At 61.8% G+C, this 47,517-nt stretch carries 41 protein-coding genes and 1 pseudogene; 29 read left to right on the plus strand and 13 right to left on the minus strand.

What is annotated here, in order from left to right:
* Positions 1 to 150: 150 nt before the first annotated feature.
* Both AC3WLP_RS23170 and AC3WLP_RS23175 read right to left on the minus strand, forming a co-directional pair.
* The gene (locus AC3WLP_RS23170; protein ID WP_012052390.1) at positions 151 to 972 is read right to left on the minus strand and encodes an aldo/keto reductase; all 822 of its coding nucleotides are present in this window, start codon (positions 970 to 972) and stop codon (positions 151 to 153) included.
* Positions 960 to 1,865 carry a LysR family transcriptional regulator gene (locus AC3WLP_RS23175; protein ID WP_004374224.1) on the minus strand — a complete coding sequence of 302 codons (906 nt, stop codon included), beginning with the start codon at positions 1,863 to 1,865 and terminating at the stop codon, positions 960 to 962. Before AC3WLP_RS23175 ends, AC3WLP_RS23170 begins: the two co-directional genes overlap by 13 nt.
* 140 nt (positions 1,866 to 2,005) lie before the next feature.
* Between AC3WLP_RS23175 and AC3WLP_RS23180 the strand changes: the two genes are divergently transcribed.
* The 9 genes from AC3WLP_RS23180 to AC3WLP_RS23220 all read left to right on the plus strand — a co-directional run bounded on the left by AC3WLP_RS23180 (position 2,006) and on the right by AC3WLP_RS23220 (position 10,373).
* On the plus strand, positions 2,006 to 2,704 hold the full coding sequence (locus tag AC3WLP_RS23180; protein WP_004374230.1) for a CoA transferase subunit A: 699 nt from the start codon (positions 2,006 to 2,008) through the stop codon (positions 2,702 to 2,704).
* Positions 2,705 to 2,739: 35 nt separating this feature from the next.
* Positions 2,740 to 3,396 (plus strand): CoA transferase subunit B, encoded by a 657-nt coding sequence (locus AC3WLP_RS23185; RefSeq protein ID WP_004576290.1) that lies wholly within the window; start codon positions 2,740 to 2,742, stop codon positions 3,394 to 3,396.
* A 154-nt stretch (positions 3,397 to 3,550) separates the two neighbouring features.
* Positions 3,551 to 4,969, plus strand: coding sequence for a short-chain fatty acid transporter (locus AC3WLP_RS23190; protein ID WP_004576289.1), 1,419 nt, complete (start codon positions 3,551 to 3,553; stop codon positions 4,967 to 4,969).
* Between the two features lie 76 nt (positions 4,970 to 5,045).
* Positions 5,046 to 5,588 (plus strand): helix-turn-helix domain-containing protein, encoded by a 543-nt coding sequence (locus tag AC3WLP_RS23195; protein ID WP_004374236.1) that lies wholly within the window; start codon positions 5,046 to 5,048, stop codon positions 5,586 to 5,588.
* A gap of 249 nt (positions 5,589 to 5,837) precedes the next feature.
* Positions 5,838 to 6,014, plus strand: coding sequence for an EPS-associated small membrane protein EppA (gene eppA / locus AC3WLP_RS23200; RefSeq protein WP_004374238.1), 177 nt, complete (start codon positions 5,838 to 5,840; stop codon positions 6,012 to 6,014).
* Between the two features lie 261 nt (positions 6,015 to 6,275).
* Positions 6,276 to 6,833, plus strand: coding sequence for a polysaccharide biosynthesis/export family protein (locus AC3WLP_RS23205; RefSeq protein WP_004374240.1), 558 nt, complete (start codon positions 6,276 to 6,278; stop codon positions 6,831 to 6,833).
* A gap of 24 nt (positions 6,834 to 6,857) precedes the next feature.
* Positions 6,858 to 7,973 (plus strand): hypothetical protein, encoded by a 1,116-nt coding sequence (locus AC3WLP_RS23210; RefSeq protein ID WP_019751669.1) that lies wholly within the window; start codon positions 6,858 to 6,860, stop codon positions 7,971 to 7,973.
* A 19-nt stretch (positions 7,974 to 7,992) separates the two neighbouring features.
* Positions 7,993 to 9,555, plus strand: coding sequence for a GumC family protein (locus tag AC3WLP_RS23215; protein ID WP_012052386.1), 1,563 nt, complete (start codon positions 7,993 to 7,995; stop codon positions 9,553 to 9,555).
* 11 nt (positions 9,556 to 9,566) lie between these two features.
* A complete protein-coding gene (locus AC3WLP_RS23220) occupies positions 9,567 to 10,373 on the plus strand; it encodes a CpsD/CapB family tyrosine-protein kinase (protein ID WP_019751667.1) in 807 nt (268 codons plus the stop codon).
* 63 nt (positions 10,374 to 10,436) lie between these two features.
* Here the strand turns inward: AC3WLP_RS23220 and galE are convergent, their stop codons facing one another.
* From galE to AC3WLP_RS23235, 3 genes are all read right to left on the minus strand, one after another.
* A complete protein-coding gene (gene galE / locus AC3WLP_RS23225) occupies positions 10,437 to 11,402 on the minus strand; it encodes a UDP-glucose 4-epimerase GalE (RefSeq protein WP_004374245.1) in 966 nt (321 codons plus the stop codon).
* Positions 11,403 to 11,507: 105 nt separating this feature from the next.
* Positions 11,508 to 14,108 carry a glycoside hydrolase 5 family protein gene (locus tag AC3WLP_RS23230; protein ID WP_088513221.1) on the minus strand — a complete coding sequence of 867 codons (2,601 nt, stop codon included), beginning with the start codon at positions 14,106 to 14,108 and terminating at the stop codon, positions 11,508 to 11,510.
* 5 nt (positions 14,109 to 14,113) lie between these two features.
* Positions 14,114 to 15,640, minus strand: a complete 1,527-nt coding sequence (locus AC3WLP_RS23235; RefSeq protein WP_088513220.1) for an O-antigen ligase family protein — start codon at positions 15,638 to 15,640, stop codon at positions 14,114 to 14,116.
* Positions 15,641 to 15,735: 95 nt separating this feature from the next.
* Between AC3WLP_RS23235 and AC3WLP_RS23240 the strand changes: the two genes are divergently transcribed.
* The 11 genes from AC3WLP_RS23240 to AC3WLP_RS23290 all read left to right on the plus strand — a co-directional run bounded on the left by AC3WLP_RS23240 (position 15,736) and on the right by AC3WLP_RS23290 (position 27,802).
* Positions 15,736 to 17,112, plus strand: a complete 1,377-nt coding sequence (locus AC3WLP_RS23240) for an oligosaccharide flippase family protein (RefSeq protein ID WP_088513219.1) — start codon at positions 15,736 to 15,738, stop codon at positions 17,110 to 17,112.
* Between the two features lie 236 nt (positions 17,113 to 17,348).
* Positions 17,349 to 18,815 carry a GMC oxidoreductase gene (locus tag AC3WLP_RS23245; protein WP_088513218.1) on the plus strand — a complete coding sequence of 489 codons (1,467 nt, stop codon included), beginning with the start codon at positions 17,349 to 17,351 and terminating at the stop codon, positions 18,813 to 18,815.
* Between the two features lie 103 nt (positions 18,816 to 18,918).
* A complete protein-coding gene (locus AC3WLP_RS23250) occupies positions 18,919 to 19,527 on the plus strand; it encodes an acyltransferase (RefSeq protein ID WP_014756650.1) in 609 nt (202 codons plus the stop codon).
* Between the two features lies 1 nt (position 19,528).
* The gene (locus tag AC3WLP_RS23255; protein WP_088513217.1) at positions 19,529 to 20,485 is read left to right on the plus strand and encodes a glycosyltransferase family 2 protein; all 957 of its coding nucleotides are present in this window, start codon (positions 19,529 to 19,531) and stop codon (positions 20,483 to 20,485) included.
* A gap of 8 nt (positions 20,486 to 20,493) precedes the next feature.
* A complete protein-coding gene (locus tag AC3WLP_RS23260) occupies positions 20,494 to 21,018 on the plus strand; it encodes a serine O-acetyltransferase (RefSeq protein ID WP_014859598.1) in 525 nt (174 codons plus the stop codon).
* 5 nt (positions 21,019 to 21,023) lie between these two features.
* Complete coding sequence (locus AC3WLP_RS23265) at positions 21,024 to 22,001, plus strand: glycosyltransferase family 2 protein (protein ID WP_088513216.1); 978 nt, start codon at positions 21,024 to 21,026, stop codon at positions 21,999 to 22,001.
* A 9-nt stretch (positions 22,002 to 22,010) separates the two neighbouring features.
* The gene (locus AC3WLP_RS23270) at positions 22,011 to 23,015 is read left to right on the plus strand and encodes a VirK/YbjX family protein (protein WP_088513215.1); all 1,005 of its coding nucleotides are present in this window, start codon (positions 22,011 to 22,013) and stop codon (positions 23,013 to 23,015) included.
* 49 nt (positions 23,016 to 23,064) lie between these two features.
* Complete coding sequence (locus AC3WLP_RS23275) at positions 23,065 to 24,267, plus strand: glycosyltransferase (RefSeq protein WP_014859595.1); 1,203 nt, start codon at positions 23,065 to 23,067, stop codon at positions 24,265 to 24,267.
* Positions 24,264 to 25,451 carry a glycosyltransferase family 2 protein gene (locus AC3WLP_RS23280; RefSeq protein ID WP_088513214.1) on the plus strand — a complete coding sequence of 396 codons (1,188 nt, stop codon included), beginning with the start codon at positions 24,264 to 24,266 and terminating at the stop codon, positions 25,449 to 25,451. The genes AC3WLP_RS23275 and AC3WLP_RS23280 overlap by 4 nt, the downstream gene beginning before the upstream one ends.
* A complete protein-coding gene (locus AC3WLP_RS23285) occupies positions 25,451 to 26,203 on the plus strand; it encodes a WecB/TagA/CpsF family glycosyltransferase (RefSeq protein ID WP_004374277.1) in 753 nt (250 codons plus the stop codon). The genes AC3WLP_RS23280 and AC3WLP_RS23285 overlap by 1 nt, the downstream gene beginning before the upstream one ends.
* A gap of 177 nt (positions 26,204 to 26,380) precedes the next feature.
* On the plus strand, positions 26,381 to 27,802 hold the full coding sequence (locus AC3WLP_RS23290; RefSeq protein ID WP_088513213.1) for an undecaprenyl-phosphate glucose phosphotransferase: 1,422 nt from the start codon (positions 26,381 to 26,383) through the stop codon (positions 27,800 to 27,802).
* 33 nt (positions 27,803 to 27,835) lie between these two features.
* On the opposite strand, the gene AC3WLP_RS23295 is transcribed toward AC3WLP_RS23290, so the two are convergent.
* Entirely contained in the window at positions 27,836 to 28,777 is a 942-nt protein-coding gene (locus AC3WLP_RS23295; RefSeq protein WP_012052371.1) for a LysR substrate-binding domain-containing protein, read from the minus strand.
* Between the two features lie 146 nt (positions 28,778 to 28,923).
* Here AC3WLP_RS23295 and AC3WLP_RS23300 point away from each other — a divergent pair, with 146 nt between their 5' ends.
* The gene (locus AC3WLP_RS23300; protein ID WP_012052370.1) at positions 28,924 to 30,300 is read left to right on the plus strand and encodes an L-serine ammonia-lyase; all 1,377 of its coding nucleotides are present in this window, start codon (positions 28,924 to 28,926) and stop codon (positions 30,298 to 30,300) included.
* Between the two features lie 69 nt (positions 30,301 to 30,369).
* On the opposite strand, the gene AC3WLP_RS23305 is transcribed toward AC3WLP_RS23300, so the two are convergent.
* The 4 genes from AC3WLP_RS23305 to AC3WLP_RS23320 all read right to left on the minus strand — a co-directional run bounded on the left by AC3WLP_RS23305 (position 30,370) and on the right by AC3WLP_RS23320 (position 35,025).
* Positions 30,370 to 31,047, minus strand: a complete 678-nt coding sequence (locus tag AC3WLP_RS23305; protein ID WP_004374288.1) for a DUF3313 domain-containing protein — start codon at positions 31,045 to 31,047, stop codon at positions 30,370 to 30,372.
* 140 nt (positions 31,048 to 31,187) lie between these two features.
* On the minus strand, positions 31,188 to 32,483 hold the full coding sequence (locus AC3WLP_RS23310) for an NAD(P)/FAD-dependent oxidoreductase (RefSeq protein ID WP_088513212.1): 1,296 nt from the start codon (positions 32,481 to 32,483) through the stop codon (positions 31,188 to 31,190).
* Between the two features lie 13 nt (positions 32,484 to 32,496).
* Positions 32,497 to 33,585: a polyamine ABC transporter substrate-binding protein gene (locus AC3WLP_RS23315; RefSeq protein ID WP_088513211.1), complete on the minus strand. Its 1,089-nt coding sequence runs from the start codon at positions 33,583 to 33,585 to the stop codon at positions 32,497 to 32,499.
* Between the two features lie 81 nt (positions 33,586 to 33,666).
* Positions 33,667 to 35,025, minus strand: a complete 1,359-nt coding sequence (locus tag AC3WLP_RS23320; protein WP_004374294.1) for a glutamine synthetase family protein — start codon at positions 35,023 to 35,025, stop codon at positions 33,667 to 33,669.
* A 183-nt stretch (positions 35,026 to 35,208) separates the two neighbouring features.
* Here AC3WLP_RS23320 and AC3WLP_RS23325 point away from each other — a divergent pair, with 183 nt between their 5' ends.
* Both AC3WLP_RS23325 and AC3WLP_RS23330 read left to right on the plus strand, forming a co-directional pair.
* On the plus strand, positions 35,209 to 36,108 hold the full coding sequence (locus AC3WLP_RS23325) for a helix-turn-helix domain-containing protein (RefSeq protein ID WP_014756660.1): 900 nt from the start codon (positions 35,209 to 35,211) through the stop codon (positions 36,106 to 36,108).
* A gap of 186 nt (positions 36,109 to 36,294) precedes the next feature.
* Positions 36,295 to 38,205, plus strand: a complete 1,911-nt coding sequence (locus tag AC3WLP_RS23330; protein WP_012052366.1) for an AAA family ATPase — start codon at positions 36,295 to 36,297, stop codon at positions 38,203 to 38,205.
* A gap of 37 nt (positions 38,206 to 38,242) precedes the next feature.
* Here the strand turns inward: AC3WLP_RS23330 and AC3WLP_RS23335 are convergent, their stop codons facing one another.
* Positions 38,243 to 39,628, minus strand: coding sequence for an aldehyde dehydrogenase family protein (locus AC3WLP_RS23335; RefSeq protein WP_088513210.1), 1,386 nt, complete (start codon positions 39,626 to 39,628; stop codon positions 38,243 to 38,245).
* A gap of 107 nt (positions 39,629 to 39,735) precedes the next feature.
* On the opposite strand from AC3WLP_RS23335, the gene ptrR reads away from it, so the two are divergent.
* The 3 genes from ptrR (at position 39,736) to AC3WLP_RS23350 (ending at position 41,946) form a co-directional block, all read left to right on the plus strand.
* On the plus strand, positions 39,736 to 40,602 hold the full coding sequence (gene ptrR / locus AC3WLP_RS23340; protein WP_004374302.1) for a putrescine utilization regulator PtrR: 867 nt from the start codon (positions 39,736 to 39,738) through the stop codon (positions 40,600 to 40,602).
* 126 nt (positions 40,603 to 40,728) lie between these two features.
* Positions 40,729 to 41,172, plus strand: a complete 444-nt coding sequence (locus tag AC3WLP_RS23345) for a hypothetical protein (RefSeq protein ID WP_014859588.1) — start codon at positions 40,729 to 40,731, stop codon at positions 41,170 to 41,172.
* 252 nt (positions 41,173 to 41,424) lie between these two features.
* A complete protein-coding gene (locus tag AC3WLP_RS23350) occupies positions 41,425 to 41,946 on the plus strand; it encodes an acyloxyacyl hydrolase (protein WP_004374308.1) in 522 nt (173 codons plus the stop codon).
* A gap of 31 nt (positions 41,947 to 41,977) precedes the next feature.
* Here AC3WLP_RS23350 and AC3WLP_RS23355 read toward each other — a convergent pair whose 3' ends face one another.
* Positions 41,978 to 44,104: a TonB-dependent siderophore receptor gene (locus AC3WLP_RS23355; RefSeq protein WP_088513209.1), complete on the minus strand. Its 2,127-nt coding sequence runs from the start codon at positions 44,102 to 44,104 to the stop codon at positions 41,978 to 41,980.
* A 256-nt stretch (positions 44,105 to 44,360) separates the two neighbouring features.
* Positions 44,361 to 45,251 (minus strand): universal stress protein, encoded by an 891-nt coding sequence (locus AC3WLP_RS23360; RefSeq protein WP_088513208.1) that lies wholly within the window; start codon positions 45,249 to 45,251, stop codon positions 44,361 to 44,363.
* 125 nt (positions 45,252 to 45,376) lie between these two features.
* On the opposite strand from AC3WLP_RS23360, the gene hisN reads away from it, so the two are divergent.
* The 3 genes and pseudogenes from hisN to AC3WLP_RS23375 all read left to right on the plus strand — a co-directional run.
* A complete protein-coding gene (hisN, locus tag AC3WLP_RS23365; protein WP_004374316.1) occupies positions 45,377 to 46,168 on the plus strand; it encodes a histidinol-phosphatase in 792 nt (263 codons plus the stop codon).
* Positions 46,169 to 46,354: 186 nt separating this feature from the next.
* A complete protein-coding gene (locus AC3WLP_RS23370; RefSeq protein WP_012052361.1) occupies positions 46,355 to 47,086 on the plus strand; it encodes a hypothetical protein in 732 nt (243 codons plus the stop codon).
* Positions 47,087 to 47,385: 299 nt separating this feature from the next.
* Positions 47,386 to 47,517: pseudogene (locus AC3WLP_RS23375) on the plus strand (AraC family transcriptional regulator); the annotation flags it as partial.

Here is a 47,517-nt window from a genome sequence, read left to right on the forward strand (position 1 = left end):
CCAGGATCTCGGCATCATGCATAGATTGCTGGGGCCGCTTTGCGGCCCTATCGCGACACAAGGCCGCTCCCACAGGGATCGCGCCGCCTTTTAGAAATTGAGCAAGACAGTTGCTCCCAAAGGTCGCGTCCTGGTCCCGCTTGTGCTCGCCTACACCATCGCCAACCGCTGCTTGCGCGTCGGTGCAGGGAACGCCCGGTCGATCGCCCGCAGGTCTTCACCGGTCAAGGTCAGCGCTCCCGCCGCCGCATTGAGCCGCACGTGCTCGGGCGCCACCGCCTTGGGGATGGCGATCACGCCGTCATCGCGGGTCACCCAGGCCAGGCAGACCTGGGCCGGTGTGGCGCCATGGCGCTCGGCAATTTCCGCCAGTACCGGGTGCTGCAACAAGCGCCCGGCCTGAGCCAGCGGGCAGTAGGCCATGGTTGGCAAGCCACGTTTTTCGCACCACGGTAGCAAGTCGAATTCGATGCCGCGCTGGGCCGGGTTATACAACACCTGGTTGGTGGCACAATCAGGGTTGTGCAGTTCGCGCAGGTCGTCGACGTCAAAGTTGGACACGCCCCAACGCTTGATCTTGCCTTGCTCGCGCAAGCGCTCGAAGCCTTCGACGGTTTCCTCCAGCGGGTGCTGACCCCGCCAGTGCAGCAGGTACAAGTCGATGCAATCAGTGCCCAGCCGGGTGAGGCTGCGTTCGCAGGCAGCCGCCATGCCGCGCAGGCCGGCATTGTGCGGGTAGACCTTGCTGACCAGAAATACCCGGTCGCGGCGCCCGGCAATGGCTTGGCCAACGACCTCTTCTGCCCCCCCTTCGGCATACATCTCGGCGGTGTCGATCAGGTTCAGGCCCAGCTCGATGCCCTGTTGCAGCGCCGCGACTTCGGCAGCCTTGCGACCTGGGTCTTCGCCCATGTACCAGGTGCCTTGGCCGATGGCTGGAACGCTCGTGCCTGCCAGATTTACGTAACGCATGTCACCTCCGGGATCCGGGTATTGGAAAGAAGCACCTCAAGCAGTGCCTGCGCTGCGGTGGAAAGCTTGTGCTCGCTGAGGGCAATCACGCCGATGCGCCGCTCGACAGTGGGCTCGACCAAGGTTACGCAGCGGGCACCTAGCTCCTGCATCTGGTTGATGCACAGCGCCGGCACGGCACTGACCCCCAGGCCGCTGGCCACCATGCGGCCGATGGTCGTCAGCTGGTGGCTTTCGAACGCGACTGCCAGCTTGCCGTGGCGGGCCGCCACATTCTGCTCCATCAGCAGACGCACCGCCGAAGGGCGCTGCAGGGCCACGAAATCTTCGGCCATCAGCTGTGCCCAGCTGACCTGGGGCAGCAGCGCCAAGGGCGAGTCGGCGGCCACTACCGCAACGAAGCGGTCCATGTACAACGGGTGGAAGTCCAGCCCATCGATGTTATCCGGCTCGAAGCCGATGCCCAGTTCGACGCGGCGATGGCGTACCAGTTCCTGTACCTGTTCGTTGATCACGTCGTGCACCGTGACGTTGACCTTGGGGTAGCGCTGGCGAAACACCTTGAGCGCGTGGGGCAACAGGTTGCCGGCAAAAGCCGGCATGGCCGCCACTGACACACGGCCCAATTGCAGGGTAAAGCGCTGACGCAGCATCTCTTCGGTGTCGTCCCAGTCGGCCAGCAGGCGGCGTGCCAGTGGCAGCAGCACTTCGCCTTCGGCAGTCAGGCTGACGCTGCGCGTGGTGCGGCTGAGCAGGGCGCCGCCGAGGTTTTCTTCCAGTGCCTTGATGGTCAGGCTCAGTGCCGGTTGCGAAACGTGCAGGTGTTCACCGGCCTGGGCGAAGCTCTGGTACTTGGCCACGGCAACAAAGGCGCGCAATTGTTTGACGTTCATGTCGGGCCTATCGTTTGTTTTGTAAAAATTATCAATCGATGACGAAAACAAAATTAACAAATCAGTCGCTTGCGGTGAAGATGTCTGCACACGCTCACCGACAGCCTCGTCGGTTAAACAACTACAAAAGGCGGATCAGCATGGCCGGACTGGACAAGCGCGTTGCAACCTATGAACAGGCCCTCGAAGGCCTGACCGACAACATGACGGTACTGGCCGGTGGTTTCGGCCTGTGCGGCATCCCGGAAAACCTTATCAGCGAAATCAAGCGGCGTGGCGTCAAGGGCCTGACCGTGGTTTCCAACAACTGCGGCGTTGACGGTTTTGGTCTGGGCGTGCTGCTGGAAGACCGGCAGATTCGCAAGATGATCGCCTCCTACGTGGGCGAAAACGCCGAGTTCGAACGCCAGTTGCTCAGTGGCGAGCTGGAAGTGGAACTGACCCCACAGGGCACCCTCGCCGAAAAAATGCGCGCAGGTGGTGCCGGCATTCCGGCGTTCTACACCGCCACCGGCTATGGCACCCCGGTTGCCGACGGCAAGGAAGTCCGCGAGTTCAAGGGCCGCAAGTACATCCTGGAAGAGTCCATCACCGGTGACTTCGCCATCGTCAAGGGCTGGAAGGCCGACCACTACGGCAACGTGGTGTACCGCAACACTGCGCAAAACTTCAACCCGCTGGCGGCCACCGCCGGCAAGATCACCGTGGTCGAAGTGGAAGAAATCGTCGAACCCGGCGTGTTGCTGCCAAGCGAAATCCACACCCCGGGCATCTACGTGGACCGTGTCATCGTCGGCACCTTCGAAAAACGTATCGAAAAGCGCACCGTCAAGGCCTGAGCGCCATCCACCCGAACAATAAAGAGATCCTGACCATGGCACTGACCCGCGAACAGATGGCGCAACGCGTTGCCCGTGAACTGAAGGACGGTTACTACGTCAATCTGGGCATCGGCATCCCCACCTTGGTGGCCAACTATGTACCCGCCGACATGGATGTGATGCTGCAATCGGAAAACGGCCTGCTCGGCATGGGCGAATTCCCCACCGAAAGCACCCTCGATGCCGACATGATCAACGCCGGCAAGCAAACGGTCACCGCCCGCCGCGGTGCCTCGATTTTCGATTCGGCACAATCGTTCGCCATGATCCGTGGCGGCCACGTCGACCTGACCGTACTGGGGGCTTTCGAGGTGGACGTGCAGGGCAACATCGCCTCGTGGATGATTCCGGGCAAGCTGGTCAAGGGCATGGGCGGGGCCATGGACCTGGTGGCCGGCGCCGACAACATCATCGTTACCATGACCCACGCCTCCAAGGACGGCGAGTCCAAGTTGCTGCCACAGTGCAGCCTGCCGTTGACCGGTGCAGGCTGCATCCGCAAGGTGCTGACCGACCTGGCCTACCTGGAAATCGAAGACGGCGCTTTCATCCTGCGCGAGACCGCGCCAGGGGTCAGCGTCGAGGAAATCATCGAGAAAACCGCCGGCAAACTGATCGTGCCGGATGATGTGAAGGAAATGACCTTCTAAGGCATGACGTGATCTCACCCTGTAGGCGCGGGTTGACCCGCGAATGCGTCGGTACATTGACCGCCGCATTCGCGGGTCAACCCGTTCCCACAGGTTTTTTGCGTTGCCTGGCAATACCGCTTCATCCCATAAAACCAATAAAAGGAATTCAACCGTGGCCGCTGAAATTCAAGACAGCCGCTCCGCGCGCTTTGCCTTGCGCTGCTCCAACTGGGCTGAACGCTGGTTCCCCGACTCCTGGGTGTTCGCCGCGCTGGCGGTGCTGCTGGTGTGTATCGGCGCACTGGCCATGGGCGCCAAACCGACCGACACCGCCAAGGCGTTTGGCGACGGCTTCTGGAGCCTGATACCGTTCACCATGCAGATGGCCTTCGTGGTCATCGGCGGTTATGTGGTGGCCAGCTCGCCGCCCGCCGCGAGGCTGATCGATCGTTTGGCGCGCATCCCCGGCAATGGGCGCTCGGCAGTGTGCTGGGTAGCACTGATCTCGATGCTGGCCTCCTTGCTCAACTGGGGGCTGTCGCTGGTGTTTGGAGGTTTGCTGGTGCGCGCCCTGGCAAGGCGCACCGACCTGAAGATGGACTACCGCGCTGCGGGTGCGGCCGCTTACCTGGGCCTGGGTGCGGTGTGGGCGTTGGGCCTGTCATCCTCGGCGGCGCAGCTGCAGGCCAACCCGGCCAGCCTGCCACCTTCAATCCTGTCGATAACCGGGGTGATCCCGTTTACCGAAACCATCTTTCTCTGGCAGTCCGGCGTGATGTTGGCGGCACTGGTGGTGGTCTCGCTGGTGATCGCCTATGCCACCGCTCCGGGCCCGAACAGCGCACGTAGCGCAGAAGACTGCGGTGTCGACCCCAGCTTCACAGCGCCACCCGCGCCGCAACGCACGCGCCCGGGGGAGTGGCTGGAACACAGCCCGATCCTGATCCTGCTGTTGGTGGCCTTGGCTGCTGGCTGGCTGTATCAGGAGTTTGCGACAAAACCTGCGATTACCGCCATCTCGGGGCTCAACACCTACAACCTGTTGTTCATCATGCTCGGTGCTTTGCTGCACTGGCGCCCACGCAGCTTCCTTGACGCGGTGGCGCGTGCGGTACCGACCACCACCGGTGTGCTCATCCAGTTCCCGCTGTATGGTTCGATCGCCGCTATCCTCACCCAGGTGAAGGGCGTCGATGAACAGACGCTGGCCCACCATATTTCACTGTTCTTCACCCAGATTGCCACCCATGACACGTATGCCGTGCTGATGGGCGTGTATTCGGCGGTGCTGGGCTTCTTCATCCCTTCAGGTGGCGGCAAGTGGATCATCGAGGCCCCTTACGTGATGCTGGTGGCCAACGACCTGCAGTACCACCTGGGGTGGGCCGTGCAGATCTACAACGCGGCCGAAGCCTTGCCGAACCTGATCAACCCGTTCTACATGCTGCCGCTGCTGGGCGTGCTGGGGCTCAAGGCGCGCGACCTGATCGGTTTCTCGTTCGTGCAATTGCTGGTGCATGTGCCGTTGGTGCTGGTGTTGCTCTGGGCGCTGGGTACAACGCTGCAGTACGTGCCGCCCGTGATGCCTTGATTCGAGGCCCCTGGAGACTTGGCGCCAGCTTTCAGACGCGTATCATGGCTGCCTCAGCCTGGGAAACCCGCGTCACATGTCTATCCGATTGAAACTGCTGCGTAAGAAACTGGGGATGACCCTGGAAATGCTGGCCGAAAAGACTGGCATGACCAAAAGCTACCTGTCCAAGGTCGAGCGCGGCCTCAACACGCCCTCGATCGCTGCGGCGCTGAAACTGGCGAGGGCACTGAACGTCAATGTCGAAGAGCTGTTCGCCGAAGAACAGCCCGGGCAGAGCCGCTACAGCCTGGTGCGCCGTACCGAGCGCCAGGCCTTGGTAGGCGATGGGCAAGGGCCGGGGTACGCGGCCCTCACCAGTCAGGTTGGACAGCGCAGCCTGCTGCCGTTTCTGATTCAGCCGCCGTCCGAGTTCAGCGACCCCACGTTCAAGGAACACCAGGGCGAAGAGTTCCTGTTTGTTCACGCAGGCCAGGTGGAAGTGGATTTCATGAGTGAGCGGGTGCTGCTGGAGCAGGGCGACGCCCTGCATTTCAATGCCCAGACGCCGCACCGCCTGCGCTCGGTAGGTGCGACACCGGCGCAGTTACTGGTTGTGGTTCACCACGCAGACGAATGAAACCGCAGGGGGGCAATCATGCCCCCACGTGTTCTCAGCTGTGAAACGCCATGTTCATCGCATCATCCCTCCCTTGCATAATCTGCATGCCGTTTTTTTGACGAATGCGCCCATCGCTCATTGAATTTTATTATGGTGTCGGATCATTGACGTAGTGTCATTGTGCCCATAAGCTCAAGTCAACAACGAAACAACTCCCGCAGCACAGCGCCAATAACTAATTGATTTTCCTGTTTTTAGGAGGGGAGTATGCGCACGACTCTGATAATCAAATCGATGTTCTTGCTGGTGATGCTAAGTGGTGCTGCCCGCGCAGCGGATTCGTATATAAATCAGAACAGTATCATTCCTGTTTCAACTGCAGGCTGGTTCTTTGCCTTTGCTGTGGTCGGTTTTGTTGCCGTTGCCAACCGCAGAAAGATCTGAGCCGTATACCGGGTACCTAAAGTGACCCATTGCTGCGAGGCCACAAGCATGGCTTGTGAATTCTCCAACCGTTGCTATATTCCCAGTAGCCCGTAGGACCAACATTTACAAGGCGTTGCAGCCACGTCTGCAGCGTCAAGGCAAGGGCCTCCAGGAAGGACGAGGCCATCGCGGCAGCTGTGCGCCGTGAAGCGGAGCGAGAGTTGGTGTGTTGTTCTCATTCAGTGCTCTTTGTCGGGCCATTTGGCCGGAGGGACCCTCATGGTGCGTTCAATGTTTGCCGCTTTCTGCATGCTGACGGTGTGGTCTGGTGCCGGTAACGCCGACCAGAGCAGTGCTGCTTACCTGCTCAGCCCCGGCGATGTGGTGATGGTATCGGTGTGGCAGGAAGACAGCCTGCGTCAAGAAGCCACCGTACTTCCCGATGGCAGTATCACCTTCCCCTTGGCCGGGCGCATCAATGTTGCCGGGCTGGATGTGACGGCAGTGGAAAAGCAGGTCGCTGCCAAACTCGAAAAATTCCTCCCCGACCCTAACGTGAGCGTTGTCGTCAAAAGCATTGCCGGCAACATGGTCTATGTACAGGGCAAAGTGATCAAGCCCGGGCCTGTGCAAATGGCAGGCCCCACGGCCGTATTGCAGGCGCTGAGCATGTCGGGCGGCCTGGACAAGTTTGCGGATGAAAGCGAAATCAAGGTGGTCCGCGGCACCGGTGCTTCCCAAAAGATCCTGCCCGTGCGATATAAGGACCTGGTGTCTGGGCGGGACATGTCCACCAACATCCAACTTCAGGCTGGCGATACGCTGGTCGTTCCTTGATCTTGCCTTTAATAAGAACATTTAATGCCTCTTCTTAGAACAACTCGCATTGCAACGGCAATCCTGGTCTTGCCGTTCACGGACGCGGTACTGGCGGCAAATTGGCAGTCTACGGTGGTGGTACCGACATCCGTCGAATACGACAGCAACCCATTGCTGTTGACCTCGGGGGAAAAGGGCATAACGCGCACGATCATCGCGCCGGATTACACCCTGATCGGCACTTTCGACCGTGACGAATTGAGGTTGGGGCTTGGCATGCATGTGCTGCGCTCGTCCGATACGGATATCGTCGATGACCGTGAAGACCCTGACATCAGCCTGGGTTGGCAGCGCACCACCGAGCGTGGGCGGTTCGGCCTGGTGGGGCGCTACAACGAAAGCTCGACATTGTCGGGGACAGTACTGGATACCGGGGTGATTACCACCGACGGTACGCAGAAGCTTTACACCTTGACTGGCAACTGGAGCCAGGCGGTGACCGAGCGCAGTACCTTGAGCAACGAAACCACCTACAGCCGTGCCCGTTATGACATCAGCACGCTGACGGGCTACGACGAACTGGCGAACGTCTTTACCTGGACTTACGCCTGGAGTGAGCGAGCTGACCTGTATACCCGTTTTGGTGCCCGGCGCTATGAGCCAGAACAGGACCTTACCGCGACCGCTTCCAACAGCTACACCCCGGCAGTCGGCATCAAATACCAGCTTGCCGAAGGCTTGAGCGCCGATGCCCATGTTGGCGTCAACCAAGTGTCAGGTGATGACGGCGGCCGGCGCGGGGAGGGTGGTGTTGCGCTGCTTTACACCGGCCCGCGTGCCGACGCCAGCTTCACCGCCGAGCGCAGCACGGTAGCAAGCGCCGAAGGCGGCTTCGCCGAGCTGGACCAGGTGCGTGGTGTGTGGAGCTATGCGCTGACCGAGTTGTCCCGGGTCGGTGCCGACGCCGCGTGGCAAGACAGCAAAGGGCAGTCGCCCAACACGCTGCAGACTTACAGCGTATGGGCCAGCCGCCAGTTTTCGCCTTACTGGGACCTGCGCCTGTCGCTGATGTACAAGGAACGGCAGCAGGACCATGTACCGGATGCGACCGCTACGATCGTTGGTTTGACGTTGACGTACAGGTACCCCGACATCTGAACTGCAGGCAGGTGGCCCTATGAAGTCTGACTACGAGCTCTCCCTCAGAGATTACATCGCCATTATCAAGGACAGGGCCCTGGTGTTAGGGGTGAGTGCCGCAGTCATTCTCGCCGCGACCGTGGCCGTCGCGTTGATGGTGCCGCCGATCTACCAGTCGACCGGCACCATTCTGGTGGAGTCGCAGCAGATTTCGCCTGAACTGGTGTCGACCAACAACACCAGCTTTGCCGATGAGCGCATCGAGGTGATCCGCCAACGGGTGATGACCCGCGACAACCTGCTGCGCATCATCGGCAAGTACGACCTCTTCGCCGACAAGCGCTTCAGCGAAAGCGACAAGATCGACCAGATGCGCAACGCGATCGTGGTCGAAACCCTGACCACCTACGTGCGCGGTCGTGGTGAAGCGACCGTGGCGTTCAATGTGTCGTTCGAGCACAAACAGGCACAAGTAGCCAAGGAAGTCGCCGATGAACTGGTGACGCTGTTCCTCAATGAAAACCTCAAGCAGCGCACCGAACGGGCCAACGAAACCACCGAATTCCTCACCCAGGAAGCCAACAAGCTGGGTGCCGAGCTGGCCAGCCTGGAGAACCAGCTGGCCGATTTCAAGCAGGCCCATGCCAATGCCTTGCCCGAGCACCAGACCCTGCGCATGAACATGCTGTCGCGGGCGGAGCTGGAATTCCGTGAGGTCGACCGTGACTACAAGGCTGCCCAGGAAGAGCTGCGCTACCTGGAACTGGAGCTGTCTGCGGCCAATGCCGGCCTTGCCACCAAGGTTGTCGAGGGCGCCCGGCCAACCCGTGCCGACCTGCCCGAAGACCTGCCAAGCCTGAAAGCCGAATACGCGCAGCTGCTGACCCGCTACAAGGACGCCCACCCGGATGTCGTGGCGGTCAAGCGCAAGATCCAGGCGCTCGAAGCCAGTGGTGGTCGCACTGCGGCAGCGTCCACGGTCAGCCTCGACGCGGCCCGTGTCCGCGCCAAGATGAGTGCCGCGCAGGTGCGTATTGCCTCGCTGGCAGAGCAAAAGCGTGAGCTGACCCGGAAAATGGAAGGCTATGAAGCCGAGATCCTCGAGGCACCGCAAGTCGAGCGTGGCCTGGTGACCTTGATGCGTGACCACGACAACGCGCGCAAGAAATACGAAGAGATTCGTGCCAAGGAAATGGGTGCAAAGATTACCGAAAGCCTCGAGCAGGAAAACAAGGCTGAACGCTTTGTGCTGCTGGAGCCTCCTCTGTTGCCTGAGAAGCCGATCAAGCCTAACCGCAAGAAAATCGCTGCGCTGGGCCTGGTACTGGCACCGGCCGGTGGCGGTGCGCTGGTGATGCTGCTGGAAATGCTCAATCAGCGCGTGCGCGGCGTTGGCGCCCTGGAAAACCTGCTGGGCAAACGGGTGCTGGTGGCACTGCCCTATATCGATACCCGGGCCGACGTGGCCCGCCGCAAGCGCTGGCGCAATCGCCTGATCCTGGCGGCACTGGCGTTGGCAGCTATCATGATAGGGCTGGTGCACGTGTTCTACATGCCACTGGATGTGCTGTTGTACAAAGTCATGTCTCGGTTTGTATAGGGAAAGCAGTGATGGACAGGATCAAGCCGGCTGTTGGCAACAATATTCATCAGGTTACCCCGGGTACTCCCCAGGCACTGTCTCCCGCACCCGGTACGGCGCTGACCGAAGTGCCGGGTCAGTTCGATTACGTGAACACCAAGGTGGTGCCGCTGCGTGCAGACCACCTGGAGCGTAACCGCATCGTGGCGTACAACAAGAACTCCAACATGAACGGGCCGATCGACCTGTTGCGTACGCAGGTGCTCAGGGCCATGGACGAGAACGGCTGGCGTACCTTGGCCATCACCTCGCCAACGCCGGAAGCGGGCAAGACAATGCTGGCGATCAACCTGGCCATGAGTATTGCCCACCACACCACCAAGACTGCGTTGCTGGTGGACTTCGACCTGCGTCGGCCCAAGGTCGGCAGTTACCTGGGGCTGCCCATGGAGCAGGCACTGAACGAGTTTCTGACGGACAAGGCCGAGTTGCAGGACTGCCTGGTCAACCCCACCTTGCCGCGCTTCGTGGTGCTGCCAACGCGGGTACCCGTGCCCCTGTCGACCGAGATGCTGTCCTCGCCCAAGGTGAACAACCTGATTGGTGATTTGCGCAACCGCTACGAATCGCGCATCTGCATTTTCGATTTGCCACCGCTGCTCAGCTCGGACGATGCGATCACCGTGATGCCCAAGTTCGACTGCGTGTTGCTGGTGGTGGCCAACGGGATGAACAACAAGAAGGAAATCGAGGATTGCCTGCATCACCTGGCCACGGTGAACCTGATCGGGACAGTGTTGAACAAGGCTGACGAACAGCCGCGCACCTATTACTGAGCCTTTTGGCAATGCGCCTGTAGGCGCAGCCTTGTGCTGCGCCTACAGGAAGCCGAGGGCAACTCAGCGCTCCCAGGGATACTGTAACTCCCATTGCCACGCATGCCGCACAATCTGCTCCAATGAGGCGAAGGCCGGGCGCCAGCCCAGCACCTGCATGGCTTTGCTCGCATCCGCCACCAGCCGTGGTGGGTCGCCGGCGCGGCGCGGTGCGTCAAGGGCATTGATCTGTCGCCCGGTCACTGCCCGGGCCGTATCGATCACCTGCTGCACCGAAAAGCCCAGGCCATTGCCCAGGTTGAACGCGGCACGCTCGCCACCGTCCAGTAAATAATCCACTGCCAGTGCATGGGCCGCCGCCAGGTCTGCCACATGCACGTAGTCGCGTATGCAGGTGCCATCCGGTGTGTCGTAGTCGCGACCAAACACTGTCACCGCCTCACGCCGGCCAGATGCAGCCTGCAGGATCAAGGGGATCAGATGGGTTTCCGGTTCGTGACGCTCGCCTAGCTCGCCTTCCGGGTCAGCGCCCGCTGCATTGAAATAGCGCAGGCATACCGACTTCAAACCATAGGCCCGGTCGAAGTCCTCAAGAATCTGCTCGACCATCCATTTGCTCAACCCGTACGGGTTGATCGGTCCCTTGGTGTGCGCTTCATCGATCGGCACGTACTGCGGGTTGCCGTAAACGGCGGCACTCGAAGAAAACACCAGGTGCCTGATGCCGGCATTGACCATGGCCTGCAGCAGGGAAAGGGTGGCTGCGACGTTGTTCTGGTAGTACTTGCCGGGTGCACTGACCGACTCGCCCACTTGAATGAACGAGGCGAAGTGAAACACCGCATCGAAGCGGCACACGCCAAACAGCACATCCAGTGCGGCTTCGTCGGCGATGTCGAGCTTGGCCCACTGGATACCGGGGCCAGGTGAGACCAGGTCCGCCACCAGCACTTCATGGCCGGCGGCGAGCAGGTGCTTGACCATGTGCGAGCCAATGTAGCCTGCACCACCCACAACCAGATATTTCATCCCCACCTCCTGGAATCTGCTGTTTACAGACGCAGTGAACACTCCCTGACACGTGCAGGTGGGATGATCAGCTACAGGTGACCTGAGCGTAGATGGCCATATGCTCTATTTCAAGAATAGCCAATTGGACATGTAGGTTCCGTCCAAGATAATGGTGTATTGCCCCTCCTTGTAGGCCACCGGCAGCGGTTTCAGCTGCTCCCGTGCATCGCGGGCGAACAGTTTCAGGCCGGCGGGTGCCTTGATGTCCAGGCGGCCTTCAAGGGGCTCGACATTGAACGGCGTCTTGTCATCGGCCTTGGGCATGGCACGGGTGCCCAGAGACAGCAGAAGCTCGCGCGACTGGCCCAGTGGCTTGCCGTCCAGGCTCTGGACCACGACGCTGGCGTAAGGCGTTTTCGCTTGTATCTGAATGGCACCCAGGTTGACCGGGCGGCCGCCCAGCCAGCCGCTGGCGGCCTGGGTCAGTGGCGTGTCGATGGTGTAGATGCCTTGTTGCCAGTTGCGCCTGAGCTCGCCCGTATCGGTCACCGACTCGGTGGCATCGGCGGCCAGCAGCGATTGCCCCGGGTCATGCAGCACCTGCGCGCCTGCCGGGATGGGCGCGGGTTTTAGCCAGGGCAATTGCGGCGTGTGTGGCAGGGCGATCTGCAACTGGCCCTTTTCCATGGCCGTGCGCAACAGCGGTGAGTTACGCGGGGTGATTTCCTGGTTGTACAGGGTGTCAGGTGTCGGTGCGAACACGTAGCGAGTGGTGGCGGGTTTCACGTCCGCACGGCGATAGAGCAGGGCAGCGGCGGGCAGGGTGGCGATCATCGCCGGGTCGTTGTACGCGTGCCAGTTGTCCGCCGTGCGCCAACCTGGGTTGAATGCTTGTTGGCTGTAGGCGTATTGCAGCATGGCGTCCCAGCCTTGGTGGCTGGCAGTGCCGGCGATGTAAATGGGGAGCGAGTGACGGTCCGGCAGCGGGAAGGGCTCGGCGTTCCACTCGGTGACGGTCAGCGGTTTGCCGACGACCTGGGCGGCAGCAATCCAGTCGATCATGCCGTCGCTGGTCAGCGGGTTCTTCTCCAGTTGGCCTGCGTCGCCGTAGCTGTGGGCGTCGATGACATCACCAACGCTCAGTGCCGGCAGTGCGCTAAGCCCATTGCCGCCCCAGGTGCTGGTGGTCGCAATGGGGACTTTCACGCCCACGCTGCGCAAGTGGGCGATCATGTCGGCATTGAAGCGTTGTTCCAGCTCGTTGAGCAACAGCTTCGACGGCCCATGCTCCCAGGCACGCCAGGTCAGGTCGGCGGGCAGGTCAAACTGTTTGGCAAAGGCCTTGGCTGCGGTCATGTAGCGCTCGCTGTGGCGCGGTACATCCTTGTTCGGCATCAGGGCGTTGCCGTAATGCTGGGTCAGGTCATTCTCGTTGGTGATCAGCACGGCGGCGATGGCCGGGTCGTCCTTGTAGGCCAGGCCCGTGTATTCGTTCACATGGGTCAGGTACTGCTCGGCGAAGCGTTTCATCGCTTGCTGGATACTGTCGTTCACGTAGGCGTAACCCTTCAGGTCGACGCGACCATCCTGCTCGGGCAGCTCCTTGAAGTCTTCGATATTGTCGTTGGCGGTAAACGCACGCTGCACATGCATGTCCAGCCAGATGTAGATGCCTTCGTCCTTGAGTGACTTGATCCACAGGTCGAGCTTGCGCAGCGATTCGGCGCTGAGCTGCTGGGTATCGCGCACCAAGGTGCCGTCGCCAAAGACGTTGGGGCTGACCCAGGGCGAGTCGTGGTGATGCAGGCGCACCAGGTTGAAGCCCAGTGCCGAAAGGCGTTTGGCCTGTTGGCGTATTTCGTCGTCGGGGCTTTTGAACAGCGAGTAGGCCGACAGGTTGGTGCCCCAGAAGCGTATCGGGGTGTTGTCGGCAAACATCAACTGGTCGCCGACCGCCTTGACGAAGCCACGCTTGCCCGCGGGTCTTTCCGCTGCGTTGAGGAACGACAGGTCCACCGGCGAGGTGCGCCAGTCCAGTTGGTCATCAGGCCACTTGGCGGGGTCTGCCAGGCCGAAGCGCTCGGTGGGCGTCGGGCCGAGTTCGATGTCGCCGGTCACGTTGAGCACAGCCTTGAGCTGCTGGCGGCCGGCGCTGATCGGGTCCTTGTAGAGGAATGCGCGCAGCTCGGACGGGTTGCCGCGCTCGAAATAGACCTTGGCCAGTGGCGGGTCGAAGCGCATTTCGATGCGGCGACCCTGGTCGGCCTTGCCCCACGTCCAGCCGCGGTTGTCGGGCAGCAACTGCGGGGCCCCCATGTCGCCGGCGATTTGTGCCGGGTCGAACTGGAACACCAGGCCGCCACCCATGACACCGCTCTGGCGGCTGTGGGCATCGAGGTCGAAGGCCCAGCTCAGGGTTTGCGCCTGTTCCTTGCGGATGTCAGCCTGCAGGTCGAAGTCCAGCTCCTTGTTCTTACCCCGCAGCGTGTAGTGGTCAGGGCCATTGACCTTGAAGTCGGTATAGAAACCGGTCCAGCTCCAGTTGGCAGCCCAGAAATCGAATTTGGCCTTCATGACCGGGCCACCGCCGTGTGTCACGGTAGGCAAGCCATTTTGCTCATCGACACTGACCTGCCAGTCTGAAGCCCCGCTGGCCAGCGGCAGCAGGGCCAGGCCGGCAATGGCCGAAAGGCGCACGTAATGACGCAGGGACAGCCTATTCATGAGCATTACCTGGGTTGTAGGTCGGGTTCTGCCAGCTCAACGGCCGGGCTGTTGTGCAGGCGGCGAACCATCTGGATGTAGGCCACGCCCAGCCCTGCGATAGACCAGTACACCACCGGGATGAAGGTGATGCTGCTGACGGTGAAGATGATGACCAGAATGCCGATCAGCGTTGCCAGCAACACCCGGCCGAGCTGTCGTCGTTCGTCATCCTTGTCGGCAAAACTGAGCATGGCCCTGCGGATACCCAGCAGCAGCACGGCAAAGAACGCCACGAACAGGCCTAGCCCGACCAGGCCGGCCCGCAGCGCCAGGTTGATGTAGGTGTTGACGATATCGATGATGCCTTCGCCCTGGATCATCGCCTGCATTTCGGGTGTGTTACGGAAATCGAAGGAGCCGAACAATGGGTTGCGCTGGATGACGATCCAGGCGTTGTCCATCAGCCGCTCGCGGTAGGTGATGTTCTCTTTTTCGATGCTGCCGATGTACGGCAACAGGTCCAGCACCTTGTCGCCGCCAGGCACGACAGTCAGCAAGGGCAACGCCAGCATGCCAGCCGCACCCAGCAGCGCCAGGCGCTTGACGGCGCCTTTGCCCAGGGCAATGAACACCACCACGATGACCACGGCGCCGATCCACGGGCCACGCGACAATGGCGCGAACAGCCCGGCGGCCAGCAGCAGGGCGCCCATGGCCCTGTGCAGCGGGCGTTGCACATAGCCTTGCACGAACAGGAACAGGCCGATGGCCACGCTCATTACGTAACCCAGTACAATCGCCTGGCCGGTGGTGACGCTCGCCCGCAGCGCACCGCCGCGGCTCAGGTAACCGGACATGCTCCATGGCACGCCCATGGCGTCGACCAGCGCGCTGTACAGTAACCAGTGGCGCACATACTCGGCCACAGCGATCAGCGCCATGACGAAAGAGACGAGTACGAAGGCCAGCAGGGTGTCCTTGAAGTCGCTGATCTGACGCAGGCCACGGCTGGCCACGTAATACGGCAGGAGTACGTCGACATACAGGTACAGCGCCTGGCGCAGCGTGTCGGTAGGGGTGGTTTCGCGCAAATAGAGCACGCTCAGCAGCAGCAGGCCGGCCGCCAGCAACTTATCAGTCCAGGTGCGGCCAAAGCGCAGGGTGTCACCTTGGCGGCGCAGGTGCAGCGCGGCCGGCAGCAGCACGCACAGGCTCAGCAGGCGAATATGGTTCAGGTCAACGAGGTAATTGACCACGCCAAACCCGGGCACCTGTACCGACGCTGGCGGGATCAGGAACAGCAGCATGTAGAACAGCGCCATGGGGTTGTGCTCGCGGCGCCCGGCCAGCAACAGGACGACCGCGCCCACGCCCAGGTACAGCCAGAAGCTGTGCGAGAAAAAAGCCAGCAGGGTCAGCAGGAACCACAGATTACGCCGGCGCTTGTAGTCACTGAGCGGAATCAGGTCGGTGGCAGGCCGCCGGGCCATCAGGAAGACCACGCTCGCCAAAAACAGGATGACGATCAACGCACGAAAATGTTCAGGCATCGGCTATGTACACCTTTCCCTTGGTGGGCAACGGCTAGCATCGTGGCTAATTGAAACTATAGTGACTTTTAGCCAATCAGTCAGAGATTGAAGTCATGCCGTCGATTGATGTGTCAGCCGCCGCGAGCCTGCGCAAGCGGGCCCTGAGGGCCGGGTCATGGAACCTGGTCTCGCAGGTGGCTTCACAGGTGATGCGCCTGGGCGGCAATCTGATCATGGCCCGCTTGCTGCTGCCGGAAATGTTCGGCGTGATGGTCATTGCCACCACTGTTTCGATACTGCTGCATTTGCTTTCCGATGTGGGCCTGCGGCAGAACATCATCCAGAGCCACCGTGGTGACGATCCAGATTTTCTCAATACCGCCTGGACCGTGCAGATCATCCGCGGTTTCCTGCTGTTTGCCCTTACCCTGCTGCTGGCCCTGGGGGCTTGGTTGGCGCAACTGGCTGAGCTTTGGCCGGCAGACTCTACCTATGCCGCGCCCGTACTGCCGATGGTACTGGCGGTCACCGGCCTGTCGGCGGCCATCTGGGGTTTCCAGTCCACCAAGATAGATGTGGCGGTACGCACTTTCCAACAAAAGCGCGTGGTGTTGGTCGACCTTGCCTCGCAGGTGGCTGGCCTGGTGGTGATGCTGGTGCTGGGCTTGCTGACCCATTCGATCTGGGCGCTGGTGTTATCAGGCCTGGTTTCGGCGGTCGTCTGGACCGTGCTGGGGCATACCGCCCTGGAGGGGCCCAACAACCACCTGCGCTGGGACCGTTCGGCGCTGACCGAGCTGATTGTGTTTGGCCGCTGGATCCTGTTGTCGTCGATGGTCGGCGTGCTGGCGATGTACGGCGACCGCATATGGTTTGGCGCCAGCATGTCGGCGGCGCAACTGGGTGTGTATTCGATCGCCGTGCTGATCCTGGGTGCGGTGCAGACCGCGCTCATGAAAATTGTCGGCGCGGTGGCGCTGCCTGCTTTCAGCGAGGCGGCCAGGGCCGACGACAGGCCGCGCCTGAAAGCGCTGTATTTGCGCTTTCGGCTGCTGGTCGACCTGCTGGTGCTGTTCATCTGTGGCGGTTTCCTGACCGCCAGCCCGCTGCTGATCGGCTGGATGTATGACGATCGCTACCGCGAAGCCGGGCCGATGCTGGCGATTCTCTCGCTATCGTTCATCGTATTGCGCTATACCTTGGCTCATCAGGTGTGGATTGCCTTGGGCCTGACCAAGTACCAGGCCATGGACAACATTATCCGCCTGGTCTCGTTATGGGGGCTGTTGCCGCTGTTACTGGCGATTGGCGGGGTGGAGTGGGCTATCTGGGGGGTTGCCCTGCATGCTGTGCCAACGCTGGTGCTGGTTGTGTATGTGAACTGCAAACTGGATATCTTCAGCCTCAAACGTGAGCTGGTGGTACTGCCGATGTTGCTGGTCGGGGCGCTATGCGGGGCACTGTTGACGGCCTTTTTCAACTGGCTGTAGCGCAGTTTGCCGAGTGTAACTTTCATGGCTACAGGTCACGGGATCATGGGGAAGCTCACTTTTTGTACTGCGCAGTTGGGTCGTAGAGGTTTTCTCCAGAGTTGTGTCTTGCTTAGTGTGGGGGGCGCGGTATTTGGCGCCTCGGCGGCCGTTGCCAGCAAGACGGTCGAAAAGCCTGGGTTTGTGGTAATCAACGGTTGGGTATTGCCGTCCCGTTACTTCCGGAACGCGTCAGCATGATCAAGGACTTTCAGCAGCAGAAGGCGCTGCGCGACGACTATGATTTCTGCATCATCGGCGCCGGCCCGGCGGGTATAACCCTGGGCTTGCGCCTGGCAGCCGCCGGCTGGAGCGTCATGATCGCCGAAGGCGGGGGGCGCGAATATGCGCCGTATTCGCAAGACTTGTACGCGTGCTCATCCACCGGCCTGGAACTGTATGCCGAGGAAACCCGCCTGCGTTACCTGGGTGGCACCTCCAATCACTGGGCTGGCCGTTGCCGTCCATTCACCCCCTCGGATTTTGCCGTCGCCCCGCCAGGCGACTTGCCGGGTTGGCCAATTCCCTACTCGGAGATCGAAGGCTTCCTGCCGGCAGCAATGGAGATCGTCGATCTGGCGCCTGGCTCGGATTTTCGCGCGATGAATGCCGGCCTCAATGGTGGTGACTTCGAGGCGGACCGTTTTCTGCTCAGCACGCCGACACGCTTTGCGCAAAAGTACGCTTCAGCACTGGAGCAGACGCCAGGCCTGGACGTATTCATCCACTGTAATTGCGTTGACCTGGAGTTCGACAAGGCTTCCGGCCACCTGGCTGCGGTGGTGTTGTCCGACTATGAGCGCAATCGTCAACGCCTGGTGGCTGGCAATTTCATTCTGGCCACAGGTGCCATCGAGAATGCCCGGCAGTTGCTCAACAGCGAGACCTTGGTGGCCGCAGGCGTGGTGGGCAAGGAAGGGCTGGTCGGCGGGTGTTTCATGGAACACCTGAATATCGAAATGGGCACATTCATCCTTAAGTCCGGGCAGGACCCAGAGCCGCGCCAGTACTACACCACCGATGCTTTCGTCGACGAGTACAAGGCCGGTAAAGGCAATGTCACTGCTGTTTTGCTGGCCGATGTGCAGACCTATGGCCGCACTGCCGAGGTGAAGTATTTTCTCGAGAGCCTGGCCTGCGACATGGGGTTTGCCAACAAGGTCGCCTTCGTCGCCAAGTTCAGTTGCCCTGGTGACGGCGTGATCAGCACCATGATCGAGCAGTTCCCCAACCTGCACAGCCGTATTTCGCTGCTGGACGAGAAGGATGCGCTGGGCGTGGCCAAGGTCAATGTCAATTGGGTGCTGAGCGCCGAAGATCGGCACACCATCAAGTGCATTGGTAGCGAACTGGCCAAGCAGTTCGCCGACATGGATCTGGGGTTCGTCAAACTCAACGATTTCGTCTACGACACCTCGATTCCGCTGAAAATGGCGCCTCATGCCCATCACATGGGCACCACGCGTATGGCCGCCTCGTCACAGTTCGGTGTAGTCGATGCCAATTGCAAGGTGTTCGGTACCGAAAACCTGTATGTCGCCGGCAGCAGCATTTTTGCCAAGGGCGGCGCCTCCAACCCGACCATGCCGCTGTTGCAATTTGCCTTGCGGCTGGCCGACCACCTCGATAACAAGATGAAAGCGGCCAGCAGCGCCGCTGCTTGATGCAGGTTGTACACGGGTGAGTGCGATGCGGTCAGCACCTAGAAGAACGAGACCGGAACGCCTCAGGATACTCCAGATTGTTCAGATCGCGAGGCCAGGCAGTATGAAGGGATGGATACGCAAGGCAGTGGCGCACTACGCCCATGCAACCGGGCGAGGGGGCAAATTTTACAGGAGGTTCTGCAACCCTTCTGGTCTCGAATGGGGGGCCTATCTGGCCCGATGGGGCAACTTTCATTCGGTCGGCAGCAATTTCTACGTCAATACAGGCTGTAAGTTTCTCGACCCGTCGCTGGTCCGTATCGGTAACAGCGTGGGCTTGTCCGACTGTACGTTGATCGGTCATGACGGGGTGGTATTGCTGATCGAGCATCGCTTTGGCAAGCACCTGGATTCGGTCGGATTCATCGACATCAAGGACAATTGCTTCATCGGCCATGGTGCGATCGTGATGCCTCGCGTGACCATCGGGCCCGAATCCATCGTGGCCGCAGGGGCGGTCGTGACCAAGGACGTGCCGCCAGGCACCGTCTATGGTGGCAACCCTGCGGAGTTCATTTGTACCACCGAGCAGTTGATCAAACGGGTCGAGGCACGTTGCGAAGCCTACCCATGGATCGATCTGGTGAAGCAGCGCAACGGTGCCTACGACCCGGAAGTGGAACCGTTACTGATGGCGCAAAGACGCCAGTATTTCTTCGGGGACAGCTAAAATGGCTAGCAAACCAGTGGATGTCATGGTGGTCAACTTCAATACCGCTGGACTGCTGCAGCCGATGTTCGATGCACTGCGCCGGGCCGACAGCGATCGGCTGGCCAGTTACCTGGTGGTCGACAATGCCTCGCGCGATGACTCGGTGCAGCGCATGGCCCAGGTGTGCCCCGAGGCACTGCTGCTGAGCAACAAGCAGAACGTGGGGTTCGGCCGGGCCAACAACCAGTTGTTGGCGCACCTCAAGGGCAAGTACGCCTTGCTGCTCAATACCGATGCCTTCGTTGCCGCCGACTCGCTGCAAAAAACGCTCGACTACATGGATGCCCACCCGGAGTGCGGCGTACTGGGGGTGCGCCTGGAGGGTCGCGATGGCGACCTGCAACCAAGCTGTCGCTACTTCCCCACGCCGCTCAATGTGTTCGTTGGGCGTACCGGGTTGGGGCGGTTCTTCCCAGGGGTGAAGATGGTTGACGACATGAACTGGGACCACGCCTCGGTGCGCGAGTGTGACTGGTTGCCCGGCTGCTTCTACCTGGTACGCCGCGAAGTACTCGACAAGGTGGGTTTGTTCGACCCGCGCTATTTCCTTTATTACGAGGAGGTGGACCACTGCAAGCGGGTGAAGGAAGCGGGCTGGAAAGTGGTGTTCTACCCGCATACCACGGTGGTGCATATCGGTGGCGAAAGCTCCAAGTCGGTGGCGGAGCTGGAGGCTGCCAGCCGGCAGATCTCGTCCTATCAGATCGAAAGCGAGTTGCTGTACTTTCGCAAGCATCACGGGGTGGCGGGGCTTGCCCTGCACATGCTGCTGGTGACGCTGGGCGACTTGGTGCTGGCACTCAAGGCGCTGTTGAAACGACGCGGCTGGGGCGCCATACAGGCCTGCTGGCGTCATTGCCGGGCAACCTGGTCTTTGCTGTTCAAGACCCGGTACGCCAGCCAACCGACAAGGTAGGTGGAGCCATGTTCGAGAATATTCGCGCCGACCTGCGTGCCCATGGCGGGGACTGGGGCGCCCAGGGCTTCTGGGTATTGCTGGTGTACCGCTTTGGCCGCTGGCGCTATACGCTGCGCCCGGCACTGCTGCGCAAACTGTGCTCGCTCATCTACAAGGTGCTGTTCAAATTCGTCCAGATCATCACCGGTATCGAACTGCCGTGCGAGGTGGTGATCGGGCGCAACTTCGTCATCGATCATTTTGGTGGCATCGTTGTCAGCGGCTATGCCCGCTTCGGCGATGACTGCCGTATCCGCAACGGCGTGGTGGTGGGCCTGAAGAATGTCGACGAGCCGATTGCCCCGGTGTTCGGCAATAACGTCGACATCGGCACCGGGGCCAAGGTGCTGGGCAGTATTCGCATCGGCAACAACGTGATCATCGGCGCCAATGCCGTCGTGCTGGTAGATGTGCCTGACAATTCACTGGCAGTGGGGGTGCCGGCCATCATCAAGGCCCGGCAACCGGCCGCCGCGGCATCGGTCGAGTGAGGCCTATGGCAACGGTGATCGGGGTGGTGGTAATCGGCCGCAATGAAGGCCAGCGTCTCGAGCGCTGCCTTGTTTCGCTGGCGCACGGGGCGGACAAGGTCATCTACGTCGACTCGGGCTCCACCGATGGTTCGCTGCAGTTGGCCGCCAACCTTGGCGTGGCGGTGCTGGCGCTGGACATGAGTATCCCGTTCACCGCCGCACGCGCCCGCAATGAAGGTTTTGCCGCCTTGCAGCGCCTGTTGCCATCGATGCAACTGGTACAGTTCGTCGATGGCGACTGCGAGGTGAATGCCACCTGGCTGGCCACGGCGCAGGCTTTTCTTGAGCAGCACCCCGCCGTGGCAGTGGTGTGTGGTCGCCGGCGTGAGCGCTTCCCGCAGCGTTCGGTGTACAACTTGCTGTGCGACCTGGAGTGGGATACCCCGGTCGGTGAGGCCAAGGCCTGTGGCGGCGATGCGCTGATGCGGGCAGACGCCTTTGCTGCTGTGGGTGGCTTCCGGCCTGACCTGATCGCCGGAGAAGAGCCTGAACTGTGCGTGCGTTTGCGGGCCAACGGCTGGAAGGTCTGGCGACTGGCTGCCGAGATGACCCTGCACGATGCCGGCATGACCCGTTTCAGCCAGTGGTGGCGGCGTAGCCTGCGTGCTGGGCACGCCTATGCCGAGGGCGCCTACCTGCATGGCCAGCCACCCGAGCGGCATTGGCTGCGTGAGTCACGTCGGGCCTGGTTGTGGGGCCTGGGCATACCCTTGGTGATCGTGCTGGCCTGCCTGCTGCTGGGCGGCTGGGGCCTGCTCTTGCTATTGATCTACCCCCTGCAGGCCGTGCGCCTGGCCCGCCGCGGCGGCAAGTCGACGCGCGAGAACTGGCTGCAGGCTGTGTTTCTGGTGTTGGGCAAATTCCCGGAAATGCTCGGCCAGCTGAAGTTCCTGCGCCACCGCCTTGCGGCTGGCAAATCGGCTTTGATCGAGTACAAGTGAGAGAAACCCATGATGCTCGGCACCCTCGTGAAAAGCGTGTTTATCTTGCAACCGGGTTACTCGTTGCGGGCGATGCACAACAAGTACAAGTTGGCACGGCAGATCGCCAGGCAGTGGCCTGAGCTGAACGGGTTCATGCAGCGCATGACGGCGGCGCTGGGCCCGCATGGTTTGCAGCGCCTGGGTGTGGATTGTATCGGTGTCGTGCAATGGCCTTACATCAGCCGATGCTGGGAGGCGCCACAGCGTCTGGATGTGGTGGCTTCGCACTTTGAACAGGTGGCTGGGCAGTTCCCGGCGTTGCTGTTGCTGGGGCGCGACGAAAACCTGAAGTTGTGTGACCTGTCCAGCCACTCGCCGGGCTGTTGCCTGGTACTGGACCGGCCAATCTGGTTCAAGCGCGAAGGCGAGCTGGTGCTGAACCTGTTCCAGGCCGACCTGCGTGTGGCATCCCTGGCCTTCACCCTGGGCTGCAGCCAAGGTGAGACCAGCCTCTTCATCGGTGCGGTGCAGGGTATTCACAAAGGTATCGACAGCGAAACCTCACTGGCTATCTACCGTGACCTGACCAAGGACTTCGAAGGGTTGCGGCCACGCAGCCTGTTGCTCGAAGCGTTGAAATGCCTGGGCAGGACCCTGGGTGTGACACAGCTGTATGCCGTCAGTGACGCCTGCCGGCACCATCGCCATCCCTATTTTGGCAGCGACAAGGGCCAGGACCTGGCGGCCAACTACGACGTGATCTGGCAGGAACATGGCGCCACAGCGTCTGACCGTGAGGACTTTTTTACCCTGCCTCTAGCGCCGGCTCAACGGGCGGAAGCTGACATTCCGGCCAAGAAACGGGCGATGTACCGCCGCCGCCAGGCATTGCTTGACGATGTTTTCACCCGCTTGCAGGCAGCATTGCCAAGCAGCAACCACAACCTTGGACTACAAGGAAAACAGGGGGATGCATTTGCTGTGAGTGCATCGGCAGTAGACAGGCCGCCCGTAGTCGACAGCCTGAAGTGAAGGTTGCCAGGGAAGGTTGGTCATCAAGCGGGTTTGGATCTGGATTCGTATGCATATTGCTTACTTCATCAATCAGTACCCGAAAGTCAGCCACAGTTTCATCCGTCGCGAAATTCTGGCGCTGGAGCGCCAGGGGGTTGAGGTGCAACGTATAGCCCTGCGTGGGTGGGACGCCGAGGTGCAGGATGCCGAGGACGCAACCGAACGGGGCAAGACCCGCTACGTATTGCAAGGTGGGCTCAAGGGGTTGTTGGCACCGACGTGGCAAGTACTGCGTACGCAGCCGCGGCGGTTTTTCCAGGCGCTGGGGCTGGCCATGCGCCTTGGCCTGCGGGCCGACCGTGCCTGGCCCTACCACCTGGTCTACCTGGCCGAGGCCTGCCTGGTGCTGCAATGGTTGCAGGCTGGGGAGGCAACACATGTGCACGCGCATTTCGGCACCAACTCTACTGAAGTGGTCATGCTGGCCAACGTTCTGGGCGGGCCGGCATACAGCTTTACCGTGCACGGGCCGGAAGAATTCGACAAACCACAGTTCTTGCACATGGGTGAGAAGGTGCAGCGCGCCGCCTTTGTCGCGGCGGTGAGCTCGTACGGACGAAGCCAGCTGTACCGTTGGGTGGCGCACGAGCACTGGGGCAAGGTGAAGGTGGTGCATTGCGGACTGGAGCGTGGTTTCCATGAGGTGGCGCCAGTCGATGTGCCATCGGCGCCACGGCTGGTGTGTGTTGGGCGCCTGTGCGAACAGAAGGGCCAGCTGCTGTTGCTCGAAGCGGCGCGCTGTCTCGCTGCCCGGTCGATCACCTTCGAGCTGGTGCTGGCGGGTGACGGTGAAATGCGCGAGCAGATCGAGGCCTTGATTGCCCGGCACGGCTTGCAGCAGCAAGTGCGTATCACTGGCTGGATCAGCAGTGCGCAGGTACGTGAGGAAATTCTGGCCGCCCGTGCGCTGGTGCTACCCAGTTTCGCTGAGGGCTTGCCCGTGGTCATCATGGAGGCCATGGCCTTGCGTCGGCCCGTGCTCACCACCTATGTAGCGGGTATCCCCGAGCTGGTGCGGCCTGGCGAGAACGGCTGGCTGTTCCCTGCCGGCGCCGTGGACGAGCTGGCAACAGCCATGGCCGATTGCCTGGCGCAACCGGCCGAGGTACTGCAGCGCATGGGCGAGGTGGCCTACCAGCGTGTGGTGCAACGGCATGACATCGACACCGAGGCGGCCAGGCTGGCCGGCTATTTCAAGGCATACGCATGATAAGTGTATTGGGTTGGTTACTGGGCCTGCTGGCGATCATCGTCCTGGTACCGGTGTTGGTGCTGGTGCTGCAAGTGTTGCTGGCTTGCCTGCCGGCGCGGTCGAGGCCCAAGGGCATTGGCGAGCGCCCGCGAGTGGCGGTGTTGGTGCCCGCCCACGATGAGGCGTTGGTCATTCGCGCGATGCTGGCCAGCGTTACGCCGCAACTGCTGGACGGCGACCGCTTGCTGGTCGTGGCGGACAACTGTTCGGATGACACGGCCCAGTTGGCACGTGAGGCCGGCGCCGAAGTGGTAGAGCGCCACAATACGCGGTTGCGCGGCAAAGGTTACGCATTGGATTTCGGCGTGCGCCATCTGGCTCAGCGGCCGCCCGAGGTGGTCATCGTGGTGGATGCCGACTGCCAGGTGGGCGAGGGGGCGATCGATTGCCTGGCGCGCCGCTGCCACGCACTTGCCCGCCCGGTACAGTCGCTGTACCTGATGCGTGCACCGGCAGGTGCCGGGTTGCGGGTGCAAGTTGCCGAGTTTGCCTGGCGGGTCAAGAACCTGGTGCGGCCACGCGGCTGGGCGCGCCTGGGCCTGCCATGCCAGCTGATGGGCGCGGGCATGGCGTTCGGCTGGCACGATCTGAGCCTGATCAACCTGGCCAATGGTCATCTGGTCGAGGATGTGAAGCTGGGCCTGGACCTTTGCCAGCAGGGTAAACCGCCTGCTTTCTGCCCCGAGGCACTGGTCACTAGCCAGTTCCCGCTCAGCCAGCAAGGCCTCAACAGCCAACGCACCCGCTGGGAGCATGGCCATCTGGGCTTGATGCTTGCCGACGCACCCAAACGGGCGATGGCTGCAATCACCCAGCGCAACGCTAGCCTGGCGGCCTTGACCCTGGACCTGCTGGTACCGCCCCTGGCGTTGCTGGTACTGACCTTGCTCGGGCTTAACCTGGTGACCTGGCTGGCGTACCTGCTGTTCGGCCTGGCGGCGCCCGCGTGGCTCGCCTTTGCCGGTTTGGCCTTGCTGGCCTTCGCCGTGATGTTGGCCTGGGCGCGCTTCTGCCGTGAAGTGATACCGTTCTCGGTGTTGTTGTACGCGCCGTTTTACGCGGCCAGGAAAATGCCCTTGTACCTGAGTTTCCTGATCAAGCGCCAGGTTGAATGGGTGCGTTCAAAACGGGATGACGACTGATGGATCAGTGGCAGAATCGCTGGAAGCGTGTGATCGACCAGCTGGAAGTGATCGCTGATGACGCCGCTGTGCAGCGTCTTCTCGACCGCCTGGCTACGCCGGATACGGGCACTGTGCTGGGCTTCGTCAACGCCCATGCGATGAACCTGGTGGTGCGCGATGGTGGCTACAGCCAGGCACTGTCGGCCGCAGATGTGCTGCTGCGCGATGGCGCCGGCATGGCGATTCTGTATCGCCGCCTGGGCCTGGAACCCGGGCTGAACATGAACGGCACTGACTTCATTCCCAGGCTCATGGCTGCTTACCGAGGGCGCAAGGTCGCCTTCTGGGGCACCCGGCAACCCTACCTGGACCAGGCCGTGCGGCGCTGTGAAGCCGAGTTTGGCATCGTGCCGGTGTCGGTTCACGATGGTTTCGCCAGCCTTGAAACCTATTTGCAGTTGGCCCGCGAGCAGCAACCCGAGCTGATCGTGCTGGGCATGGGCATGCCCAAGCAAGAAGCGGTGGCAGCGGAGTTGGCAGTCACTGGCGGGCCATGCCTGATCGTGTGCGGTGGGGCGATCCTGGACTTCCTCGGCGGCAAGGTCAGCCGTGCCCCCGAATGGCTGCGGCGTTTGGGGGGCGAGTGGCTGTACCGCCTGCTGCGCGAACCCAAGCGCCTGTTCATGCGTTACGTGGTGGGCAATCCGCTATTCCTGTTGCGCACCCTGCTGTACCGGCGGGCGGCGGTTTCGGCCAGGCGGGCCCTATGAATCGGTCAACGATCGCACAAGCGGTGATTCCGGGTACGCCAGCAGCGGGTGGCTGCTACAGTGATATCAATCGCTTGAGGGCGCCACGCGCCTGCTGCACGGGCTTTGCGTAACCTGTTTTCAAGACTTGCTGTTTGATGGAAGGCACTTGCTACGCTCATTTTGATGAGGTCTGAAATGGTTTTCGAACCCAGAAGCAGTCGTTCCTTACTCCAGAGAAGAAGCAGTGTCAGTAACGCCATTCAGGCCGGCCTCGATGGTATTGCCGTCACCGGTATTGCCTGGTACCTGATCTACGACCAGTTCGGCTATATCACATCCGATTACGTGATCATGCTGCTGTTGCTGATTGGCGCACTGGCAGTCATTTATGATCATTACGCCATCTACCGCACCAACGTCGGGCTGTCGATCAAGGCGTTCCGCCTGTTCAAGGCCTGGTCGGCAACGTTTTGCTTCCTGGTCGTCATGGCGTTCCTGACCAAACAGAGCGAAACCTATTCACGGCTATTGGTGGTGCAACTGTTCGTCATTGGTTATGTCGCCCAGCTATTCTTGCATTTTGCCGTGCGCGAACTGCAAAAGCGCTTTAGCGCGCATGCGCGCCTGGACAATGCCCTGATCATCGGCAACGGTGACCTGGCCAACTTCCTGTATCAGAAAATCAGCAACAACCCGTGGTTTGGCGAGCGGGTGCTGGGCTGCGTGCTGCTCGACAAAGGCGATGGACAGGGGTTGGAGCGTGCCGAGGGCAAGCAGCGCCTGCCAGTGCTGGGGCATATTGGCGACCTCGACGAGCTGGTGGCCCAACACGGCATTCGTACGGTGTACCTGGTGACGCCACTGGGTGGCTCCGAGGTCATCAACGACGTTTACTTCAAGTTGCTCGACAAGTGCATTGCGGTGAACTGGGTGCCGGATATCTTCTCGTTGCGCCTGATCAACCACAGCGTGCGGGAAATTGCCGGCATTCCGGTGCTGACCTTGTCGGAGACACCCTTGACGGGCATGAGCCTGTTCTTGAAAAACCTTGAGGACCGGGTGCTGGCCGCGTTGATTTTGCTGTTTGCATCACCCGTATTGCTGGCTGTTGCGCTGGCCATCAAGATTGACAGCCGCGGGCCGGTGTTCTTCCGCCAGGAACGTACCGGCTGGACAGGAGAATCGTTCCGTATCTGGAAGTTTCGCAGCATGCATGTTCACCAACCGGAAGCAGGTGTGGTCAAGCAGGCGCAGAAGAATGACCCACGGTTGACACGGGTCGGCGCCTTTATCCGGCGGACAAGCCTTGATGAACTGCCACAATTGTTCAATGTGCTGACCGGGGAAATGTCCCTGGTAGGGCCGCGGCCGCATGCCTTGCAACATGACACCTTGTATTCGCAGGATATCGTTGACTACTTTGCCCGCCACAATATCAAGCCCGGCATGACAGGTTTGGCGCAGGTGCGCGGGTTCAGGGGGGAGACCAAGGATATCGAGCAAATGATCCAGCGAGTCGACTCGGACATCGAGTACATCAACAACTGGTCGTTGTGGCTGGACTTCGTGATTCTGGTGCGCACGCTCAATGCCTTCACCGGTAAGCAGGCCTATTGAGCGAAGCGCTCCTGCTCAAGCGCGCCCAGGTGGCTATTCCTTGTTCAACGGATGCAACGCCCTGAACCCCCGCGCTTCTTCCACCAGCCAGTCATGCACCGCCCGCGCACCTGGCTGGTTCAAGCCGCCTGGCGGGTAATGCACCACATAACGCTTGTGGTTGGCGATCGGTACACCAAAGGGCACGATCAGTGCGCCGCGCTCCAGTTCGTCATTGAGCAGCGTGCGTCGTGCAATCGCCACGCCGATACCGGCAATCGCCGCCTCGATGGTCAGGTGGTTGCGGTTGAAGGTGTGCCCGCGCCGTACATCCAGGCCGGCGGCGCCGATGCCTTCCAGGTAGAACTCCCACTCGGCATATTCCGAACTGCCACGCCAGGCGGTGATGTCGTGCAGCAGTGGGTAGTGCGCCAGGTCAGCGGGGCCGTGCAGCGGCGGTCGCCCGCGCAGCAGGGCAGGTGAGCACACCGGGAAGATCTGCTCGTCCAGCAGCGGCGTCGAGAGCATGCCTGGGTAGCTACCATCGTTCAGGTCGATGGCCAGGTCGAAGTCACCCGGGGTCAGCGCCTGGGCGCTGTCTTCGGCGACCAGGCGTAGTTCGATATCCGGGTAGCGCTGTTGAAAACGCGGTAAGCGCGGCGTGAGCCATTTGGCCAGGAACGAGGGGATCGAACGCACACGCAATGTGCCGCGGATTTCCCCCGCGTCCAGCCGCAGCAGTTCGGCTTCGATACTGCCGTAGGCTTCCGCCACCGTCTGGGCCAGGCGTTGCCCCTCGGCGCTCAGCTCCACGCCGCGCGCCCGGCGCAGGAACAGCCGGTAGCCCAGGCGCTCTTCCAGCTGGCGCATCTGCTGGCTGACCGCGCCCGGGGTGATGTGCAGCTCTTCGGCACAGCGGGTGAAGGACAAGTGCCGGGCTGCGCAGGCAAATACATGCAGCCAGACGAACATCTGACCGTTGAGTTGTCGTCGCATCGTTTAGTACCACTAAAGGCTTGCTTAGGAAGTTTCGTTGGTCATCTGTGAGCCAGCGCGGCAGTATCGCGCAAAATCGCAATAACGCTCAATTTCTTCAGACAACCTTACCCTGGATGCATGTCAGGGTAGGGGCAGGCATTAGCATGGCTATCAGTGTTTTCGACCTTTTCAAAATTGGTATCGGGCCGTCCAGTTCCCACACCGTGGGCCCGATGCGGGCGGCGGCTACCTTTGCCCAGGCCTTGCGTGCGCAGGGGCTGCTGGCCCAGGTAACGCGCGTGCAAGTGCGGCTGTATGGCTCGCTGTCGGCTACCGGGGTTGGCCATGCCACCGACCGCGCGTGCCTACTAGGCTTGATGGGCCAGTGGCCGGACCGTATCGACCCGTCCACGATCGAGTCGCGCATCGGCCAGGTCCTGCAAGAGCACTGCCTGATGCTCGACGGTAGCCATCCGCTGGCCTTCGACTATGGCCGTGACATGCTGCTGCTCGACGAGAGCCTGCCTTATCACCCCAACGCCATGAGCCTGGACGCCATGGACGGGCAGCACAGCCTGTTGAGCCAGACCTATTTTTCGGTGGGTGGCGGCTTCATCGTCGAGCAAGCCGAAATCGATTCGCCGGCAAGCGACACGAATGCCGTGATGCTGCCTTATGAATTCGACAGTGGTGCCCAACTGCTGGCTTTGTGCAAGGCCCACAACCTGAGTGTGGCGCAACTGATGATGGCCAACGAGTGCGCCTGGCGCCCGGAGGCCGAGGTGCGCGAAGGCTTGCTGCGTATCTGGGCGGCCATGCGTGAGTGCGTGGCGAACGGCTTGCGCAACGAGGGCGTCCTGCCGGGCGGCTTGCACGTCAAGCGCCGCGCCGCGCGGTTGCATCGCAGCCTGCAGGAGTTGGGCAAGCCCAACGTGATCGGCTCGACCCTTGGCGCCATGGAGTGGGTCAACCTGTTCGCCTTGGCGGTCAATGAAGAGAATGCCGCCGGTGGGCGTATGGTTACCGCGCCCACCAACGGGGCAGCCGGCATTATCCCGGCGGTGCTGCACTATTACATGAAGTTCAACCCCGGTGCCTGCGATGCTGATGTGGTGGACTTCCTGCTTGGCGCAGCGGCGGTTGGCATCCTGTGCAAAAAGAACGCCTCGATTTCCGGTGCCGAGGTGGGTTGTCAGGGGGAGGTGGGCTCAGCCTGTTCGATGGCTGCTGCCGGCTTGGCGCAGGTACTGGGTGCTACGCCGCCCCAGCTTGAAAACGCCGCCGAAATTGCCCTGGAGCACAACCTTGGGCTGACCTGCGACCCGGTGGGTGGCCTGGTGCAGGTGCCGTGCATCGAGCGCAATGCGATTGCTGCGGTCAAGGCGATCAATGCTGTGCAGATGGCGCTGCGGGGGGATGGCGAGCACTTCATCTCGCTCGACCGGGTGATCCGCACCCTGCGTGATACCGGGGCGGACATGCATGCCAATTACAAGGAAACCTCGCGCGGCGGTTTGGCGGTCGCGTTTGTCGAGTGCTGAGTTTTAACGCGGTCAACTGGAGCGGCCTTGTGTCACGATGGGCCGCTCCTGAACCCGGTTGCGACGGACTCAGCGGCCTTTCTGCTTGGCTGCCAGGAAGCTCGCACGCATGTCTTTGGCCCAGCCATCGAGCACCGGCTTGACGTCATTCAAGGTCAGCTTCTGGGTATCGTTCTCCAGTTCCTGGCCCGCGCCCTTGCGGACCACCTGGGCCAGTACCTTCTGGCTGGCGCCGTCCAGGAACGCTGCCTCCACACCGACATCCACGTCCTGGTCACGTCCACCCATGGCGGTATTCACTCCTGCCGCGATCAGCGCGATAGGGATCACCTCGTAAGGCTTGAGGCCCTCGTTACTGGTGGACACTGCCGTGATCGCCGGGCGTACCACGATCACGCCCGGGCCAGGCCCCTTGGCCAACGGCATCACGCTGCCCATTTCGCGGCGCAGGGCCTCGTTGAAGTAGCGGGTGATTTCCTGCAGCGTCTGCTGCGAGATAACCGCTGTGGGCTGCGGCTTGGGGTAGAACTGGCTTGGCTCGACGAATACCTGGCTGTATTGATTGATATTGACCTTGGGGTCGATCCAGCGCATGACCGGGTCACCCGACGGGCTCTTGGCCTCTTGCAGCCGGCTGTAGTCTTTGAGGAAGCCGGAGTAATCCTTGGGGTCCACGCGGTTGCTGGAGCAGGCGGCCACGGCAAGCAGCGCGGCGCACAACAGGGTAATGCGAGGCAATGATTTCATGATGAAAAGGCATCCGTGAGAGGTCGGCCTCAACAACGCTAGCAGGTGCGAGGCAGTTGGCCAGTGGACGGGGCAATCCTCTTTGAAAAGAACACAGTGCGTGGCTCGCCCTGAGGGGCGCTGCAAACGTTGTGGCCCACTCAACCCAGGGCCTCACGCAAGCGGTACCACAACATGCCCAGTGCCAGCAGGGGTGAGCGCAGGGCCTTGCCGCCGGGGAAGGTCAGGTGCGGCACGGCGCTGAACACATCCAGGCCGTGGCTGTGGCCGAGGGCGATGCTTTCGGCCAGCAGTTTCGCCGTCCAGTGCGTCACGTTCAGCCCGTGGCCTGAATAGCCCTGGGCGTAATACACGTTGGGGTGCTGGTTCAGGCGCCCGACCTGGGGGAAACGGTTGGCGGTGATACCGATCATGCCACCCCACTGGTAGTCGATACGCACGTTGGCCAGTTGCGGGAACACCTTCAATACCTTCGGCCGCATGTACGCGCCGATGTCTTTAGGGTCGCGCCCCGAATAGTGGCAGGCGCCACCGAACAGCAAGCGGCGGTCTGCGGTAAGGCGGTAGTAGTCCAGGCCGACCTTCTGGTCGCACAGCGCCATGTTCTGCGGGATCAGGCTGCTGGCCAGCGCTTCGGGCAAGGGTTCGGTGGCCACCACATAGCTGCCGGCCGGCAGTACCTTGCCGCTCAGGCGCGGTTCCAGTTCATCGAGGTGCGCATTGCAGCCCAGCACCAGGCTGCTTGCGCGCACCTTGCCGCGCGCCGTGTGCAGCGTCAACCTGGGCCCGTGCTCAATACGCAGCACCGGGCTTTGCTCGAAAATGCGCACGCCCAGGCTGTGGGCCGCGCGGGCTTCGCCCTGGACCAGGTCAAGTGGGTGCAGGTGGCCCGACCCCATGTCTACCAGGCCGCCAGCGTACTGGTCGCTGGCGACGATCTCGTTCAGTTGCCCGGCACCGACCAGGCGTGTTTCATGGCGATAGCCCAAGGCGGCCAGGTCGTCCTGTTCCTCCTTGAAGGCGGCGAACTGCGCCGCAGTGTTGGCCAGTTCGCAGAAGCCCCAGCGCAGATCGCAGGCAATGCCGTAGCGGGCGATGCGCTCGGCCACCAGCTCCACTGAGTCGATGCCGGCCTGCTTCAGGTAGCGCACACCGTCCTGGCCGACATGCCGGTCAAAGCCGCTGACATCATGGCCGATACCGCGAATCAGCTGGCCGCCATTGCGCCCACTGGCGCCCCAGCCGATGCGTCGGGCTTCCAGCAGTACCACCGAGAGGCCGCGCTCGGCCAGCTCCAGGGCTGTATTGACCCCAGTCAGTCCGCCGCCGATCACGCATACGTCGGCCGTCAGTTCACTGTCCAGGCTGGGGTAGGGTGCCGCGTCGCGCGCGGTGGCGGCGTAGTACGAGGCGGTGTGTTGGGTATTGAAAGACATGAGCGTTCTCGACTCAGCGGTTGGACTTGATCTTGCTCCAGGAGCGGGTCATGACGCGCATGATTTTCGGGCTCGGGGTGCTGGAGATGTACAGCTTGTCCAGCACCTCCTGGGGTGGGTAGATCTCGGGGTTGTTCACCAGCGATGCATCCATGTAGGCCTTGGCGTCCGGGTTGGCGTTGGCATAGCCGACCGTGGCGCTGACCTTGGCGATCACTTTGGGGTCGAGCAGGTAGTTGATGAACGCCAGGGCCTGCTCGGGGTTGTTGGCGTCCTTGGGGATGGCCAGTAGGTCGAACCACAGGTTGCTGCCTTCCTTGGGAATGCTGTAGGCGACCTTCACGCCGTTTTTCGCCTCTACGGCGCGGTTGGCGGCCTGGAACACGTCGCCGGAGTAGCCGAACGCTACGCAGACATCACCGTTCGCAAGGTCAGAGACGTACTTGGAGGAGTGGAAGTAGGTGATGTAGGGGCGCAGCTCGAGCAGGCGGGCCTCGGCCTTGGCGTAGTCGCCCGGTTTTTCGCTGCGCGGGTCCATGCCCAGGTAGTTGAGCACGGCCGGGAACAGTTCGTCGGGCGAGTCCATGAATGCCACGCCGCACCGCTTGAGCTTTTTCAGGTTCTCGGGCTCGAACAGCACCGCCCATGAGTCGATATGGTCCACACCCAGTGCCGCCTTGACCTTGTCGACGTTGTAGCCGATGCCATTGGTGCCCCACAGGTAAGGCACGGCGTACTGGTTGCCGGGGTCGTTCTGTTCAAGTTGTTTGAGCAGTTTGGGGTCCAGGTGCTGCCAGTTCGGCAGCTTGCTGCGGTCCAGCGGCAGGAAGGCGCCGGCCTGGGCCTGGCGGGCGAGGAAGTGGTTGGACGGTACCACCACGTCATAACCCGTACGCCCGGCCAACAGCTTGCCTTCAAGGGTTTCGTTGGAGTCGAACACGTCATAGACCACCTTGATTCCGCTGCTGGCCTGGAAGTCGGCCAGGGTGGTGTCACCGATGTAGTCGGTCCAGTTGTACACACTGACCGTGGGCGCGGCCTGGGTGGTGGTGGCGAACAGCAGGGTGAATGCAGCGGGGATCAGGGCTTGCAGATGACGCATGGGAACACCTCGTTGGTCTTGTTCTTGGAGTTCAGAGCAGGCTTGCCTGTGCATGGGGTGCAAAGCACCCCTCGCGGTGGATCAGACACTCAGCATCAGGAATTCACGCTCCCACGAGCTGATGACGCGCTTGTAGTTCTCGTGCTCGGCGCGCTTGACCGCCACGTAGCCCTGGACGAACTGCTTGCCCAGGTACTGCTGCACGGTTTCGCAGTCTTCCATGTGCTGCAGCGCATCCTCGATGGTGATCGGCAGGCGCAGGTTGCGCCGCTCATAGGCGCGGCCCTGCACCGGTGCGCTAGGGTCGATCTGCTCGACCATGCCCAGGTAGCCGCACAGCAGGCTGGCAGCGATGGCCAGGTAAGGGTTGGCATCGGCGCCCGGCAGGCGGTTTTCCACCCGCATCGCCTCAGGGCTGGACGTGGGCACACGCAGGCCGGCCGTGCGGTTTTCTTCGCCCCACTCGACGTTCACCGGTGCCGAGGTATCCGGCAGGAAGCGGCGGAACGAGTTGACGTTGGGCGCGAACATCGGCAGCAGCTTGGGGATGTACTTCTGCAGGCCGCCGATGTGATGCAGAAACAGCGGGCTCATGCTGCCGTCTTCGTTGGCGAAGATCGGTTTGCCAGTGGCGATGTCGACCACGCTCTGGTGCAGGTGCATGGCACTGCCTGGTTCATCGGTGATCGGCTTGGCCATGAACGTGGCGGCCACGTTGTGCTTGAGCGCGGCCTCGCGCATGGTGCGCTTGAACACGGTGATCTGGTCGGCCAGGTCCAGCGCGTCGCCGTGACGGAAGTTGATTTCCATCTGCGCCGGGCCGTCTTCGTGAATCAGCGTATCCAGGTCCAGGCCTTGGATCTCGCACCAGTCGTAGACGTCTTCGAACAGGGGGTCGAATTCGTTGGCGGCGTCGATCGAGAACGACTGACGGCCACTTTCAGCACGACCGGAACGCCCCAGTGGCACCTGCAGTGGCAAATCCGGGTCTTCGCAGCGCTTGGTCAGGTAGAACTCCATCTCGGGCGCGACGATCGGCTGCCAGCCCTTGTCGGCGTACAGCTTGAGCACCTTCTTCAGCACGTTGCGTGGCGAAAGCTCGATAGGGTTGCCTTGCTTGTCGAAGGTGTCATGGATCACGATCGCGGTTGGCTCGATCGCCCACGGTATCTGGTAAACGGCGGTGGGATCGGGGCGGCAGACCATGTCGATGTCGGCGGCGTCGAGCAGGTTGTAATAGATGTCATCGTCGACGTAGTCGCCGGTGACCGTCTGCAGCAGCACGCTTTCTGGCAGGCGCATGCCTCGCTCATGGAGGAACTTGGCGGTGGGCGCAATCTTGCCGCGGGCGATGCCGGTCAAGTCGCTGATCACGCATTCGACTTCGGTGATCCGGTGTTCTTTCAGCCAGGTGGACAGCTGATCGAAGGGGGCGTTCATACAGACCTCTTGGTTGGGTTTTAGTGGGGGAGCGTGGGCGCTTGCGAAAACCGTTGAACAGTTGCGAAGGCGTTACGCTTCCCAGGTGACGCGCTGCAGACTATCTTGGTCGCAGTCCCCCGGGGCAATCTATCCACTTTCTTCAGTATCGAATGCACCAAAAGAGTGCATACAGGACGATGTGTGACAACCGCCAATGCGTTGAAGGTCCAGGCTTTCCACACCACTGATGTCACCGAGCAAGTGCGCGCCACCCCTGGCTGGCAGCAGCAGTACCGGCAGATGTCGCCCGGCTACTTCAGCGGTGAGCTGCGTTGTCTGGGGCTGGAGGGTGTGGAGGTGTACGAAGAGCGCCTGAACACCCGGGTGGAGCAGTTTTTCCGCGCGCCAAGCGGCTCGCTGGCGTTTTGCTTCGACCGCAGCGAGAACAGCCTGTACCTGCTGAACGAACAAAGCCGCAATATCTGGATTACGCCGGAGAACTACCACGAAGTGGCGGTCGTGTTCGACCAGGCGTTCCTGGCCCGCCATGGGCTAGACCCGCAGCGTCTGGAAGGGTTGTTCATGGTGCCATTGGGTAGCGGCCAGAATGCGCTGTTCGGCAGCTGGCTCAGCGCCACCTTGACCCGGCTGGGCGAGGAGGGTTGCCCGTCGCAAGGGCAGGCCCTGGCTGAGCAGTTGCTGGAGGACTGTCTGTTCATTCTCGACAACGCCAGCCAGCGTTTACAGGGCGTGGCCTTGGGGCGGCGGGACGAGGAAAGGGCGATCATGCACCGGGTCAGCGAATGGGCGGCCGACTGCCCGGAAGAGACGCTGAACCTGCTTGAGCTGGCAGATGTGGCTGGCGTTTCCCTGCGCCAGTTGCAGCAGGCGTTCAAGGCGTTTACCGGCATGCCGCCGGCGCACTGGCTGCGCCTGCGCCGGCTCAACGGTGCGCGGCGTGATTTGTTGCGCGGTGGCGGCGTGACCGTGGCCGAGGTGGCGATGCGTTGGTCGTTCTGGCATTTAGGAAGGTTTTCAGAGAGTTACCGGCAGTTGTTCAAGGAGTTTCCCAGTGAAACATTGAAGCGCTGCAGGGTTTGAGGTGGAGGCGGGGCTGCCGGCCTCTTCGCGGGCTCGCCCGCTCCCACAGCGCCAGCATGGTTACGTGAATCGCACGTAGCCTGGGGGGCGGGCAAGTCCGCGAAGAAGCCAGCCCAGGCAACACTGAGCCCAGCATTCCACGCCGAAAGTTGCTATCGTGCCGCCCTGATTTCACCCGAGGTGCCGATGTTCTACCTGCCTTTGCCCTGCGACCAGGCCGACCGCCTCGCCAGCGCGGCCGTTACCGAGTTCTTCACCACCGCCAGTGTTGTCGATGCCGCTACCGTGCTGTTCGTGCAAAATCTGCCACGCCAGCCTGCCACCGCGTCGGCCGACGCGCAGGAGCGTCGTTTCGCCGAAATCGTGCGCATCGCAAACGAAGTCGAAGGTGTCGCCCCCGGGCGCTTCCAGGCCCAGGTAGCGCAGCAATTCGATCGCGAAGCGTTCGCCATGGGCCTGGGCATGCTGGGCGAAAATGGCATTGCACTGCTGTCGGCCGAAGTGGAGTACCAGGCGGACGAATGGCTGGACGACGAAGGCCAGTGGAACTTCCAGTTCGCCGACCGCTACCGCCAACGGGCCACGCCGCTGCACCCAGTGTACCTGCCGTCGCTGGCCAGTGACTTGATGCTCAGCGACCAGCAGAACCGCCTGCTGCGTGAATTCCTCAGTGGCGTCGACGAGTCGGTGGCTGTGCAAGGTTTCGCCGGCACCGGCAAGACCTTCCTGATTCACCAGTTCGCCCGGCTGCTGGAGCCACAGCGCACCTTGCTGCTGGCCTTGACCGAAGGGCAGTTGCGCGCGCTGCAGGCGCGGGTCAAGGACGCTGCCGCCTATACCGCGCTGACCTTCGGCCAACTGGCTGACGAGCTGCTCAACCGTGACCTCACCAGCAACGGCTGGCGATTGCGCGATCCATACCGCACCAAGCTGTCCTGGCGCCCCCAGGAAGCGCAAGTGGTGCGCTGGCTGGCCATCCCTGATATCGGCCCGCTCGCAGCGCGTGACGTGGTTGCCTTGTGCATCCGCGCCGTGCGCACGTTCTGCCACAGTGCCGATACCCAGCTTCAGCTGCACCACTTGCCCTGGGCCGGGCCTGGCACCTCGCCGCTGGATCAGGAGGTGCTGCTGGAAAAGGCGCGTCTGTACTGGCAAGAGCTGATTCGCCCGTCGGCGCGGGACATTCAGCTACCGGTGCGTGACTACCACCGGGTCAAGCTGCTGTCGCTGACCGAGCATGTGATCGACAGCCGTTACACCCATGTCATCGTCGACGAGGCCCACGAGCTGTCGGCACCGATGCTGGCGGTACTCGATCGCAGTCCGCAGTCGATCATTACCCTGGGTGACGAACTGCAAAACCTCAACGGCCTGAGCCCGCACCATGGCAGCTTCATCCGGCAACGCTGCATTGACCATTCACTGCGCGCCGGGCCGGCAATGGACAACGTGCTCAACCCGCTGATCCAGGCGCACCCGGCCACGATCCAGGCGGCCTTCAGTGGCAACGCCGAGCACTACACCCGGGTCAGTTTCTTCGATACGGTGATGGTGCCGGAACAGCCCACGGCGCTTATCGTCGATGATGAATGGGGCCTGTTTGGCTGGTTCCAGCGCCTGACGCATCAGGGGGTGCCGTTCTTGTTGCTGAAAAGCGCTCGCAAGGACTTTGAGCTGTTCGTCGAGGACTGCATCGAGCTGTACCGCTACGGCACCCGACCGCGCCACCCGATGCTGTTCCGCTATGCCAGCTGGCAGGCGCTGGAACAGGACAAGGGCGATGACAAAGCGTTCGTCGCCGTGGCCAATATGCTGCGCAAGGGCTACACGCCGGAGCACTTTGCCAAGGCCAAGAGCCGTTACCGCTGGGACAAGGCGCCGAAGCTGTTTCTGGGGCGAGTACGGGATGTGAAGAACATGGAGTTTGCCCGGGTGATGGTGTCGCCGGAGCTGATGGTGGCGCCACAGGTGGCGGGTAACCGCAATGAGCGGGCGCGTATGCTGGCGGGGTTGTATACCGCCTGTTCGCGGGCGCGGCATGAACTGATCGTGCCGGGGGGGATGCTGGACTGGGTCAAGGACCAGGTTCGGGATTGACGCAGCTGGGGCTGCAAAGCAGCCCCAGGGTCATGAATCAGTTACGGTCCAGCCACACCGTCTGGGCATTGGTGAACTCACGCACACCAAAGTGCGACAGCTCACGGCCGAAACCACTCTTCTTCACGCCGCCAAACGCCACGCGGGGGTCGGAAGCGCAGTAGCCGTTGATGAACACGCCACCGGTATCCAGCGCGGCGGTCATGCGTTCGGCCAGCGCATAGTCGGCTGTGTAGATGGTCGAGGCCAGGCCAAACTCGCTGTCGTTGGCCAGCTCCACGGCATGGTCGGCATCGCGTGCAGTGATGATCGCCGCTACCGGGCCGAACAGCTCCTGCTTGAACGCGGTCATGTCCGGGGTGACATTGGCGAACACGGTCGGCGCGTAGAAGTTGGCCACGCCTTCGACCTTGTTGCCGCCCAGCAGCAACGTGGCGCCTTCGGCCAACGTCGCCTGAACCTGGCCGTCCAACTCGTCGCGCAGGTCATAGCGGGCCATCGGGCCGATATAGGTGTCGTCCTCCAGCGGGTTGCCGATTTTCAACTGGCGAGTGGCTTCAACGAACTTGTGGGTGAACGCGTCGACGATGCTGGCTTCCACGATCAGGCGCTTGGCGGCGGCGCACACCTGGCCGGTGTTCTGGTAGCGGCCTATCACCGCGGCCTGGACGGCAGCATCCAGGTCGGCATCGGCCAGCACGATGAAGGGATCGGAGCCACCCAGCTCCAACACGCACTTCTTCAGCGCGGCACCGGCCTGTGCACCAATCGCCATGCCGGCACGCACGCTGCCGGTCAGGGTCACGGCGGCGATGCGCGGATCGTTGATGGCGCGGGTGACGCCATCCGGGGTCACGTTCAACACTTCGAACACGCCTTCCGGCAGGCCGGCATCCTTGAACAGCTCACCCATCAGGTAGGCGCTGCCCATTACGTTCGGTGCGTGCTTGAGCACGTAGGTGTTACCCGCCAGAAGCGCCGGCACGGCGCCGCGCAGCACCTGCCAGACCGGGAAGTTCCACGGCATCACGGCCAGGATCGGGCCCAGCGGGCGGTATTCGATACGGGCTTTTTCGACCTGGGTTGGCTCGGCGGCGAGCATGGCCGGGCCGTGCTCGGCGTACCAGCGGCACAAGCCAACGCATTTGGCGACTTCACCACGGGCCTGGGCGATCGGCTTGCCAATTTCACGGCTGATCATGTGCGCGAAAGCTTCAGCCTTGGCTTCGAGGGTGCCGGCCAGGGCCAGCAGGTACTCGCTGCGCTGACCCAGCGACACCTGGCGCCACTGGCGATAGCCAACCTTGGCACGTTGCAGCGCCGCTTCCAGTGCGGCGTCGGTGTCGAACGGGTAGGCGCCAATCTGCTCGCCGCTGTACGGGTCGAGGGAGATGGCGTGGGTCAGGCTGCTGATCGCGCTCATGGCGGGACACTCTCGTTGTTGTTAATCAATGAGGCCAGACTAGTGGGCTATGGCTTTAATGAAAACTGAATAATAATGAGCGAAACATTCACGTTTGGAGAATGCCTGTGGACCTGGTGCAACTGGAGATCTTCAAGGCCGTGGCAGAGCAGGGCAGCATCAGCGCCGCCGCCCAGCACATCCATCGGGTGCCGTCGAACCTGACCACGCGCATCAAGCAACTGGAGGAGGACTTGGGTGTAGAACTGTTCATTCGGGAGAAGAGCCGCCTGCGCCTGTCGCCTGCGGGTTGGAACTTCCTCGAATACACCCGGCGCATCCTCGACCTGGTCCATGAGGCGCGGCTGACCGTGGCGGGTGAAGACCCGCAGGGCACCTTTGCCCTCGGATCGCTGGAAAGCACGGCGGCGGTGCGCATCCCGGCGCTGCTGGCCGCCTACAACCAACGCTACCCCAAGGTTGACCTTGACCTGTCCACCGGGCCCTCCGGGACCATGCTCGAAGGCGTGCTGTCTGGCCGCCTGGTGGCCGCGTTCGTCGACGGCCCGGTGCTGCACCCGACGCTGGAGGGCATACCGGTGTTCGAGGAAGAGATGATGGTCATTGCGCCGCTCAACCATACACCGGTGACCCGCGCCCAGGACGTGAACGGTGAAAGCATCTACGCCTTCCGTGCCAACTGTTCATACCGCCATCACTTCGAAAACTGGTTCGTGCAGGACCAGGCGGTACCGGGCAAGATCCACGAAATGGAGTCGTACCACGGCATGTTGGCCTGCGTCAGTGCGGGTGCCGGCCTGGCCATGCTGCCACGCAGCATGCTCGACAATATGCCCGGGTGCAGCACCGTCAGCGCCTGGCCAATGTCGGAGGACTTCCGCTATCTGAAAACCTGGCTGGTATGGCGACGGGGTACGGTCTCGCGCAGTTTGAGCATGTTCGTGAAGTTGCTTGAAGAAGGCCGCGCAAGCTGATGTTTTCACTCGATAACCTGATTATCTGAAGTGAATTTCATCTCCATGACCAGGCATCAGCACGAACACCCCTTCGCTGGGAGGATCAAATGCTAGGTAAGCCATCCTCGAAAGGAGGGTCGTACCATGCGTAACCATCACTATGCGCTCGGCGCAGCCTTACTGATCACCCTGGCCCTGCCATGGACCCTGGCCGCCGCCGCCGACCTCAATGCCCCCATCGACATGCAGGCCGTGCAGTTGCAACCGCAGGAGCAGAATGGCGTGCGCTACCTGCAGGGCGGTATCGGCCAGGACGAGGCCAATGCCCTGCGCAAGACCACGGGTTATGACCTGCACGTAGAGCTTTCGACCGGCCCGGAAGGCAAGTTCCAGAGCGGGGCCACCGTCGATATCCAGACTGCCCAGGGCCAGCCCGTGATCAGCGTCAGCGATGCCGGGCCACTGCTGTATGTGCAGCTGCCTCCCGGCAAATACAAGGTCATTGGCAATGCCCAAGGTCAGGCGGTGCAGCAGTGGGCGGCCGTCACGGGCAAGGCCCCCACGACCGTTAGCCTTAATTGGCGTTGATGAAGAGGCAGGCAGGAGTACGGATGTACTCCTGCCTGGGGTAAGGTCACGCCTCGCGAATGCCTGTGCCCGGCAAGCACATCTTTACCGAGTGTTTTAGCCAATAGTGGCAATACACTTCCAACTTTCTGATTATCTGGACAATAATCAGAAAAGTATTACTTCGTATGACCGGTCTGGATGCACCGGTCAGCGCAAACATCGAGGGGCCCAAGCCCCCGCTTGCCGTGTAGACCATCAGGAGAGTCGTTGATGAAAACCCGTCTAGCCGCTTCGCTGGCCGTTGCAGTGCTGGCCTTTGCCGGGGCCGATCTGGTTCAGGCTGCGCAGATATCAGGCGCCGTGGGCGCCACTGGCCAAGGTGACATGACGTACCGTATCGGCCTGTCGTTCGACTGGGACAAGACATGGCTGGAAAGCAGCGCCGGCCATGTGAGCGGTTACTGGGATGCGGCCTACACCTATTGGGAAGGTGGCGATGCCAGTGGTGCGCACTCGCTGTCGTTCAGCCCGGTGTTCACGTATGAGTTCAGCGGCTTTACCTACACGCCTTACATCGAGGCAGGTATTGGCCTGGCAGCGTTTTCAAAGACCGACGTGGGCGACCAGCGACTGGGGTCGGCGGTCAACTTTGAAGACCGTATCGGCTTTGGCCTGAAGTTGCCGGGAGAACAGAAGGTAGGCATCCGTGCCATGCACTACTCCAACGCCGGTATAAAGCAGCCAAACGACGGCATAGAGTCGTACTCGCTGTTCTACAGCACAGCGTTCTGACATGACGGGGCCGCGGCGCGGCCCCGGCAATTCAGAAGGTATACGAAACGCCGGCCTGCACCGTGCGCGGTGCGCCGGGGTATACGTAGCTGTTGAACGCCCCTTCGTCATACCCCTTGTTGAACACGTTTTTCACGTCCAGGTTCAACCGCACGTGTTCGTTGACCTTGTAGAAGCTCAACAGGTCGACCACGCTGTAGCGTTCCATCGTGTAGGTGGCTGCCGATGTCTGCCCGGCACGGTCGTCTACATACTTAACGCCTACGCCCAGGCCAAGGCCTTTGACCAGGCCATCCTGGAACTCGTAAGTGTTCAGCAGGCTAAAGGTGCTGCGCGGGATATTGGCCAGGCGCGTTCCCTTGGGCAGGGTGGTGTCCTTGGTGACTTCGGCGTCCACGTAGGCATAGCCACCGATCATGCGCCATTCGGGGGTGAGGTTGCCGGCGACGTTGATGTCCAGGCCACGGCTGCGCACCTCGCCGGCCGCGATCTTGTAAGTACCAGTAAGGTCGCTCGGGTCGTTGGTCAGTACGTTTTCCTTGACGATGTGGTAGATCGCCGCGTCGACACTCAACTGGCGGTCGAGTGACTCCCATTTCACACCCAGCTCGTAGGATTTGCCCTTCTCCGGGTCGAAACCACCGCCACTGGCCGGCGTGCCCGTATTGGGTTTGAACGAGCGTGCGGTGTTGGCGTAGACCGCCAGGGTATCGGTCAGGTCGTAGATCAAGCCAAGGCGGGGTGTGACGCCGTTTTCGCCCTTGCTGAAATCGCCGGCATTGTTCAGCTTGTTGTCATAGTCATGCTCGAAACGCTCGAAGCGCACGCCTGCCAATGCCTTCAAACGCTCGGTCAGGGCCACTTGGTCCTGAATGAAGAACGCCCACGTCTGCAGGTTTTCCTTGTCCCAGGTGGTGGTGCGGTTCAGGGCCGGACGCGGCTGGCCCAGTACCGGGTTGTAGATGTCGATCGGGTAGGCTGCCGAGGAACGCTGGATGATCGAGTTGTAGTCGTAGTTCTCGTATTCGACCCCGGTCAACAAGGTATGGCTGAAATTGCCGGTGTCAAAATGCCCGGTCAGGTTCAGCTGCCAGTCGCGGTCGGTCCACTCCAGCTTGCGGTAGTTGAAGTTGCGCTGCAGCGTGCGTCCGTCTGCCGGTGCGCCGTCGGCTTCGACAGCGTTGCCCTTGAGCGAGCCATCGAGGAACTGGAACCCGCCAGCCAGCGACCAGTTGTCATTGAGCAGGTGCTCGAAACGCACCTGGGCCATGTTGTTGTCATTGTGCAGCAGGTTGTCGCTGCCTTTCTCCCAGATATAGGTATCGCGCGAGGCGCTGCCGGTCTGGGTGGGGTAGCGGGTCAGGCCGCGATCGAGGGGGTGGTTGTTGCGCATGAAATCGCCTTCGAAGGTGATCTTCGTGGCGTCGTTGACCTGCCAGCTGATAACAGGGGCGACATTGTAGCGCTCGCTTTCGACATCGTCGCGGAAGCTGTCGCCGCCTTCACCCAGTACGTTCAGGCGGTAGGCCAGCGAGCCGTCCTGGCTCAGCGGCCCGGTGGCATCAAGGGTGGCACGGTGCATGCCCTGGTCGTCGAACTGGCTGCCAAGGGTGACCTTGGACTCGGGCAACGGCTGCTTGCTGACCACGTTGAACGTACCGCCGGGGTCGCCACGGCCGTACAGGCTGCTGGCCGGGCCACGGATGACCTCCAGGCGCTCGACGGTGTTGGCATCCGGAGCATTGGGGTAACCGCGGTTGATCGGAAAGCCGTTGCGATAGAACTCCCCGGTCGTGAAGCCACGCACGGTGAACGTTGTCAGGCCCTGGCCGCCGAAGTTGTTGGCGCGGCCGACACCCCCGGCGTAGTCCAGGCCGTCCTGCAGGCGCGTGGCGCCCGTGTCTACCAGCACATCCTTGGGCACCACGCTGACCGATTGCGGGGTTTCGTGCAGCGCCGTGTCGGTGCGGGTGGCACTGGCCGAGCGGGTGGCCTTGTAGCCATCGACCGGGCCGTCGGCGCGTTCACCGTCGGCAGTACTGGTGATGCTCAGGGCCTGGAGTTCGATCGGGTTAGGGTCGCTGAGCGGTTCAGGCTCGGCAAAGGCCAGCGGGGAGACAGCATGAAGCACACAAAGCGAAACGAACGTGTGGCGCATCGACAGTACGGTCCTTGAATAGGGCGCTGAGGGGCTGGGTCGGGAAACGCCGCGAACATACTACGAATCATTATCAAATGCATTAATTTTGAGTGGCACTGGTGTACCAGATACCAGCGACGATAAAGCGTCAGTGACAACAGTGCCTGCAGGGCACTGCGAAGGGGCCGACAGGTTAGAAGCTGCTCTGTGGGTGCAAGTGCCTCTTCGCAGTACAAGGTTATTCCTGCCTGGCCCCTGGGCAGGCTGCTGAAGCTCAGCGAACAGCCTTGATCGCCAGCACATTGCACAGCGGGTGTTCCAGCACATGCGCCGTTGTCCCGCCCAGGAATGTCTGCATGGCGTCATGCCGGTGGCTGCCCATGACGATCACGTCCACCCGGTTGTGGCCGACGAACTGGGCAATGGCCCTGATCGCGGCCCCTTCGAGGAAGTGCCGGCGCTCCAGCGGGATCTGGTGATGGTCGCCCAGGCGGTTGAACGCCGCCCGCTGCGCGGTTCGCACACTGCTGTCGAAGCCGGGCATGGTGACCGTACCGGCGCCGAAGTCGGCGATGTGGGTCTTGGCCGCGTCGCACACATGCAGCAGGTGCAGTTCGGCGTTGCACTGCAGGGCCAGGTCATGGGCGCACTGGATGACCTGCTCGTCCAGGTGTTCGCCAGCGCCGTGGCTGTTCAGGTTCACCGCGGCGGCGATCTGCCGTGGCAGGGGCAGGCGAATGTCGCTGACCAGGTGCACGGCGACCGGGCTGTCCTTGAGCAACTGCCAGTCCAGCGGCGTGACCAGCAGGCGTTTGAGTACGGGCTCGTGCTGTACGTCCTTGACCAACAGATCGCAGCCCAGCCGTTCGACCCGTTCCAGTACGCTGCCCAGCGGGTCGCGGGTCAACAACAGCTCGGTGGACACGTCCACACCGGCATCGCTCAGCTGTTCGGCCTCATCCGCCAGCCACTGGCGGTTGTCGCTGAGCAGCCGCTCACGCTCACGACCATCGCTCATCAAGCCAAAGGTGTCGACGTCGTCGACGAACACATTGATATCCAGCAGGGCACCGCTGGACTCTGCCAACGCCGCCGCGCGTTGCAGCGCAGGCGTATGACGCATTTGCGGGCCGAGCATGACGAACAGACGTTTGAACTGGCTCATCGCACACCTCCACGTGTGGCAGCCCCCCGGTAACCTGATCATGTTCAGTCTAGACTGCCGCAGCGTACACCGGGGCGATGTGTCGGGTATGATGCGTGCCCCATCATTGTCACGAGGCCCGTCCCATGTCCCTGAGTGCTGAACAGATCGTTGAGTATCGCGCCTTTGCCGAGCAATTGGCCGATGCTGCCGCTGCAGCGATCGCGCCGTACTTCCGCGCCAGCCTGGATGTCGAGGACAAGGGCGGGCGTCTGTATGACCCGGTGACCGTGGCCGACAAGGCCGCTGAAGACGCCATGCGTGAGTTGATCCAGGCACGTTACCCCGAACATGGCATTCTTGGCGAAGAGGCCGGTGTTGCAGTGGGCAGCAGCCCGTTGACCTGGGTGCTGGACCCGATCGATGGCACCCGCGCCTTCATTACCGGCTTGCCGCTGTGGGGCACCTTGATTGCCCTGAATGACGGCACCCGCCCGGTGCTGGGCGTGATGAACCAGCCGTTCACCGGCGAACGTTTCGTGGGTACCCCGGCAGGCGCCTGGCGCAGTGGCACGCCCCTGAAGACACGTGCCTGCGTTGACCTGTCTGCCGCCACGCTGATGTGCACCACGCCGGACATGTTCGACACCGCCGAGCGCAAGGCGGCATTCGAAGCGGTCGCCGGCAAGGCGCGGTTGATGCGTTATGGCGGTGACTGCTATGCCTACTGCATGCTGGCCTCGGGCTTTGTCGACGTGATTGTCGAAGCGAGCCTTCAGCCGTATGACGTTCAGGCGCTGATGCCGATCATCGAAGGGGCGGGTGGCGTGATCACGGCATGGGATGGCAGTTCGGCGCAGGATGGCGGGTGCGTGGTGGCCTGTGGGGACCCTGCGCTGCATGCGCAGGTGCTGGAGATGCTGCGCCACGCCATGTGATCCGGGCTCGTCGGCCCTGGCCTCTTCGCGGGCGAGTCCCTTTTTGGGGGAGCGGGTTCACCCGCGAAGAGGCCGCCACAGGTTTGCATTCTCTCCAGCCACCGCACTTTTTCCCATTTTCGGGCTCTATGCTTGGCCAGGCCGCGCTGACTCCCAGCGCAGCCGCCGAATATCGACCCGGTGCCGATGGTTGCAAGCTACCCGAATTTCCTCCCCCGCCTGCTTCTGACAAGTGCCCTGGCATGCCTGTGCGCCTGTACGCAGCAGCAGGGCCGTGACATGGTCAACCAGCTCGGCAACGGTAAACCCAGCGAGCTGTTCCAGACCAGCGTCGACCGCCTGGCCACGCTGTCGATGCGCGACAACCTGCAAAGCCTGTACCTGCTGATGAACAAGCTGTACCTGCGCAACCCCAGCCAGTGGAAGATGTCTGGTTACCTGGACGCCGCCACTGCCGAGCGACAGATCCGCATTGCCATCGAACAGCGCCGGCCGCTGCCACAACTGGGCAACCGCCGTGACCTTGCAGCCTTGAGCTACGCCCTGAGCCCCGAGTTTCGCGGGGACCGGGTCGGCGCCTTCATCTACGCCATTGGCAGCATGCTGATCACCGCGCATGGCGGGCGTACCGAGTTCTACATGACCGATACCATCGACCCCCTGTTCGTCAACAACGCCGCGCGCAATATCGAGAAGGCAACATGGATGCTCAGCCAGCGGCAAGATGCCAATGGGGTGTTGCTGCTGTTCTCGAACGAGATCTCGGAGGAGGGCAGCAACCTGAGTTTTGCCGTTGAATTCGGCAAGATCGTCGCGCGGCTGGACTTGCTGGCCGAGTTGCTGGATGAGCGTTATCGGCGCATAGGCTTGAATTACGCGCAGAGCCTGTTGCTGATGAACTTCCTGCCGGTGCAGTGAATGACGGTCGTTGCAGGAGCGCTTGTTCCGCCGTCACGTGCAGGCCACGCGAGTACCGGAAGATACTGTTCGATAAACGAACACGCATGACGCCTGACCTGTCCGCTATCCGCCCAGCCAATCCCATCGTTGCATTGCCCAACCCCCGCCTTTTTGCTGTAGTGTCCCTGTCCGCCGGCTGTCGCCTGCCCCTGCGACGCGCTGCCAGCCCGATAGAATGACCGTGATGACCGCAACCACAGCCCACAAGGCGGTAGGGCGCGGCGACCAGAACAATAACGATACCGAGTGCCTTGCCTATGGAAAGCCGCCTGCTGAGCGAGCGCAGTAGCGTGTTTCACCACGCCGACCCTTACGCTGTGTCCGATTATGTGAACCAGCATGTAGGCCAGCATTGCATCGGTCTGTCCCGCACCACCCACCCCCAGGCC

It is taken from the genome of Pseudomonas sp. FW305-E2 (assembly GCF_058782925.1).

What these genes read in the sequence shown, in the direction of transcription:
- AC3WLP_RS23285 (WP_004374277.1), top strand. Translation starts at nt 25,451, where the DNA reads ATGGATCAGTGGCAGAATCGCTGGAAGCGTGTGATCGACCAGCTGGAA.
- AC3WLP_RS23310 (WP_088513212.1), bottom strand. Translation starts at nt 32,483, where the DNA reads ATGTCTTTCAATACCCAACACACCGCCTCGTACTACGCCGCCACCGCG.
- AC3WLP_RS23210 (WP_019751669.1), top strand. Translation starts at nt 6,858, where the DNA reads ATGCCTCTTCTTAGAACAACTCGCATTGCAACGGCAATCCTGGTCTTG.
- AC3WLP_RS23260 (WP_014859598.1), top strand. Translation starts at nt 20,494, where the DNA reads ATGTTCGAGAATATTCGCGCCGACCTGCGTGCCCATGGCGGGGACTGG.
- AC3WLP_RS23315 (WP_088513211.1), bottom strand. Translation starts at nt 33,585, where the DNA reads ATGCGTCATCTGCAAGCCCTGATCCCCGCTGCATTCACCCTGCTGTTC.
- AC3WLP_RS23275 (WP_014859595.1), top strand. Translation starts at nt 23,065, where the DNA reads ATGCATATTGCTTACTTCATCAATCAGTACCCGAAAGTCAGCCACAGT.
- galE (WP_004374245.1), bottom strand. Translation starts at nt 11,402, where the DNA reads ATGAAATATCTGGTTGTGGGTGGTGCAGGCTACATTGGCTCGCACATG.
- AC3WLP_RS23345 (WP_014859588.1), top strand. Translation starts at nt 40,729, where the DNA reads ATGCGTAACCATCACTATGCGCTCGGCGCAGCCTTACTGATCACCCTG.
- AC3WLP_RS23170 (WP_012052390.1), bottom strand. Translation starts at nt 972, where the DNA reads ATGCGTTACGTAAATCTGGCAGGCACGAGCGTTCCAGCCATCGGCCAA.
- AC3WLP_RS23320 (WP_004374294.1), bottom strand. Translation starts at nt 35,025, where the DNA reads ATGAACGCCCCCTTCGATCAGCTGTCCACCTGGCTGAAAGAACACCGG.
- AC3WLP_RS23355 (WP_088513209.1), bottom strand. Translation starts at nt 44,104, where the DNA reads ATGCGCCACACGTTCGTTTCGCTTTGTGTGCTTCATGCTGTCTCCCCG.
- AC3WLP_RS23220 (WP_019751667.1), top strand. Translation starts at nt 9,567, where the DNA reads ATGGACAGGATCAAGCCGGCTGTTGGCAACAATATTCATCAGGTTACC.
- AC3WLP_RS23255 (WP_088513217.1), top strand. Translation starts at nt 19,529, where the DNA reads ATGGCTAGCAAACCAGTGGATGTCATGGTGGTCAACTTCAATACCGCT.
- AC3WLP_RS23370 (WP_012052361.1), top strand. Translation starts at nt 46,355, where the DNA reads ATGGTTGCAAGCTACCCGAATTTCCTCCCCCGCCTGCTTCTGACAAGT.
- AC3WLP_RS23240 (WP_088513219.1), top strand. Translation starts at nt 15,736, where the DNA reads ATGCCGTCGATTGATGTGTCAGCCGCCGCGAGCCTGCGCAAGCGGGCC.
- AC3WLP_RS23195 (WP_004374236.1), top strand. Translation starts at nt 5,046, where the DNA reads ATGTCTATCCGATTGAAACTGCTGCGTAAGAAACTGGGGATGACCCTG.
- AC3WLP_RS23290 (WP_088513213.1), top strand. Translation starts at nt 26,381, where the DNA reads ATGGTTTTCGAACCCAGAAGCAGTCGTTCCTTACTCCAGAGAAGAAGC.
- AC3WLP_RS23250 (WP_014756650.1), top strand. Translation starts at nt 18,919, where the DNA reads ATGAAGGGATGGATACGCAAGGCAGTGGCGCACTACGCCCATGCAACC.
- AC3WLP_RS23180 (WP_004374230.1), top strand. Translation starts at nt 2,006, where the DNA reads ATGGCCGGACTGGACAAGCGCGTTGCAACCTATGAACAGGCCCTCGAA.
- AC3WLP_RS23305 (WP_004374288.1), bottom strand. Translation starts at nt 31,047, where the DNA reads ATGAAATCATTGCCTCGCATTACCCTGTTGTGCGCCGCGCTGCTTGCC.
- AC3WLP_RS23330 (WP_012052366.1), top strand. Translation starts at nt 36,295, where the DNA reads ATGTTCTACCTGCCTTTGCCCTGCGACCAGGCCGACCGCCTCGCCAGC.
- AC3WLP_RS23335 (WP_088513210.1), bottom strand. Translation starts at nt 39,628, where the DNA reads ATGAGCGCGATCAGCAGCCTGACCCACGCCATCTCCCTCGACCCGTAC.
- AC3WLP_RS23185 (WP_004576290.1), top strand. Translation starts at nt 2,740, where the DNA reads ATGGCACTGACCCGCGAACAGATGGCGCAACGCGTTGCCCGTGAACTG.
- AC3WLP_RS23360 (WP_088513208.1), bottom strand. Translation starts at nt 45,251, where the DNA reads ATGAGCCAGTTCAAACGTCTGTTCGTCATGCTCGGCCCGCAAATGCGT.
- AC3WLP_RS23230 (WP_088513221.1), bottom strand. Translation starts at nt 14,108, where the DNA reads ATGAATAGGCTGTCCCTGCGTCATTACGTGCGCCTTTCGGCCATTGCC.
- AC3WLP_RS23265 (WP_088513216.1), top strand. Translation starts at nt 21,024, where the DNA reads ATGGCAACGGTGATCGGGGTGGTGGTAATCGGCCGCAATGAAGGCCAG.
- AC3WLP_RS23295 (WP_012052371.1), bottom strand. Translation starts at nt 28,777, where the DNA reads ATGCGACGACAACTCAACGGTCAGATGTTCGTCTGGCTGCATGTATTT.
- AC3WLP_RS23350 (WP_004374308.1), top strand. Translation starts at nt 41,425, where the DNA reads ATGAAAACCCGTCTAGCCGCTTCGCTGGCCGTTGCAGTGCTGGCCTTT.
- eppA (WP_004374238.1), top strand. Translation starts at nt 5,838, where the DNA reads ATGCGCACGACTCTGATAATCAAATCGATGTTCTTGCTGGTGATGCTA.
- AC3WLP_RS23245 (WP_088513218.1), top strand. Translation starts at nt 17,349, where the DNA reads ATGATCAAGGACTTTCAGCAGCAGAAGGCGCTGCGCGACGACTATGAT.
- AC3WLP_RS23300 (WP_012052370.1), top strand. Translation starts at nt 28,924, where the DNA reads ATGGCTATCAGTGTTTTCGACCTTTTCAAAATTGGTATCGGGCCGTCC.
- AC3WLP_RS23215 (WP_012052386.1), top strand. Translation starts at nt 7,993, where the DNA reads ATGAAGTCTGACTACGAGCTCTCCCTCAGAGATTACATCGCCATTATC.
- AC3WLP_RS23270 (WP_088513215.1), top strand. Translation starts at nt 22,011, where the DNA reads ATGATGCTCGGCACCCTCGTGAAAAGCGTGTTTATCTTGCAACCGGGT.
- AC3WLP_RS23175 (WP_004374224.1), bottom strand. Translation starts at nt 1,865, where the DNA reads ATGAACGTCAAACAATTGCGCGCCTTTGTTGCCGTGGCCAAGTACCAG.
- hisN (WP_004374316.1), top strand. Translation starts at nt 45,377, where the DNA reads ATGTCCCTGAGTGCTGAACAGATCGTTGAGTATCGCGCCTTTGCCGAG.
- AC3WLP_RS23235 (WP_088513220.1), bottom strand. Translation starts at nt 15,640, where the DNA reads ATGCCTGAACATTTTCGTGCGTTGATCGTCATCCTGTTTTTGGCGAGC.
- AC3WLP_RS23280 (WP_088513214.1), top strand. Translation starts at nt 24,264, where the DNA reads ATGATAAGTGTATTGGGTTGGTTACTGGGCCTGCTGGCGATCATCGTC.
- AC3WLP_RS23205 (WP_004374240.1), top strand. Translation starts at nt 6,276, where the DNA reads ATGGTGCGTTCAATGTTTGCCGCTTTCTGCATGCTGACGGTGTGGTCT.